Annotated in this window: 55 protein-coding genes (2 of these 55 running past the window's edge); 27 read left to right on the top strand and 28 right to left on the bottom strand. The window is 43.2% G+C overall.

Annotated features, from left to right (window positions below):
• Nucleotides 1–15 carry the 5' portion of a hypothetical protein gene (locus tag FTU87_RS02040; RefSeq protein ID WP_004280185.1) on the bottom strand. The gene continues 216 nt to the left of window position 1, outside the view, so only the first 15 of its 231 coding nucleotides appear in the window; it begins with the start codon at nt 13–15; the stop codon falls past the left edge of the window.
• 253 nt (nt 16–268) lie between these two features.
• On the opposite strand from FTU87_RS02040, the gene FTU87_RS02035 reads away from it, so the two are divergent.
• Entirely contained in the window at nt 269–742 is a 474-nt protein-coding gene (locus tag FTU87_RS02035) for a CinA family protein (protein ID WP_180096592.1), read from the top strand.
• Nucleotides 743–840: 98 nt separating this feature from the next.
• Entirely contained in the window at nt 841–1,461 is a 621-nt protein-coding gene (locus FTU87_RS02030) for an aminotransferase (RefSeq protein ID WP_220387178.1), read from the top strand.
• 52 nt (nt 1,462–1,513) lie between these two features.
• Here the strand turns inward: FTU87_RS02030 and prpC are convergent, their stop codons facing one another.
• On the bottom strand, nt 1,514–2,653 hold the full coding sequence (prpC, locus tag FTU87_RS02025) for a 2-methylcitrate synthase (protein ID WP_005096804.1): 1,140 nt from the start codon (nt 2,651–2,653) through the stop codon (nt 1,514–1,516).
• 4 nt (nt 2,654–2,657) lie between these two features.
• Entirely contained in the window at nt 2,658–3,542 is an 885-nt protein-coding gene (prpB, locus tag FTU87_RS02020; RefSeq protein ID WP_005096803.1) for a methylisocitrate lyase, read from the bottom strand.
• 231 nt (nt 3,543–3,773) lie between these two features.
• Between prpB and FTU87_RS02015 the strand changes: the two genes are divergently transcribed.
• The 3 genes from FTU87_RS02015 (at nt 3,774) to FTU87_RS02005 (ending at nt 6,032) form a co-directional block, all read left to right on the top strand.
• A complete protein-coding gene (locus FTU87_RS02015) occupies nt 3,774–4,421 on the top strand; it encodes a TetR/AcrR family transcriptional regulator (protein ID WP_005171084.1) in 648 nt (215 codons plus the stop codon).
• A 113-nt stretch (nt 4,422–4,534) separates the two neighbouring features.
• Complete coding sequence (gene argF, locus FTU87_RS02010) at nt 4,535–5,455, top strand: ornithine carbamoyltransferase (RefSeq protein ID WP_005171086.1); 921 nt, start codon at nt 4,535–4,537, stop codon at nt 5,453–5,455.
• 103 nt (nt 5,456–5,558) lie between these two features.
• Nucleotides 5,559–6,032, top strand: a complete 474-nt coding sequence (locus FTU87_RS02005) for a hypothetical protein (protein WP_005171087.1) — start codon at nt 5,559–5,561, stop codon at nt 6,030–6,032.
• Nucleotides 6,033–6,136: 104 nt separating this feature from the next.
• Here the strand turns inward: FTU87_RS02005 and FTU87_RS02000 are convergent, their stop codons facing one another.
• The 7 genes from FTU87_RS02000 to rpiA form a co-directional block, all read right to left on the bottom strand.
• Nucleotides 6,137–6,490, bottom strand: coding sequence for a YnfA family protein (locus tag FTU87_RS02000; RefSeq protein WP_005096798.1), 354 nt, complete (start codon nt 6,488–6,490; stop codon nt 6,137–6,139).
• A gap of 96 nt (nt 6,491–6,586) precedes the next feature.
• On the bottom strand, nt 6,587–8,863 hold the full coding sequence (gene clpA / locus FTU87_RS01995) for an ATP-dependent Clp protease ATP-binding subunit ClpA (protein ID WP_005171089.1): 2,277 nt from the start codon (nt 8,861–8,863) through the stop codon (nt 6,587–6,589).
• 9 nt (nt 8,864–8,872) lie between these two features.
• Complete coding sequence (gene clpS / locus FTU87_RS01990; RefSeq protein WP_005171093.1) at nt 8,873–9,286, bottom strand: ATP-dependent Clp protease adapter ClpS; 414 nt, start codon at nt 9,284–9,286, stop codon at nt 8,873–8,875.
• An 18-nt stretch (nt 9,287–9,304) separates the two neighbouring features.
• Complete coding sequence (locus tag FTU87_RS01985; RefSeq protein WP_180075817.1) at nt 9,305–10,054, bottom strand: DUF6776 family protein; 750 nt, start codon at nt 10,052–10,054, stop codon at nt 9,305–9,307.
• A gap of 77 nt (nt 10,055–10,131) precedes the next feature.
• On the bottom strand, nt 10,132–11,187 hold the full coding sequence (argC, locus tag FTU87_RS01980) for an N-acetyl-gamma-glutamyl-phosphate reductase (protein ID WP_180096591.1): 1,056 nt from the start codon (nt 11,185–11,187) through the stop codon (nt 10,132–10,134).
• Between the two features lie 201 nt (nt 11,188–11,388).
• The gene (locus FTU87_RS01975) at nt 11,389–12,066 is read right to left on the bottom strand and encodes a M48 family metallopeptidase (RefSeq protein WP_180085324.1); all 678 of its coding nucleotides are present in this window, start codon (nt 12,064–12,066) and stop codon (nt 11,389–11,391) included.
• 149 nt (nt 12,067–12,215) lie between these two features.
• Nucleotides 12,216–12,887 (bottom strand): ribose-5-phosphate isomerase RpiA, encoded by a 672-nt coding sequence (rpiA, locus tag FTU87_RS01970; protein WP_180075075.1) that lies wholly within the window; start codon nt 12,885–12,887, stop codon nt 12,216–12,218.
• A gap of 104 nt (nt 12,888–12,991) precedes the next feature.
• Here rpiA and ilvA point away from each other — a divergent pair, with 104 nt between their 5' ends.
• The 3 genes from ilvA to FTU87_RS01955 all read left to right on the top strand — a co-directional run bounded on the left by ilvA (nt 12,992) and on the right by FTU87_RS01955 (nt 16,686).
• Nucleotides 12,992–14,530, top strand: a complete 1,539-nt coding sequence (gene ilvA, locus FTU87_RS01965; RefSeq protein ID WP_005171103.1) for a threonine ammonia-lyase, biosynthetic — start codon at nt 12,992–12,994, stop codon at nt 14,528–14,530.
• A gap of 162 nt (nt 14,531–14,692) precedes the next feature.
• Nucleotides 14,693–15,349 (top strand): TrkA family potassium uptake protein, encoded by a 657-nt coding sequence (locus tag FTU87_RS01960; protein ID WP_005171105.1) that lies wholly within the window; start codon nt 14,693–14,695, stop codon nt 15,347–15,349.
• Nucleotides 15,346–16,686, top strand: coding sequence for a TrkH family potassium uptake protein (locus FTU87_RS01955; protein WP_074382832.1), 1,341 nt, complete (start codon nt 15,346–15,348; stop codon nt 16,684–16,686). The genes FTU87_RS01960 and FTU87_RS01955 overlap by 4 nt, the downstream gene beginning before the upstream one ends.
• 73 nt (nt 16,687–16,759) lie before the next feature.
• Here the strand turns inward: FTU87_RS01955 and FTU87_RS01950 are convergent, their stop codons facing one another.
• From FTU87_RS01950 to FTU87_RS01940, 3 genes are all read right to left on the bottom strand, one after another.
• Nucleotides 16,760–17,902, bottom strand: coding sequence for a phospholipase A (locus FTU87_RS01950; RefSeq protein WP_074382833.1), 1,143 nt, complete (start codon nt 17,900–17,902; stop codon nt 16,760–16,762).
• 21 nt (nt 17,903–17,923) lie between these two features.
• Complete coding sequence (locus FTU87_RS01945) at nt 17,924–20,863, bottom strand: insulinase family protein (RefSeq protein WP_180096590.1); 2,940 nt, start codon at nt 20,861–20,863, stop codon at nt 17,924–17,926.
• Nucleotides 20,864–21,028: 165 nt separating this feature from the next.
• Complete coding sequence (locus FTU87_RS01940; protein WP_180096589.1) at nt 21,029–21,481, bottom strand: GNAT family N-acetyltransferase; 453 nt, start codon at nt 21,479–21,481, stop codon at nt 21,029–21,031.
• A gap of 277 nt (nt 21,482–21,758) precedes the next feature.
• Between FTU87_RS01940 and FTU87_RS01935 the strand changes: the two genes are divergently transcribed.
• From FTU87_RS01935 to FTU87_RS01925, 3 genes are read left to right on the top strand one after another with little or no spacing between them, the layout of a single operon-like run.
• The gene (locus FTU87_RS01935; RefSeq protein ID WP_005171110.1) at nt 21,759–22,763 is read left to right on the top strand and encodes an adenosine kinase; all 1,005 of its coding nucleotides are present in this window, start codon (nt 21,759–21,761) and stop codon (nt 22,761–22,763) included.
• Between the two features lie 14 nt (nt 22,764–22,777).
• Nucleotides 22,778–23,086 (top strand): Rieske (2Fe-2S) protein, encoded by a 309-nt coding sequence (locus FTU87_RS01930; protein WP_171063348.1) that lies wholly within the window; start codon nt 22,778–22,780, stop codon nt 23,084–23,086.
• Nucleotides 23,087–23,106: 20 nt separating this feature from the next.
• Nucleotides 23,107–23,721: an OB-fold-containig protein gene (locus FTU87_RS01925; RefSeq protein WP_005096777.1), complete on the top strand. Its 615-nt coding sequence runs from the start codon at nt 23,107–23,109 to the stop codon at nt 23,719–23,721.
• 66 nt (nt 23,722–23,787) lie between these two features.
• Here FTU87_RS01925 and FTU87_RS01920 read toward each other — a convergent pair whose 3' ends face one another.
• Nucleotides 23,788–24,468 carry a YidB family protein gene (locus tag FTU87_RS01920; RefSeq protein WP_180085318.1) on the bottom strand — a complete coding sequence of 227 codons (681 nt, stop codon included), beginning with the start codon at nt 24,466–24,468 and terminating at the stop codon, nt 23,788–23,790.
• 98 nt (nt 24,469–24,566) lie between these two features.
• A complete protein-coding gene (locus FTU87_RS01915) occupies nt 24,567–25,037 on the bottom strand; it encodes a DUF6231 family protein (protein ID WP_005096775.1) in 471 nt (156 codons plus the stop codon).
• Nucleotides 25,038–25,071: 34 nt separating this feature from the next.
• Between FTU87_RS01915 and FTU87_RS01910 the strand changes: the two genes are divergently transcribed.
• The gene (locus tag FTU87_RS01910) at nt 25,072–25,941 is read left to right on the top strand and encodes a DUF2797 domain-containing protein (RefSeq protein WP_005096774.1); all 870 of its coding nucleotides are present in this window, start codon (nt 25,072–25,074) and stop codon (nt 25,939–25,941) included.
• A 63-nt stretch (nt 25,942–26,004) separates the two neighbouring features.
• On the opposite strand, the gene FTU87_RS01905 is transcribed toward FTU87_RS01910, so the two are convergent.
• The 3 genes from FTU87_RS01905 to FTU87_RS01895 all read right to left on the bottom strand — a co-directional run bounded on the left by FTU87_RS01905 (nt 26,005) and on the right by FTU87_RS01895 (nt 28,910).
• Entirely contained in the window at nt 26,005–27,870 is a 1,866-nt protein-coding gene (locus FTU87_RS01905; protein ID WP_180096588.1) for a SurA N-terminal domain-containing protein, read from the bottom strand.
• Between the two features lie 130 nt (nt 27,871–28,000).
• On the bottom strand, nt 28,001–28,273 hold the full coding sequence (locus tag FTU87_RS01900; protein ID WP_004786051.1) for an HU family DNA-binding protein: 273 nt from the start codon (nt 28,271–28,273) through the stop codon (nt 28,001–28,003).
• Nucleotides 28,274–28,430: 157 nt separating this feature from the next.
• Nucleotides 28,431–28,910, bottom strand: a complete 480-nt coding sequence (locus FTU87_RS01895; RefSeq protein ID WP_005096772.1) for a phasin family protein — start codon at nt 28,908–28,910, stop codon at nt 28,431–28,433.
• A gap of 203 nt (nt 28,911–29,113) precedes the next feature.
• Here FTU87_RS01895 and FTU87_RS01890 point away from each other — a divergent pair, with 203 nt between their 5' ends.
• From FTU87_RS01890 to fdx, 8 genes are all read left to right on the top strand, one after another.
• Nucleotides 29,114–29,764, top strand: a complete 651-nt coding sequence (locus FTU87_RS01890; RefSeq protein ID WP_005171121.1) for a hypothetical protein — start codon at nt 29,114–29,116, stop codon at nt 29,762–29,764.
• 112 nt (nt 29,765–29,876) lie between these two features.
• Nucleotides 29,877–30,350, top strand: a complete 474-nt coding sequence (locus FTU87_RS01885) for an Rrf2 family transcriptional regulator (protein WP_005096769.1) — start codon at nt 29,877–29,879, stop codon at nt 30,348–30,350.
• Nucleotide 30,351: 1 nt separating this feature from the next.
• Nucleotides 30,352–31,569, top strand: a complete 1,218-nt coding sequence (locus tag FTU87_RS01880) for an IscS subfamily cysteine desulfurase (protein WP_005171123.1) — start codon at nt 30,352–30,354, stop codon at nt 31,567–31,569.
• 107 nt (nt 31,570–31,676) lie between these two features.
• A complete protein-coding gene (iscU, locus tag FTU87_RS01875; protein ID WP_005096767.1) occupies nt 31,677–32,063 on the top strand; it encodes a Fe-S cluster assembly scaffold IscU in 387 nt (128 codons plus the stop codon).
• A gap of 34 nt (nt 32,064–32,097) precedes the next feature.
• The gene (iscA, locus tag FTU87_RS01870; RefSeq protein ID WP_005096766.1) at nt 32,098–32,418 is read left to right on the top strand and encodes an iron-sulfur cluster assembly protein IscA; all 321 of its coding nucleotides are present in this window, start codon (nt 32,098–32,100) and stop codon (nt 32,416–32,418) included.
• A gap of 103 nt (nt 32,419–32,521) precedes the next feature.
• Nucleotides 32,522–33,037 (top strand): Fe-S protein assembly co-chaperone HscB, encoded by a 516-nt coding sequence (gene hscB, locus FTU87_RS01865; RefSeq protein WP_005096765.1) that lies wholly within the window; start codon nt 32,522–32,524, stop codon nt 33,035–33,037.
• Nucleotides 33,038–33,071: 34 nt separating this feature from the next.
• Nucleotides 33,072–34,931: a Fe-S protein assembly chaperone HscA gene (gene hscA / locus FTU87_RS01860; protein WP_074382839.1), complete on the top strand. Its 1,860-nt coding sequence runs from the start codon at nt 33,072–33,074 to the stop codon at nt 34,929–34,931.
• Between the two features lie 15 nt (nt 34,932–34,946).
• A complete protein-coding gene (fdx, locus tag FTU87_RS01855; RefSeq protein WP_005171126.1) occupies nt 34,947–35,285 on the top strand; it encodes an ISC system 2Fe-2S type ferredoxin in 339 nt (112 codons plus the stop codon).
• Nucleotides 35,286–35,351: 66 nt separating this feature from the next.
• Here fdx and FTU87_RS01850 read toward each other — a convergent pair whose 3' ends face one another.
• The 5 genes from FTU87_RS01850 to aspA form a co-directional block, all read right to left on the bottom strand.
• Nucleotides 35,352–36,842 carry an adenylate/guanylate cyclase domain-containing protein gene (locus tag FTU87_RS01850; RefSeq protein WP_005171127.1) on the bottom strand — a complete coding sequence of 497 codons (1,491 nt, stop codon included), beginning with the start codon at nt 36,840–36,842 and terminating at the stop codon, nt 35,352–35,354.
• 56 nt (nt 36,843–36,898) lie between these two features.
• The gene (locus FTU87_RS01845; RefSeq protein ID WP_004646760.1) at nt 36,899–37,333 is read right to left on the bottom strand and encodes an HIT domain-containing protein; all 435 of its coding nucleotides are present in this window, start codon (nt 37,331–37,333) and stop codon (nt 36,899–36,901) included.
• Nucleotides 37,334–37,561: 228 nt separating this feature from the next.
• Complete coding sequence (mfd, locus tag FTU87_RS01840) at nt 37,562–41,020, bottom strand: transcription-repair coupling factor (protein WP_180096587.1); 3,459 nt, start codon at nt 41,018–41,020, stop codon at nt 37,562–37,564.
• 123 nt (nt 41,021–41,143) lie between these two features.
• Complete coding sequence (locus tag FTU87_RS01835) at nt 41,144–41,509, bottom strand: hypothetical protein (RefSeq protein WP_005171129.1); 366 nt, start codon at nt 41,507–41,509, stop codon at nt 41,144–41,146.
• Between the two features lie 130 nt (nt 41,510–41,639).
• The gene (gene aspA / locus FTU87_RS01830; RefSeq protein ID WP_218944827.1) at nt 41,640–43,082 is read right to left on the bottom strand and encodes an aspartate ammonia-lyase; all 1,443 of its coding nucleotides are present in this window, start codon (nt 43,080–43,082) and stop codon (nt 41,640–41,642) included.
• A 419-nt stretch (nt 43,083–43,501) separates the two neighbouring features.
• Here aspA and putP point away from each other — a divergent pair, with 419 nt between their 5' ends.
• Nucleotides 43,502–45,010, top strand: coding sequence for a sodium/proline symporter PutP (gene putP, locus FTU87_RS01825; protein WP_100357194.1), 1,509 nt, complete (start codon nt 43,502–43,504; stop codon nt 45,008–45,010).
• Between the two features lie 78 nt (nt 45,011–45,088).
• Here putP and FTU87_RS01820 read toward each other — a convergent pair whose 3' ends face one another.
• Nucleotides 45,089–45,583 (bottom strand): Lrp/AsnC ligand binding domain-containing protein, encoded by a 495-nt coding sequence (locus FTU87_RS01820; RefSeq protein WP_005096755.1) that lies wholly within the window; start codon nt 45,581–45,583, stop codon nt 45,089–45,091.
• Between the two features lie 119 nt (nt 45,584–45,702).
• Here FTU87_RS01820 and putA point away from each other — a divergent pair, with 119 nt between their 5' ends.
• From putA to FTU87_RS01800, 4 genes are all read left to right on the top strand, one after another.
• Nucleotides 45,703–49,455 carry a trifunctional transcriptional regulator/proline dehydrogenase/L-glutamate gamma-semialdehyde dehydrogenase gene (gene putA, locus FTU87_RS01815; protein ID WP_180096585.1) on the top strand — a complete coding sequence of 1,251 codons (3,753 nt, stop codon included), beginning with the start codon at nt 45,703–45,705 and terminating at the stop codon, nt 49,453–49,455.
• 184 nt (nt 49,456–49,639) lie between these two features.
• Nucleotides 49,640–50,722, top strand: a complete 1,083-nt coding sequence (gene trmA / locus FTU87_RS01810) for a tRNA (uridine(54)-C5)-methyltransferase TrmA (protein ID WP_180096584.1) — start codon at nt 49,640–49,642, stop codon at nt 50,720–50,722.
• 243 nt (nt 50,723–50,965) lie between these two features.
• Complete coding sequence (locus tag FTU87_RS01805) at nt 50,966–51,190, top strand: hypothetical protein (RefSeq protein WP_005096749.1); 225 nt, start codon at nt 50,966–50,968, stop codon at nt 51,188–51,190.
• 404 nt (nt 51,191–51,594) lie between these two features.
• Nucleotides 51,595–52,155, top strand: a complete 561-nt coding sequence (locus FTU87_RS01800; RefSeq protein WP_034608524.1) for a lecithin retinol acyltransferase family protein — start codon at nt 51,595–51,597, stop codon at nt 52,153–52,155.
• Between the two features lie 82 nt (nt 52,156–52,237).
• Here FTU87_RS01800 and FTU87_RS01795 read toward each other — a convergent pair whose 3' ends face one another.
• Both FTU87_RS01795 and FTU87_RS01790 read right to left on the bottom strand, forming a co-directional pair.
• A complete protein-coding gene (locus FTU87_RS01795; protein WP_005096746.1) occupies nt 52,238–53,149 on the bottom strand; it encodes a bestrophin family protein in 912 nt (303 codons plus the stop codon).
• Nucleotides 53,150–53,217: 68 nt separating this feature from the next.
• A complete protein-coding gene (locus tag FTU87_RS01790) occupies nt 53,218–54,945 on the bottom strand; it encodes a glutamine--tRNA ligase/YqeY domain fusion protein (protein ID WP_005171137.1) in 1,728 nt (575 codons plus the stop codon).
• 422 nt (nt 54,946–55,367) lie between these two features.
• Between FTU87_RS01790 and FTU87_RS01785 the strand changes: the two genes are divergently transcribed.
• Both FTU87_RS01785 and FTU87_RS01780 read left to right on the top strand, forming a co-directional pair.
• On the top strand, nt 55,368–55,877 hold the full coding sequence (locus FTU87_RS01785; protein ID WP_005171140.1) for a peptidylprolyl isomerase: 510 nt from the start codon (nt 55,368–55,370) through the stop codon (nt 55,875–55,877).
• Nucleotides 55,878–55,987: 110 nt separating this feature from the next.
• On the top strand, nt 55,988–56,707 hold the full coding sequence (locus FTU87_RS01780; protein ID WP_074382842.1) for a UDP-2,3-diacylglucosamine diphosphatase: 720 nt from the start codon (nt 55,988–55,990) through the stop codon (nt 56,705–56,707).
• A gap of 30 nt (nt 56,708–56,737) precedes the next feature.
• Here the strand turns inward: FTU87_RS01780 and FTU87_RS01775 are convergent, their stop codons facing one another.
• Both FTU87_RS01775 and hpaI read right to left on the bottom strand, forming a co-directional pair.
• Complete coding sequence (locus FTU87_RS01775) at nt 56,738–56,956, bottom strand: hypothetical protein (RefSeq protein WP_005096740.1); 219 nt, start codon at nt 56,954–56,956, stop codon at nt 56,738–56,740.
• Between the two features lie 530 nt (nt 56,957–57,486).
• On the bottom strand, nt 57,487–57,671 hold the 3' portion of the coding sequence (gene hpaI, locus FTU87_RS01770; protein WP_180096583.1) for a 4-hydroxy-2-oxoheptanedioate aldolase. It continues 610 nt past the right edge of the window; 185 of the gene's 795 nt are visible here — the last part of the coding sequence; its start codon lies off the right edge, out of view; it ends in the stop codon at nt 57,487–57,489.

Genomic DNA, 57,671 nt, shown 5'->3' with positions numbered 1-57,671 from the left:
TACTGTGGTTTTCATTCTAACGCCCTACTTTCACTAAGCACTTTATTTTTATTTTTACCACTGTTCAGCTTGAGAAGAAACCTCTATTTGAAAAAATAGTCTAAGCTTTAACCACTCAGGTTTTGTGATCAAATCAGTATCAAATTGTACTAATCCATGAAAAATTTTAACTTTCATAAAAATATAAATATACTCGGAGTTGAACGACAGAAAAAATCTGTCTAAATTAAGCTAAAACCACTCGGATCATAAAGAAAATATAGAGACTATGATAAAGACCTGTTGCAACTTACTCGAAGAGAAAAATATAAAAATTGCCTTTATTGAAAGTGCGAGCTCTGGATATCTATGTAGCCAGTTTTCCATCTGTAAAAGTGACGGCGCCGAAATTCTGGCTGGCGGATTGGTCTGCTACGATGTTGCTGTAAAAACTTCGGTATTAAACATTCCCCAGACTTTGATCAATAGTTACACTGCCGAATCCATGCCAGTTACTGTTGCCTTGGCAGAAGCGGGTAAAAAGATGTTCCGGGATGCAGACTGGATTATTGCCTGTACAGGTTTGCTTAAACCCGGTGGTAGTGCGACACCAGAGAAACCGGAAGGGACTTTTTTTGTAGCAATTAATGATGGTACTCAAGTGCATCAATTCCAGTATTATTTGAAAGGTACTCCACTCGAACGTCTGAATAAACTGTCTGCCGTGGTTGCACACGATATGATTAATCTACTCAATCATTAATCTAGTTTTATAATTACGCCGCAACAAGCTTCATTATTTCTACTGTATTTTAAGATAGATTAGCATGATCAAATGCTAATCTATTTTTTGCGGGTAGAATAACCATGAATATTAAAACTGCGCTGTTTCTGCTCCCTCTTGGCTTGCCCAGTCTGGCTTTTGCTACGGTCGGTGGCCCACAAAATATTGAAATTCTAGGCTATGAAGTCAAAGAGCAAAAGCTCTATGTCATGCGTCATTACCTTGATGGTCGTGGGCGCTTGCCACAGCTGTATTATTATAATTTTAAATCCGCAAAACCGAATCAGTTGATTCAGGTCAACTCCTTATATATCAATCCAAAAACCAAACGTATTGATTATGACCAAGACAGTCGCAAGTTTGATCAGGACATTGCCAAAATCAAAAAACGTTTAGTTCCACTGAGTCCGATTCAAAGTTCAAAGCCACAACTTAAAATTTTAAAAACCACAACAGGGACGGCAGCTGCCTGGTACGATCCACAAGAAAAAGTGCCAAAATGGACTTATCAATATCAAGTCAAATCTGGCTCACAAAAAAGTCCGACTCATCAAGCGGTCAGTTATCAGCAAGGTCTAAAAATTAGCCAGGCCTATAAAGTTCCTAAACAGAATAAAACGCTGGTGACAGTCAAGTATTTGGGGATTCCTTTTGAAACAGGCTATAGCATTGAAGATCCAGTCCTGTTAAGTCGATAAAAAATAAGGTCTCGATTGAGACCTTATTTTTTATTCAAGATATTAATAAATATTAAGCCGCTGTAGAACGCTCGGCGATCGGTACTACTTTACGCAGTTCAGGCCCAGTATAATCCGCGCTTGGACGGATAATACGGTTGTCTGCACGCTGTTCCATCACATGTGCTGCCCAACCTGTGACACGTGACATGACAAAAATCGGGGTAAACAGCTTGGTTGGAATGCCCATAAAGTGATAAGCCGAAGCATGGAAGAAATCGGCATTACAGAATAATTTCTTCTCACGCCACATCACTTCTTCGCAGCGCACTGAGACCGGATAAAGTACCGTATCACCGACATCTTTGGCTAAACGCTCAGACCAGATTTTGATGATGCCATTACGCGGATCATTGTCTTTATAAATCGCATGACCGAAGCCCATAATTTTTTCTTTACGTTCCAACATGCCCAGCATTTCACGTTCAGCTTCTTCAGGCGAAGTCCAGTTTTCGATCATATCCATTGCAGCTTCGTTAGCACCGCCATGTAGAGGGCCACGCAAGGAACCGATTGCACCGGTAATACAAGAATGCATGTCAGATAAAGTCGATGCACATACACGCGCCGTAAAGGTCGAAGCATTAAATTCATGCTCTGCATATAGAATCAAAGAGACATTCATCACCTGTTCATGCAGTTCATTTGGCTTTTCGCCACGTAATAAATGCAGGAACTGTGCACCGATTGAATCATCATCGGTATTTTCTTCAATACGCACGCCGTCATGGCTATAACGATACCAGTAACAGATAATTGCCGGTAAAGTGGCAAGAATACGGTCTGCAATATCCTGTTGCTGTTCAAAAGACAGTTCAGTTTCAAGATTGCCCAGCATCGATACGCCAGTACGCATCACATCCATCGGATGAGAATCGGCAGGAATACGCTCTAGCACTTCTTTTAAGGCTTGAGGTAGCGTGCGCAAAGATTTTAATTTGGCTTTATAGGCAACTAACTGCTCTGAAGTTGGCAGTTCGCCAAAGAAAATCAGATAAGCCACTTCTTCAAACTGGCAATGTTCAGCCAGATCCTGTACGTCATAACCGCGATAGGTCAGACCTGCGCCACTTTTGCCTACAGTTGAGAGTGAAGTTTTCCCTGCCACTTGTCCACGCAATCCTGCGCCGGTGAGTACTTTTCCTTCAGCCATTTTTTTAATTCTCCTGTTTAAACAGTTTATCTAATGTGTCTTCGAAGCTGTGATAATCTAAAAATTCGTAGAGTTCTTTGCGTTGCTGCATAATATCCAGCACATTCACCTGAGTGCCGTGTTCACGCACCGAACGCATCACTTCAAGGGCTGCCTTTTGCATGGCACGTGTCGCTGATAATGGATACAGCACCATGCCAATACCCTGCTCTGCCAACTCATTTACCGTATAATACGGTGTATCACCAAATTCGGTAATATTTGCCAAGACTGGCACACCAACTGCATCGCATACGGTGCGATACATGGTGATATCGGTCATCGCTTCGGCAAAAATTGCATCTGCACCCGCTTCAACACAGGCACAAGCACGATCAATCACCGCTTGCAGGCCTTCTTTTTGTAGCGCATCGGTACGCGCCATGACCACAAAGTTTGCATCGGTTTTCGCATCGACCGCCGCTTTAATACGATCGACCATTTCCTGCTGTGACACGATTTCTTTATTTGGACGATGACCACAACGCTTTTGTGCCACCTGATCTTCAATATGCACCGCGGCTGCACCAGCTGCAATCATCTGTTTGATCGTGCGAGCAATATTTAATGCACCGCCCCAACCGGTATCGATATCGACCAATAAAGGTGTATCAACACGCTCTGTAATCCTGCGTACATCTTCCAGAACATTATCCAGACTGGTCATGCCCAGGTCAGGCAAACCATAAGAATAATTCGCGACACCCGCACCTGATAAATAAATGGCTTTATAACCGACTTGTTTGGCCATCATGGCAGCATAGGCATTTACCGTACCCATAATTTGCAATGGTTTCTCGACTTCAAGTGCTTGTCTAAATCTTAGACCTGCAGACATTTGTTCTGTCATCTTCCTTTTCCACAGTCTTGGCTATAATTATTGAAACTCGAGTATACTCATTTGGCTTGCTCATTCCACAATCTGATAGAACAAATACTCTAAAACTTTAGTCAAATTTTTAAGTTTTACTTTACCTAATCCGGCAAATACTGCGCTTATGCGGTGCAATTATGAAATATGTACATATATTTGCTATGATGGCATTTCAATCTTTATTGACATGTTGATGTATTATCTCCTATGCAAGACCTCGTCCTAGAACCGCTCGCCAAAGACCTGCCGCAGACCAAACGTGGTCATGAGCGCTGTATTGCGCTGCTGAACAGTGCAACCGAGCTGTTTCTGGAACGGGGTTATGATGCTGTGTCTCTCGATGATATTGTTCAGCATGCAGGTGGCTCCAAAGCCTCCATTTATAAGTACTTTGGCAATAAAGAAGGCTTGTTTAAGGCCATCTGTGATTATCGTCGTATCAAGTTTTTTGAAGATATCAGCATTCCGATCGAACTGATGGCACTGGATTTTCGTAGTTATCTGGTTCACACCTTGCTGAATTTTTATCATCAGATCATGCAACCTGAAAACTCAGCCTTTATGCGTCTGGTTCTGGAACAGAGTCAGCGTAATCCAGAACTGGCTCAGCATATTCATGAACATGGTCCTGTACATGTCCAGAGTGCGATTGCCACTGCTTTAGAACAGGCAGATGCACAAGGCTTATTGCATTGTGAAAATCCGCAATATTCGGCTCAGCTATATTTTGGTATTTTGCGTAATCTGGAATGGCGCATCCTGATGGGAATTTCCATACAAGAAGATGATCAGGAAATCGACAAATACATCAGTTATTGTGTGGATCGCTTTTTAGACGGTCATCAAAAAGTCTAGTTTTTTTGCATTTTTCATTGCTTATAGTATATTAGCCGATTCCGTATTTTTTCTTAAACTAACCAACAACTGATTGTTGATCGAGTTTTTCGGCAATTATTGTGGAGTAACGAATGGCTCTCCGTCACTTTCTCACCTTACGCGATTTATCAACTTTAGAACTTAACCAGATTTTGCAACGCGCAATTGAGCTTAAGCGCAAACAGCATAACAATGAAGTGTTCCAACCATTTGTTGGTAAAGTGATGGGCATGATTTTTGAGAAATCGAGTACCCGTACGCGTGTTTCGTTTGAAGCTGGCATGAGCCAATTTGGTGGTAGCGCAATTTTCCTGTCTTCTCGCGATACCCAGTTAGGCCGCGGTGAACCGATTGAAGATTCTGCACGCGTGATCTCAAGCATGCTAGATATCGTGATGATCCGTACTTTCGGTCATGATATCGTGGAACGTTTTGCATCTTATTCAAAAGTTCCTGTGATTAATGCTTTAACAGATGATCACCATCCTTGCCAGTTACTTGCTGACATGCAGACCTATGTAGAGCAACGCGGCTCAATCGAAGGTAAAACTGTTGCCTGGATCGGTGATGGCAACAACATGTGTAATTCATATATTGAAGCAGCACACATGTGGGGCTTTAATCTGAAAATTGCAGCGCCAAAAGGTTATGAACCACAAGAAAAATTCCTGTCTGAATTTGCGCATTGTGTTGAACTGGTCGATACCGCGGAAGATGCAGCCGTGAATGCTGACCTGATTGTGACTGACGTTTGGGCAAGCATGGGCCAGGAAGAAGAACAAAAAATCCGTGAGAAAGCCTTTGCAGACTATCAAGTGAATGAACGCCTGATGGATCTTGCGCATCCGGATTGTTTGTTTATGCACTGCTTACCTGCGCACCGCGGCGAAGAAATTTCAGAAAACTTGCTTGACCATAAAAATGCCGTGGTTTGGGATGAAGCTGAAAATCGCTTGCACGCACAAAAAGCCCTGGTTGAATTCCTGATTAATGAAAATCTGAAAAAAGACTAAATTAAAAGCTGAATCTTCACAAATTAAGCACCAATCTCTGGTGCTTTTTTTGTCTCAGCTCTTATAATCATGATTGAAATGGAATAAAAAGTGATGTTATACAATGCAAAATAAATATTGGGCCTTGGCACTATTGGCAGGTTTTAGCAGTGCCACCTTCTCCGTTCATGCTTCTGAATTTGACCAATATCTTCAAGAAAAAAATATTATTGACAGCAAATTTAAAATTCAGAAAAAAGCTGAACTGAATGAATTACTCGCGGTACTCAGTGCAGAAGATTCCAGAACTTTACCTTTACAGATCGATCAGAATACAATTATTGAACAATTACAGTTAAGTGCCAATAAAACCACATTGAAAGGTTTAATCACCACACCGGATTTTAGCCAATTTGAAAAAGATCTGGGCCGCAAAGAAGTGATGAAAATGATCCGTAATAATCTGCTCAATAATTGCGAGATTTTCTTTGAGCATCGCTATCAGATTGAAAACCCATACAAGGTCGAGCTCAGCCTGAGCTCGCAAACACAAACCTATAAAACTGATATTTCCCAGAAAGATTGCAAATTGAAATAGTCTAAAGAAATAAGATATTGGCTTTTATTCAGGATTAAAACATCAAGAAAACAAAGAGGTCGCTATAGCTGCCTCTTTTTGATGAGGTTTGCTGTTATATCCTGCTAACGCACCAAACCTTGCGGCTGTAGAATTATAATCAGTGCCCCCAGTATTACCACCATCCCGCCAAGCAAATCCCAACGTGACAGTGTGACTTGATCAACGAAGCGCAACCACATTAGCGCCGAAAAAATATAGATGCCACCATAAGCGGCATAAATCCGTCCAGAAGCAGCCGGATGCAAGGTGAGTAGCCAGACGAAAGCCGCCAAAGCCAGAGCTGTTGGAATCCACAACCAGTGACTTCTTCCCTGATTTAAAATCAGGTAGGGAAAATAACAGCCTAAAATTTCCATCAATGCCGTGACCAGAAACAGGCAAAAAGTGGTGAGCAGCTTGGTAATTTGAATATCCATGATTTGTCTTTTGAACTGTATGAATGAATGTGATGATTTAAAATATGAGTGCATGAAAAAACCCGTGCTTGCACGGGTTTTATTTTTTCATATTGATTAAGCAGGTTCAGCAGTCTGGTCTTCAAAGACTTCAAGTTTTAAGCCAACAGCTTTACCATTTTCTTTCTTCACCGACACTGCAACATTACCGCCATTTTCAGCCAGTTCACCAAACAGGATCATTTCTGCCAATGGTTTTTTCAGGTGTTCCTGAATCAGACGCTGCATTGGGCGTGCGCCCATTAAACGGTCATAGCCTTGCTCTGACATCCATTCACGCGCACTCTGATCCACTTCCAGCATGACTTTCTTATCATCAAGTTGCGCTTGAAGTTCGGTCAGGAATTTATCCACGACATTTTCAATGATGCTGCTTGGCAATGCCTTGAACTGAATCACGCCGTCAAGACGGTTACGGAATTCCGGAGAGAAGGCTTTCTTCATCGCTTCCTGGTTATCGTTGCTATTGTCCTGTTCCATAAAGCCAATGCTAATACGTGAAATACTTTCAGCACCAATATTGGTGGTGAGGACTAGGACAACATTACGGAAATCCGATTTACGTCCGTTATTGTCAGTCAAGGAACCATGATCCATAATCTGCAATAACAGGTTAAAGACATCTGGATGCGCTTTTTCGATCTCATCAAGCAATAGCACACAATGTGGATTTTTATGGATCGCATCAGTCAACAAACCACCCTGATCAAAACCGACATAGCCCGGAGGTGCACCGATTAAACGCGACACTGCGTGGCGTTCCATGTACTCGGACATATCAAAGCGAACCAGCTCTACGCCCATCTGCTTAGCCAGCTGCTTGGTCACTTCGGTTTTACCGACACCGGTTGGGCCAGCAAAAACAAAGCTGCCCACAGGTTTATCTGGAGATTTCAAACCGGCACGAGACAGTTTAATGGCAGACGCTAAAGCTTCGATCGCTTCATCCTGACCAAAGACCACCCGTTTCAGATCGCGCTCAAGATTTTCCAGTACGCTCTTGTCATCTTTAGAGACCGTTTTTGGTGGTATACGCGCAATTTTCGACACGATATCTTCGATGTTTTCTACCGTGATCAAACTGTCATCTTGTTCAGCTTTTAAACGGCGCTGCGCACCTGCTTCATCAATCACGTCAATGGCTTTATCTGGCAAGAAACGGTCATTGATGAACTTCGCAGAAAGTTCAACCGCAGATACCAATGCCTGATCGTCATATTGCACATGATGGAAATCTTCAAACTTCGATTTCAAGCCACGTAGGATATCAATGGTTTCAGAAATAGATGGCTCATTCACATCGATTTTCTGGAAACGGCGTGACAAAGCATGATCTTTTTCAAAGACCTGACGGTATTCCTGAAAAGTGGTTGAACCAATGCAACGTAAAGTGCCATTGGCCAATGCAGGCTTGATCAGATTCGATGCATCCATGGTGCTGCCCATACTGGAGCCTGCACCAATAATCATGTGAATTTCATCAATAAACAGCACAGCTTCAGGTTTCTTTTTCAGCGCATTTAAAAGCTGTTTCAAGCGTTTTTCAAAGTCACCACGGTATTTTGTTCCGGCAACCAATGCTCCAATATCCAGACTGAAAATTTCAGCATTTTCGAGTGGTTTTGGCGCTTTACCATTAACGATCAACCATGCCAAACCTTCTGCAATCGAGGTTTTACCGACCCCCGGATCACCGACAAGAAGTGGGTTATTTTTACGGCGGCGGCACAGAATTTGAGCGGCACGTTCAATTTCTTTTTCACGACCAATCAGTGGATCGGTCTTGCCCTTTTGCGCTTCGATATTGAGATTAGTCGTATACAGTTCAAGCGGACCTGAACTGGCTGAAGATGCAGACTCACCATCGAGGTCTTCAATTTCTTCTTCACCCTGTACTTCTTCTTTACGCGTACCATGAGACAGGTACTGAGTTAGCGTAAGGCGATTAATTTGATGACGTTTCAATAGATAGACGGCAAATGAGTCACGCTCAGAATACATCGCAACCAGAATATCAGCACCTTCTACAGTCCGATCACCACCGCTAGATTGCACGTGAAAAATCGCGCGCTGCAAGATCCGGTCAAAACTTTCTGTTGGGTGTGGTGCCTGATCACTATTTTCACCAAGCTTAGGGGTATGCTGTTCTACGTATTCTTCTAATTCCTTGCGCAACACGATAATGTCTGCGCCACATGCTTTAAGCGCATTTACGGCAGAGTCATTGTCAAGCAAGGCTAATAATAAATGTTCTACGGTCAGGAACTCATGTCTCTTTTGACGAGCCATGCTGACAGCCAAACGTAGTGATACTTCTAATTGACGACTGAGCATGTAACCCCCTTAATCTTTAGGCTCTATTTGGCAAAGTAATGGATGACCTTGTGATCGAGCATAATTATTGACTTGGTTCGCTTTGGTTTCCGCAATGTCTCGAGGATAGACCCCAGCTACACCCTTTCCTTCATAATGTACAGTTAGCATTACTTGTGTAGCTTGGTCAAGATTCATTGCAAAGTATTGTTGTAAAATTTCAATTACAAATTCCATCGGGGTATAGTCGTCGTTCATTAAAACGACAGCATATAAGGGCGGACGTTTCAGTTCTGGCGGTGCAGTCTGCACAGCAAGGTCAGAATCATCACCTTCCAGAGGTTCATTTGCTAAACGCGGGCTGATATGCCAATCAACAATTCCAGATTCATAAAAAGAATTTTTGATATCACTTAAACACATTTGACGTTTATTGCTTGGCATAAGATTTATATTTCACACTTAATTTGCATTTGCTTCGGTTTTCGGAATTTCTGACAAGGCGGCAGACTGATTTTCAACTGCTTTGCCCTGTTCCCAGCTAAAACGACGGATCACCGGTTTGGCACCGCTGAGACGTATCTCAATAAATTCTGGCTTAAAGCCTTTTGGCATGCTCCAGCGACCGGTTAAACGCTCATAATTTTCAAAATTAAAGTTTTTGTCTTCCAGTGGCACCACCAGAATTTCAGTCCCTTTAATCAAGCGTAATTCAATACTCCCGGAGGCACGCCTTTTGCCCGGACTAACTTGAACCAGATCAATCTGATATTCAAAGGCATTTTCAGGCAAAGGCTTAATCGACAGGTTTTGCACGGCCAAAGCCAAACCGCCACGCTGACGTAAGACCTCGCGATAAATGGTTCCGACACTTTCAGCCTGCACCTGTTCATCACGCGCCTTGGTCATGGCCAGATAGAGATCATTGGCATTACTCACCGCCAGATCACGCTCCTGAACCGCAGTATTCAGATTCTTATTTAATGTTTCCAGACTGGCTTTTTGTGTCTGTACCACATCGACCAGTTGCTCTGCATCTGCATCATAACCCGCCGCAGTCAAACCCTGACGGTGTCCTACGGTATATCCGAGCACACCACTACTCAAGATCAATACAGCCGCACCAATGACCAAGGGCGTATTGCCTTTCATCAAAGATTTTTTTGCAGCTGGTTCCTGAGGAATGGTCGTATTTGACTCGTTATTCGGCATTTTGATCTCTTGTTTGCTTTATTCAAGACACACATTTAAATCCAAATCTAAATGTGTGTGAAGTTCTAATACGTTTCTTATGGTAATAAACCAATATTATTTAAGCCAGCATCTTCGGCAAATCCGAACATCAGGTTCATGTTTTGTACGGCCTGACCTGCTGCACCTTTCACCAAGTTATCCTGTACAACCAGGACTACCAGCTTGGTCGGTTGCGGCTTGTACAAGGCTATACGCAACTGATTGGCACCACGCACTGAACGGGTTTCTGGTGAGCTGCCTGCTGGCATGACATCGACAAAAGTTTCATTGGCATAGAACTGTTCATACAATGCCTGTAAATCTGCTGCTTGTCCTGCTTCAGTGAGATCGATGTAGATGGTCGACAACATACCACGGATCATTGGCACCAAATGCGGAACAAATAAAATGTGATCAAACACATCTTTTTGACCTGAGATATTTTCCAGAGCTTCGACAATTTCAGGATGATGGCGGTGACCTGCTACGCCATAGGCTTTAAAGTTATCGGCATTTTCAGTATAGATGCCGCCCAAGCTTGCTTTACGACCTGCACCCGACACACCTGATTTCGCATCAATAATAATGCTTTCAGGTTTCACTAGTGCGTCACTTGATGTTAATACTGGCGCCAGCCCCAACTGAACCGTGGTTGGATAACAACCCGGGTTTCCAACTACATTGGCCTGTTTAATTTTTTCACGATTCAATTCAGATAAACCGTAAACAGAGTCTTTTAACAGTTCTGGACAAGCATGTTGCATGCCATACCATTTTTCAAACTGTTGCAGATCTTGTAAACGGAAATCTGCCGCCAGGTCAATGACTTTGGTCTTTGCAGCCACAAGCGCTTCGGCATGTTTCATTGCAACACCATGCGGCGTTGCAAAGAACACGACATCACATTTTTTAAGTTCATCGATATTTAAATCTGAATATTGAAGATCGGTATGTCCGCGTAAGCTTGGGAACATGTCATCTACACGGCGACCATTTTCGGTACGTGATGTTAGTACATTCACCTGTACATTTGGGTGTCGTAGCAAAAGACGCAACAATTCAACGCCTGTATAACCTGTACCACCGACAATACCAACAGTAATCACGATCACTACCTCAAATCAAAGTTTCCATTTCGTAACTGCGTAGTATGACAGGAAGTTGAGGTTTTCTAAACTGTTTCAGCGGGGATTACTGGTTTTTTATAAGTACTGAAGACAATTTCAAAATTAAAGAGAGATGGAAAAGTAACATCTATATTGCTTAGGCTATTTTAAGCCTTTATTTCCCTCTCATTCTCTATTCAGTTCAATTTAAGCTTCCCACCAATATGGCAACGGCGTATTTTTTAGCATTTTCCGATGCTGTTGAAAATTTGCATCATATTTCTGAACTTCCGCCCAAAACCTTGGACTATGATCAAAATATTGGGTATGTGCCAGTTCATGTACCGCGACATAACGGGTAATTTCTTCGGGAAATAACACCAAAGCACTATTCAGCATAATGTCATGCTGAGCAGAACAACTTCCCCACCGGGTTTTGGGTTGGCGAATATTGCACTTCTTAAAAGGCAGATTGCATTGCTGTGAGACAAGATTTAAATATAGGGGAAGCTGGTCTTTGGCATAGCTGATGACAAAGGCTTTTAAATATTCTTCAGGATGTCGATCACTGACACAGAGCTGTAACTTCTCAGAATCGAAAACAAAGTTATGTTTCTGGCTTTGATAATGAATCTGAACTGGCACGTTTAAATTAAACAACTGCAGCTCAGTTGGTAGCGTTCGGTCTATTTTTTGGACTTTTTCCTGCTGCGATTGCCAGGTTTTAATCAGCCATTGTTCTGATTGTTTTAAAAATTCTTGAACCTGGCGCTGTGTACAAAACTGCGGCACAGTTAATTTAATTTGCGTCGGCTCTACACGCAGTCTTAAGCGTGTTGCGCGTAATTTTCGAGTAATTTGGATTTCAGGCAGGTTTGGGGTCATATTTTATTGATTTTATTTTTAATCCTCCCTAACCCTCCTTTTTCAAAGAGGGGCTTTTAAAAATCTCCCTTCTTGCACTTGTTTTAAAGCAGTGCTTTAAAACTTCGCTCAAGGAGATTTAGGGGGATTTAATTTATAAAATTAAAGGATTAAACCGCAATACGTTCTTCAATACCATCATTGGTTGCCACAATTGCGATGTCCGCTTTATTAATCGCAAAAATTCCGTTGCAGACCACGCCAGGAATATTGTTAAGCGTTTTTTCAAGCTCGAGTGCATTTAAGATATTCAGATTATGCACATCTAAAATCACATTACCATTGTCAGTCACGACACCTTCACGATATGCAGGATCACCGCCCAAAGAGACAATTTTACGTGCAACCGCAGAACGTGCCATAGGAATCACTTCAACTGGCAGCGGGAAATCGCGTCCTAATTGTCCGACCCATTTTGAATCATCCACGATACACACAAATTTTTTCGCAATCGATGCCACAATTTTTTCACGTGTCAGTGCTGCACCACCACCTTTGATCATATGCAAATGACGATCAATTTCATCTGCGCCGTCGACATAAGCATCTAGTCCGCCGACAGAGTTCATATCGACCACTTCAATGCCTAACTTCTTAAGACGTTGCGCCGTTGCTTCAGAACTTGCCACAGCCGCTTCTAACTGAAGTTCTGGCAATAAATCGATTAAAAAGTTAACCGTGCTTCCGGTACCTACGCCTAAAATGCCGCCTTTTGGTAAGTGTTTCAGAGCAGCACGGGCCGCTGCTTGTTTTTTCTCATCTTGGGTTGCATATAGACTCATGGCTTCACTCAACTATTTTGGACTTTTGCAGTATTTTCGAACCGCAAAGCCGTATGGTTTGTTACAATAAGCGCCTATTTTAAACTGTTAGATGGAAAATTAACATGCTGTCTCGTTTGGTTCGACAAATATTACAAGCAACGGTCTACGATGTTGCAATCGAAACTCCACTCGAAGCAGCACCACGAATTAGCGAACGACTCAATAATAACATCCGCTTTAAACGTGAAGATTTACAACCGGTTTTTTCATTCAAGCTACGCGGTGCCTATAACCGCATTAGTCAATTGCCGAAATCTCAACTGGAACGTGGTGTCATCACAGCTTCAGCAGGCAACCATGCACAAGGCGTGGCATTATCAGGTAAAAAATTGGGTATTCGCGCCATTATCGTAATGCCAAAAACAACACCAGATATTAAAGTCCAAGCGGTAAAACGCCTTGGGGGTGAAGTTGTTTTACATGGTGACTCATTCGACGTTGCCAACAAATATGCAATTCAACGTGCTCAAGAAGATGGCATGACTTTTATTCCGCCTTATGATGATGAGCTGGTGATGGCGGGTCAAGGTACCATTGCCAATGAAATCTTGCGTCAATGGCGCGATGTTGATTATGTATTTGTAGCGGTAGGTGGCGGTGGCCTGATCGCAGGTGTGGCAGCCTACCTGGGTGATGTTGCCCCGCATGTCAAAGTCATTCCGGTGGAGTATGACGAATCGGCATGCTTAAAAGCAGCTTTAGAGGCCAATGAACGTGTCATTTTACCTTCTGTGGGTTTATTCGCTGACGGTACAGCCGTCGCACAAATTGGTGAAAAACCATTTGAAGTGATTCGCCTGCAAAAGTCAGATAATTCTGGCCCGATCGTAGAACCACATGTGGTACTGGTCAATACCGACGAAATTTGTGCAGCCATTAAAGATACTTATGACGAATGCCGCAGCATTGTCGAACCCTCAGGTGCTATGGCATTGGCCGGCATTAAAAAATATGTCGAAGAACATAAAATCGAAGGTAAAAATATGGTGTCGATTGTGTGCGGCGCCAACATGAATTTCGACCGTTTACGTTATATCGCCGAACGTACCGAACTCGGTGAACGTAAAGAAGCGATTTTTGCCGTGACGATTCCAGAACAGAAAGGTTCATTCCTCAACTTCTGTCGCGCTTTGCAAGGTCGCAATATTACCGAATTTAATTACCGTGCCAGTGATGTCTCTGCTGCTCAAGTATTTGTTGGGATCAGCTTAAAAAATGGTGAAAAAGAACGTCAGGAAATTTATGAAACGCTAAAATTCCAGTATGACGTCGATGACCTGTCTGATGATGAAGTGGCAAAACTGCATATTCGTTACCTGATTGGTGGTCATGCCGATATTGAAAATGAACGCCTGTTCCGGGTGGAATTTCCAGAACGTCCTGGTGCTTTATTAATGTTCCTGGAACGTCTTGGCCCAACGCATAACATTACCCTGTTCCATTACCGTAACCACGGCGCTGCGGAAGGGCGTGTTCTGGTGGGTCTGGAGGCGACCGATGCGCAGCAGAATCCGGATGGCTTGATTGAAACCCTTGAAACCATTACATATCCATATCAGGAAATTACCAATAATCTGGGCTATCAGCGCTTCCTGAAGTAATTGTTAAAATATAGACCGCCTTTCGAGGCGGTTTTTTATGTGCAACTCAAAATCATGATCATACTATTTATCTCGGCATAGCTTGCTGAATAACAGCGCAATTTTTATGAAATTCTCTTACACTAAAATTGAGATGTAATAAAAATAGTTAGGACAATATTCATGGCATTATTTGCAGTGATTGGGCTGGGTAGTTTTGGTGCGACTGTGGCCACGCAACTGATCAGTCTGAATCATGAAGTGATCGGAATCGATCTGAATAAAAAATATGTAGAAAATATTTCTGATCAACTGACCCATGCTGTAATTGCCGATGCAACCGATGAGCATGTGCTGGATGAACTGAATGTGCAGCGTTGTGATGCCGTAGTCGTGGCGATCGGAGAAGATATTGAAGCCAGTATTTTGTGTGTATTGCACCTGAAAAATATGGGCGTCAAAAAAATCTGGGTAAAAGCCAAATCCAAATCCCATCACATGATTCTGACCCATCTCAATGTCGAGAAAATCATTCATCCTGAAGAAGATATGGGCGTGCGTGTGGCTCAGTCTTTAAGCTACCCGATGGTCAGTCGTTATATGGCACTGGAAGATGATCATTATATTGTCAAAATTGAGATTCATGCCGATCATCATGCTACGCCGCTCAACCAACTGATGAAGCACGCCCCTGAAATCACCACCTTATTACATAAGCGCGGATCAGTGGTGCAATACCAGGTCGCATCCGACCTGATTCTGCAGGAAGGCGATATTCTTGTGGTTGAAGGATTACTGGAGCCTTTACGCCATCTCGCCAGATATTTTAAAGCGCTATGAGAAGTTCTGACTTAAAGCAACATAGAACCATTAATCTCAGCCCGCCGAGTTTATTGGCCTTGGGTTTTCTCGGATTAATCCTGATCGGTTCACTGCTACTGATGTTACCTATTGCCCATCAGGGTGATATCAGCTGGCTGCAAGCCATTTTCACGGCTACTTCTGCGGTGACCATTACCGGACTGTCCGTAGTGAATGTCGGTGAAGCCTATACGGTATTTGGCCAGATTGTCATTATGTTTCTGCTGCAATGCGGTGGATTGGGTTTTATGACCTTTGCCATTCTGGCAGTGATGAGTCTGGCACCCAAGATGGGGCTCAAACAGCAAGTCATGGCACAGGAATCGATTGGCCAGACCAGCCTGAAAAAAGTCAGTTTTACCATTAAAGCGGTATTTTTATATTCCCTGTTTTTTGAAGCTATCGGTACGCTGATTCTGACCTTGTCCTGGCTCAGAGAATATCCGTTCAGTGAAGCACTCTTTTATGCTGCCTTTTATAGTGTGTCAGCGTTCAATAATGGTGGATTTTCGCTTTTTCCAAATAGCTTGATGAGCTTTTCAGGGCAGTATCTGATCACCTTTACCATCAGTATGCTGTATATCATTGGTGGTATCGGCTTTCTGGTGCTGATGGATGTCAAGCAACATAGACGCTGGCGCAAGTTAAGTACCAATAGCAAGCTCATTCTTTCGACGATTCTGGGGCTCAATCTGAGTGCGTTTATTGTGCTATGGCTGCTCGAAGCCTCTAATCCGCAAACTTTGGGCCTGATGAGTCTAGGCGATCAAGCCGTGAATGCCTGGTTCCATGCCACTGTTCCCCGCTCTTCAGGCTTTAATAGCTTACCGATGGAGCAAATGAGTGATGCATCGACCCTCGTCACCATGTTTCTGATGTTTATTGGCGGCGGCTCCTTAAGTACGGCGGGCGGAATTAAAGTCGGCACGTTTATTATTGTATTGATTAGCGTAATCAGTTTTTTAAGACGTGAAGATGAAATCCGTCTGTTTAATCATTCTATTCCCGAAAAAACTACGTTTAAGGCACTGGCTGTGGTCTGTATTACGGCAGCCTTAATTGTGATGGGTTTTATGAGTTTATTAATTCTGGAACCTGAACATGAATTTCTCGATCTGTTGTTTGAAGCCGTGTCAGCAGCCTGTACGGTCGGCTTGACCCGAGGAATAACCGAAGAACTGCAACCTGCCAGTTTGATTATTTTGATGCTGTTAATGTTTGCAGGACGTTTAGGGCCACTGACTTTAGCTTATTTCATTGCTACCCCGAAAAAGAGCCGAATCAAACATCCGCCTTCAGAAATCCAGATTGGTTAAACCACCCAATAAAAAAACCATGCCACAGCATGGTTTTTTTATTTTCATTGCAAGATGATTCAAAATGGGAATTTTAGAACCAGTTCATTAAGGAAACACCCAAGCCCACATAAGTGGCACGATGATTATAATCAATCAAACTTTCGCCATAGCCATCAAAAAGCTGGAATTGACCACGTAAACGGCCACTGATCGGGAATGACCAGTCGAACTGGACTGCACCACGATTGTCATCTCCGCCTTTTAAGGTATGACGCAGCATTAAAGAAAAATCATGCTCGTTATGACGATAAAAAGCCGTCATGTCGCCGCGTCCAATATAGTTCTTGATCTCGGGATTGTTATCGTCGTCACGATTCTCTTCAAAGCGATACCAAGGGCGAACCATCAGGGCAAAATTGTCTTTTTCAAAGCCCAGATTCAGCATGACGCGGTTCCAGCTACGCGACAACGGGTCAGAACGGCCATTGGACTGATGATTAATGGTTAGTCCCAACATACGCCAGTTAAGACCAAAAAGGTCATAATTGGTACGCAAAACAAAACTTGCTTCGGGTTCATAATTGGTTTCACGAAACGGACGTGACTCTTCCGAGTTATAGACCTGCCAACGTGAAGACTGAGTATAACCGAGCCAGAGATCCCCATTATTCCCCAGAATATTTTCAACGGCCTTGGTTTTTAGAGACAGTTGAAACTTTGCTTCGATTGAGGTGAGATTTTGATCCTCTTCTACCGTATTTTGTGGATTTTCACTCTGTGGAAATTCATTTTTCTTTGAAGTCCAAAAACCGGGCATCAGGTAAATTGGCTGATAAGAACGGATGTTCCAGGTACCCAGTTTACTTTCCGGAGACAATTCCCAGCGACTATCCAGCAAAGACAGATTTGGTGTCAGCTTTGATCCTTCAGAAGCATAAATATTAGAAACGGTTTGTCCCATTCTGGCTTTTAAATTATCAGGTTCAGGCGCAATTTCTACTGCTGCACGACGTTCAGAAACGATCACCGGCTTATCGATAATCGCTATTTTAAACAAGCTATCATAACAGGCCAGACGTTCTGCACTGATTTCCAGTGCTGCACAGGCTTCAGCCGTTGCCGGCATGGGACTATTCACCACTATTTTTTCTTCCGCATTCACTTGCGTCCCAACTGTACAGCCCAGCACAACGCTCAGCTGCAGAGTTGAGCGCCTAAACGAATTAAGCGCCATCCCTTATCCTCATTTTTTTATTTATAGAACTTGTTGAATTACAAAACCAAGCTGCTCTAGCGTTTCACGTTTTGCCACTGGCGCCACGACTGCCTTAGTGGCCTGCTGCTCAAGCAGATAAGTTTGTGCAACACGCTTTAAATCATCCAGTGTGACATTTAACAGACGTTTACGTAATTTCTTACGGAATGCTGGTGTACGCTGATGCAGATAGGCATAACATGCAGTGATTGCCTCGCCCGCAGGTGAACCCGGTTTATCCATACTGGCAATCAGACCCAGAATCGCTTCTTCCAGTTGATGCGGCTGTTGCGGCGCATTGAGTAACCACTGAATACTGGCATCAAAGTCCTGGAAAGTTTCTGCCAGACGCGGGTCACGGTAGCTGTAGAAACGGAATGAACAGGCATTGCCGTCATAGCTGGCACCACCGCCATAAGCACCACCTTTTTCACGGATTGCACTGTGCAGGAAGCCATTACGTAAATATCCTGCCAGCACCATCAAGGCAGCAGCATCAGGATGCGCCACTTCGACCGCCGGATAAGCAGCCGCGCAGAACTGGACATTGGCCTGAATTAACCAGGCTTCATGCTGATCATGCGTCACTTTTTCGATTTGAGTCAGTGCAACCGGTGCAGGATCAACCGCCAGTTTGTCCCAGACATTCTGGATTTCTTCAATCAAGCTATCAGATTGCGGCTCTTCACACACCAGCAGGAACTGCTTCGGTGCTTGCAACAGGACACGATGAATTCGTTTTAACTCGTCAATTAGCAGATCGTATTCAGCCGGATCTTTTTCAATTTTAGACACCAGCTCGATCAGCCAGTTCAATGCACCGAGACCGGTATTATGATAATCCCGCAAAGCCAAGGCACTGTGCTGACGTGAAGCGGCCTGCATCGCATAGCTATGACCCGAACCGGAAATACGCGACTGCCAGCGTGTTTTACGCTGTTGTAACAGCTCAACAATACGGTCTTTCTCATCAAAACGTAGCTGTTCAAAACCGATTTTCAACAGACGGATCGCATCCAGATGATTAACCAGCGACTTGGTCGTCAAAGTCAACCAGGCACTGATCTTGTTTTTGTCATCGACTTTAGAACGCAAGGATGCGCCCATGCCCAGACCGCCACTCACCGCAGTTTGCAGCTGCTGGAATTCTAGATAATCATATTCGCCCGCACCGACTTCGCCCATCAGGATCGACAGCAGGTTGAAATACGGCGACTGCACCACTTCATCCGGAATATTGACCAGAACCTGTTGGTAATAAATACCATTGGTACCGGCATGATACAGATTCAACGGTGTATCGACCTGATTACAGATAATCTCACGTAACTGGCCCTGAACCACCTGTAATTCCGCAGGTACATCTTCCAGGCCAACTTTTGGCAACAAGTTCAAATCATCCGGAGTATCCTGACGCACATTCAATGCTTCAGTCTGGGCAATAATTTCAGCTTTCTGCTCTTCGCTTAAATTCTTACCAATTTCAGCCAGACGTGCTTTTTCATCCGCCGCTTCTTTGGCTGATTTCGTTGCATCCGGAATCAGCGTCAGTTGGACACGATGCGGATTATCCAGCAAATATTCTTTAATCAGATTGGAGAGCCACATTGGATCTTGCAGTTCTTCTTTAACCGCAGCAATGGCAGAATCCACATCCCAGACTTCGACCGGATCGCGGTGATGAATCGCACTACCCAGACCGCTCAGAATCAGGCTCAGACCATAAGGCGTGCCATCGCCATTGATTTCACGCTGATGCAGTTCAATTTGATGCAAAATTGCATCGACCATGTTCTGATCGACCGGTTTCGAGGCAACATCTTCCAGCACCTTGAACACACCATTTTTAAATTCTTCTGCATGTTCAGGATTTGAACCCTGCACCGCACAGTAGAAAGTCATCTCGAAATTAGAGTCATCCACGCCCATAAATGGACCGGTCGACTGGGCATAACCACAGGTTTCCAGATAATGACGCAATGGTGATGCTGAATCTTCCAGCAAAATCCCTTCGACTAAACGCATACCCAAACGCAGTTTAATATCGCTGGCTTCTGGCAATAACCATGACAGCACATGATAGGTTTTGTCCTGCAAATCTTCAGCATCGACCGCATAGCTGTCTGTCACAGTCAATGGTGCAGTCAAACGGGTTTCAGGCGTTGGATATAAGGTCTGACCTTGCTCAAATTTGGACAATGCCAGTTTTTCAAACTGTTCTTGCAGTTCAAATGCAGATTGATTACCAAAAGTCATGAAGACTGCATTACTTGGATGATAATGTGACTTATAGAAATCGACTAACTCTTGGTAAGTTAAGTCAGGGATATCTTTTGGATCACCGCCAGAATTATAATGATAAGTGGTATGCGGATATAAATGATGCGCCAGCGTATGATAAAGCTGGTCTGAAGGAGAACTCATCGCCCCTTTCATTTCATTAAAGACCACGCCTTTATAGACTGGCTCGCCATTTTCCAGTTCAATGCGAATGCCTTCCTGAGCAAAATCCAGTGGATTCAGGTTCGCTGCAAATGCCGCGTCCATATACACTTCAAGCAGGTTTTGAAAATCTTTGCTGTTTTGCGTTGCAAATGGATAAGCCGTCCAGTCTGCCGCAGTAAAAGCATTCATGAAGGTGTTCAATGAACGGCGGATCATCAGGAAGAATGGATCGCGCACCGGGAACTTTTCTGAACCACAAAGTGCCGTATGTTCCAGAATATGTGCTTCGCCTTTAGAATCCATCGGCTGGGTACGAAACGCCACCAGAAAGACATTTTCATCGTGATTGGTCGCCAGGTGATAATGTGTGGCACCAGTCACTTTATGTTTATATTCAGACACAAAAATGTCTAAAGCTTCAACATGTTGTTGACGTAACAACTGAAACGCAGGATGTACAGTTTGAGAAATGGTTTCAGTGACATCTACAGTCATGCGATCTCCTAATGCTTTAATTAAAATAACTAAGGACATTATAGCTTTAGTTATCTGAATTATTCACGTTGAAAACCGAGGATTTTGATCGAATTAAGTAAACTTGATCATTTGAAAATTAAATCATCAAATTTACTGGCTAAGTCTGGCTCAACAGCCGCAAGATCACGAAATCAAATATTTGAAGTAGTTATAACTTGGATTATTTTCCACAAATACATAATTCTGTTTTTGATAGAAGCTGGCAGCCAGTCGGGTATCTGTTTGCAGACATAAGGCCGAATAATGCGGAGCTGCCAACTGTTCCAGATAAGCCAGAAGCTGTTTACCGACCCCATGCAGCCGATATTTTGGATGGACATAAAAACGGCGCACACGACCAATCCGCTCTTCAATGCCATTATCGCCCCATTGCTGGTTTAGGCCACCACAGGCAATCAGTTTTTTGCCATCATGCGCGACCAGTAAATGTTCATTGGCTTGAGCAAAGCAGTTTTTACCGGTGCGATATTCTTCAATTAACTTATCCAACACATCTAAGCCTTCTTTGCGCGCCAGCGTTGCGAGCGCTTCGACTTGGTCAGGAAGTTGTTCAACTTTTACAATTTTAATATCCATATACGCACACTATTTGAAATGATTGTGAAGAATGATCTTCGCAGAACGACTTTAAAGTATCATGTCGAACGCGATATATCCTTATAAATAAAATTTGATGCTTAAATCAATGCTACAGCAACGTAGTGCATAAAAATAAGTCAAATCTTAGACCAAAGATAGTCACTGAATAAAATACAGCATTTTTGGAAAATATTTGAAAATGATTCAGCAAACTACAGCAATCCCAAGCAATCGTGTAAACTTGGCACTTTCATTTTTAATGTGATATTTGAACATGGCAAATGTTGATCTTTTTGCAATTGGTAATGCGCTGATTGACCAAGAATTTAAAGTGTCTGACGACTTTTTAACTGCACATCACTTGCAAAAAGGCACCATGCAGCTGACAGATGGTGATACTCAGGCCAGACTTTATCAAAATCTTCAAGCGACTCAAGTTTATAAGGGTCAGGCTTCAGGCGGTTCAGCAGCCAACACTACCGTGGCATTTTCTGCACTTGGCGGTTCTGCATTTTATGGTTGCCGTGTTGGTAATGATGAACTGGGGCAAATCTATCTGAAAGGTTTAAATGATGCAGGCATTCAGACCACAATCCAGTCGATCAGCGAAGGTGTAACGGGAACTTGTATGGTTCTGGTGAGTCCTGATTCTGAACGTACCATGCATACTTATCTAGGTATTACTGCTGAACTCACGGATCAACAAATTGATTTTAGTGCGCTAAATACTGCGAAATGGCTATATATCGAAGGTTATTTATCGACTTCTGAAACAGCACGCCATGCCGTCAAACAGGCACGTGCAATTGCCCGCGCTAACGGAGTTAAAATTGCTTTAACTTTATCGGATCCTGCCATGGTGCAATATGCGCGTGCCGGTCTGGATGAAATGATTGCAGAAGGTGTCGACCTGTTGCTGTGTAACCAGCAAGAAGCCCTGATGTATACAGAGACCGATAATATTGACGCGGCTCTAGTTAAATTAAAAACACTCAGTCAACACGTTGTCATTACATTGTCAGCCGAGGGTGCACTTATTTCGGATCACGACAATACATTTAAAGTGCCTGGCCGCAAAGTTACTGCAGTAGATGCGAATGGTGCCGGTGATGCATTTGCCGGGGCTTTCCTGTATGCCTTGAATGCCAACCTAGGTCTTAAAACTGCGGCTGAACTGGCGATTTTAATTTCCAGTCAGGTGGTTTCGCAATTTGGCCCACGTTTAGCGATTGAAGACTATGCGGCATTATTACAAGACTTTCAGAAGGAATGTGCTTAATGTTTAAAATTTGTATGACCGAAGATGTTCCAGAGCGTGAAGCACGCTCTTTTGAACTGGACAATGGGGATATTATTTTTATTACCCAGCGCGATGGAGCTTTTTATGCCTATCAAAACCTGTGTCCGCATTTGCAAGTCGAGCTGGAATTTCTGGAAAACCAGTTTTTGGATCGTGATCAGGAATTTATTGAATGTTCAACGCATGGTGCACTATTTTTGGTAGAAAGCGGTGAATGTATTTCCGGGCCTTGCCAAGGTCAGTCACTTGAAAAAGTAGAAATTACCGTGCATTCTGATGGTGGAATTTACCTCACAGAATAAGACCTAAAACGGACTTCACCATGCCTGCATTTTTTCTAGACTATAATCTGATGCCTTTTCATCTCAGTTTATTGGCGATTATTTTATTCGGCGTGGTGAAAACCATTGGTTTCTATTTTGGACTCAGATCCAGCAAATTTTTGCAAAAAATTTCACCTTATAATTTTCAACAATTAGACCTGTTGAATGTCAAATTCTCCAAAACCCTAATTGTATTTTTCTTTCTGATGAATTTCAGCTTTGCTGGCTATGTTTTACAATTCCTGATCTATTCTCAGGAGTTTGAGTTTCTGCCCGCTTATTATCTGATTATTCCAGCTTTAATTATTGCCACTTTTTTTACGATTTTCATGATTCATTGCCTGGATCAGGTCATTCCACCCAAATATAAAAAGAATAATGTCAATTTGCTCGGCCGTCTGGCAACGATTTCAAGTGGCAATGCCCGCCCTGGATTTTCTGCTCAAGCGCGGGTTCGAGATGAATATGGGCAACTGCATTATGTACAGGTAGAGCCAGAGTTTGGTGAACTGGGTTTTCAATCGCAAATTATTTTAATTCGTACCCGAAAATCTCATTATATTGCCAAAAAAATCTGTGACTCTAACCAGCTGTTTAGCCTGAACCTAGATTAGCGATTTTAAAGTCTGCATAGCATTAAAAAAATCCCGACTCAAATCGGGATTTTTTAATGATGGAATTTATTTTTTGAGAAGCCCTGAGACCATATTCAAGACATTTTGAATATCATTATTGGCTTCCTGCTTACTGGTCTGTTCACCCTGTGGCGTAAGTGAGTCAATAATCTGCGGCAAAACTTGTGAAATTGCACTATACACATCCTGTTTAGGCGCATGAGTTTGCTGTGCAACTTCTTCAATTTCCTGATCATCAAACAGATTTTGTACCTGCTGCGGATCAACATTGGCATTTTCACCCGGGCCAGTCGACACCCAGTCATCAACCTGACTATTCAACCCCTGTCCTTTAAGCTTATCCAATGCACCCTGTAAACCACCCTGTTTTTGAATCCAGGTCAGTACCAGAGGTAGCACCGCAATCAATAAGGTTTTGCCAGTCGAACCTCCTCCCAATCCTGAACGGGATTGAGCAGTACTTTGACGATTTGCCCCACCTAACTGACTGAGAACTGAACCTAAAATTGCACCTAAACCATTTTGTCGGGTCTGCTGGCCGGCTTGATTCTGCTGATTCTGACTGTGTTGACTCTGATCTTGTTGAGTCTGAGATTTATTCAAATGACCCAATACCGATCCCAGGATATCTGCCAGACCACCCTGCTGTGAAGATCGCTTTTGAGACTGCCCGCCACCCAATGCCTGCTTGGCCAATATTTCCACGATATTACTCAGATTCGTCATGCTCTATATCCTGTATGCATCATAGTTACAGAATACGGTCTGTCCTCATATTGTCTAGGCAGGATTGTGTTAATATTTGCAATTAAGCAGGCATAGGCTTACCAGCGAAATTTATCCCAGTTTTCCGGATTGGCCCAGAACTTGGAATTAAACCAGTCGGGCACATGCTTATAGGTTAAAATATTAAACTGCCACAGCGCAAAATCCGCCCCGTGCGTGGTCTTGTCAATCAGCTGGGTAAATCCCAAAGCTCTCAATAGTTTTTCATCTTGCAGCCGACTGATCACCACCAGACGTTTAGCAAATAAATCACGCAATTTCACCAAAATTCGACTCATGATCTGTTCAGACAAATGTTCGGTTTCTATCGTATCCAGCATTACCACAGCCAGGTCATAACGTTGCTGAAAAGGCAGATTTAAAAAGCCAGATACGCTAAAATAGTGCCATTGAATAGATGGCTGAAACTGGACTTGCCTTAAGTCCTGCCCAATACAAATAGCAGTATGAATTGGCTGTTCCTGTGCGAAATCGTCTAGCATTGAAGTAATGACATTCTGCTCAGCCATAACTGCATCCTTATGATTTAAGTGAGTAATCTTTATGGAACTTCAGGGCATTTGCCATAAAATGCATGTCGGCCTCAAAGACCTTAGTGTAACTGATCAACAGATACAGCGGGCAAATGTTGAGTATAAATTAATTCTGGATCGTGCAGAAATCGATCTTCCGTTTAATTTAGGCCAAGACATCGAGATTGAATGGACAGGGAAAATTTATTGCGTATCTTGTGGCAATAAAACCTCAAAATCTTTCTCGCAAGGTCACTGTTTTAAATGTTTTAAGACCAATGCTTCATGTGATATGTGCATCATGAAGCCAGAAACCTGTCATTATCATTTAGGCACTTGCCGCGAAGATGAATTTGCCCAGAATGTCTGCTTTCAACCGCATATTGTCTATCTGGCCAATTCCAGTGCATTGAAGGTCGGGATTACCCGTACCAGCCAAATGCCGACCCGCTGGCTGGATCAGGGCGCAACCCAAGCCCTGCCGATTATGAAAGTTGGCTCACGTCGCCTCTCTGGCAAACTGGAAGTCATGTTTGGTACGCAGGTCGCAGACAAAACAGATTGGCGCAAGCTGCTCAAAGGTGAAGCAGAACCACTGAATCTGATTGAAGTCCGTGAACAGCTGTTAGAAGAATTTGCACCTAAAATTCAAAGCATTCGTGAAGAATTTAATCAGAATCTTGAGTTTAATGAAAATATTGAAGTGCTTGAGCAGGAATTGGCACGTGAGTTTATTTATCCGGTCGAGCAATATCCAGAAAAGATTAAATCACATAATCTGGATAAAACTCCGGTGATTCGTGGCAAATTACAGGGTATTAAAGGTCAGTATTTAATTCTGGATACCGGTGTAATCAATATGCGTAAATATACCGGTTATGAACTGATTATTCGTGCTTAAACCCTCATTTGGCTAGAGCATAAAAAACCAGCCCGCAGGCTGGTTTTTTTATTTAAGAGCGTCTTATTTGATTTTTGCCTGAGATTTTAGGTAGCGCGTATAGTCATCAAATTCTTGCTGACCACGAAGTTGCTGATACAACTTCACCAACTCACTACGTTGCTCTGCACTCAATACATCCACCGGGTTTTTCTTTACTTCTGATACCGCAACCACGACCAGCTCATTTGGCATTTTCGCTGTGGTCACTGACCAATGGCCTGCTTTTGGTGTCGGAAGACTAAAAGCGGCACGTTGTACATCACGTTTTAGCAAACCTTCAGCACGGGTATACACGCCAGCATCTTCAAAAATCAAAGCACCTTTGGCGACTGATGCAGCAGGTTTGGTTTTGAACTCATCCAGAGCTTTCTGAATTTTTGCTTTTGCCAAAGCAGCGGCTTTGTCTTCAATCAATTGAGCCTGAACACGCGGTTTCGCTTCTGCCAGTGTTTGTTCACCAGCTGCATGATAGTCACGCACCTTGATCCAGGCCACATCACCATTGGCCAACTGAATGCTTGATGAAGCATTACGATCACCATTTTTGACATCATCATTAAACAGTTTGACTTTAAGGTTGGCATCGCTCAACACTGGGTCACGGGTTGAAAGTTTTACTCCTTGGGCTTTCTGAACCTGCACGCCTTTCACTTCTTGTGTAACAACCTCCAGAGAATCACTTCCCACCACCATATCATTCAAGCTATTCACCGTATCGGAGAATGCATTGGATTTTTTAGCAGCCAAAACCTCTTCAGATAAACGTGCTTTTTGTGACTCAAAAGATGGCACAGCCACATCAGGTGATTGCACAGAAATAATATGATAGCCATAATCTGTTTTCACAGGAGCAGAGACCTGACCTGATTTTAAAGAGCTAACAGCCTGGTCAAATGTGCTACCAAATACGCCAGTTTCATAGACTGCAATTGCTCCGCCTTTAGACTTGGATTCAGGATCTTCAGAATATTGTGCTGCAGCCTGTGCAAAAGTGTTACCGGCTTTAATTTTCGCTGCCACTTCTGCAGCCAGTTTTTGTGCTTCAGCATCACTACGACTGTCCGCCGTAATCAAAATATGCTTCACCTCTGGTTTAACTGCCTGTTTTTGTGTCGCAACAAAGGCTGTATACGCTTCCTGAAGTTCAGCATCTGTCACTGCCAAACCCTGTGCTTGAATATCACTTGGCTTCAACACCACATAGTCTACATCGACACTGGTCGGCTGTGTAAACGATCCCTTGTGCTGTTCATAATAGGCAGCGACTTCAGCATCGCTGACTTTGACATCTTGTTTATAACTGTCCAGATTAATACTGGAAATATGAATATGACGCTGTTCAGTCTGTAAATCGGCAATTTGCTGCATTTCGACCGGACTCACCAGTGGATAGTCCAAGAATGTCGAAGACAGCATTTTCAGCGCATGATCTTTACGCAAACTTTCGACTAAAGCACGATTGGTCATGCCAATTGATTTAAGATAGTTCTCATATAAAGCATCAGAGAACTTCCCATCTTGCTGGAAAGTCGGCTGCTGGGCAATCATCTGTACAATTTGCTGGTCACTCAGGCTGATGCCTAATTCTTCTGCCTGTTGTAGCAATAAGGTACGTGAAACCAAAGTATCCATGGCTTTCTGGTCAATGAAGCTTTGATTCAGCAAGGTTTCATCGCCATTGGCATAACTGAGATATTGTTCTTTAAATGATTTCGTCAGTGACTCTAATTCTTTTTGAGATATTTCAGTTCCGTTCACGGATTTTGCCGCATCAGAGCTCCCGCCGCTAAAATATCCTTCAATACCTACAAGCGCTAACGGGGTCAAAAACAGAACGAGTAAAACTTTACCCAACCAACCCTTAATAACTTTACGAAAAGCTTCCATAAGTATTCCAATATTTTATTTGCAAAGGATTTTAACCGAAAATACCCATTGAATGAATGTGTTAATCATCACAATTTATTTTATCAATAAAAAACGCGCCAAAGAAGGCGCGTTTCATCGCTGGGTAAGCTTAAGCTACAGCGTCTTTTAAGCCTTTACCCGCTTTGAAGCTAGGCACTTTGCTTGCTTTGATCTCAAGAGTAGCGCCAGTCTGTGGGTTACGGCCAGTACGTGCAGCACGTTCTTTTACACCGAAAGTACCAAAACCGACCAAAGTAACTGTATCACCCGCTTTTAAAGCTTCAGTAACAGAAGCAATTGTAGCATCTAAAGCTTTACCTGCGTCAGCCTTAGATAATCCCCCTTTCTCTGCAATTGCATCAATTAATTCTGATTTATTCATGAAGATTACGTCCTCTTAATATCGTTTATTTAAGGTTCAAGAATTTGTTTAACATGCCATAACGCCTTTATAGCAATGCTTTAGGTATAAACGCAATACTTAAGAACCTCTTTTTTTTCAAAAAATATGCGAAAAAAACATTGAATAATAAATAAAGTCATTTTATTTGTGTTTTTTTCGACAATTCTTCCTGCATTTTTTCTTGTTCCGCAGTCAACTGATCAACCTTGGCATGTAACTGAAGGATTAAACGTTCCAAATGTTGTACATCCTTGAGTGTGACTAATCCTATACGATTCAATGAGTGATGAACAGAGTTGTCGATCAGCTTTTCTACTTTATCTTTGGTCTCTGTGACCGACTCTTTGGCCTTTTCTGAGACCTTTTCTACAGTTTGATCTGCAATATCTGCAGTTTTAGACTCCAGTTCTTCTCCAACCTTGACCAGTGAGTCAAACAGTTTATTGCCTTCTTCTTCGGCACGTGAAAATGCTCCCAGTCCAGCCAGCCAGATCTGTTTGGTATATTTACGAAAATCAAGAGCCGATTTGCGCTCCGAGGCAGATTTGGACTTGGCTTTCATTGTTTTCTGGTTTAAAGCTTCAGCTGAGTCTTGTGCTGTTTTTGACTTGTCCATGTGCACGGCTCCTGTTTATTTTCTGCGCAATTATTATAAATTATTCTACAAAATCACTGCATAATAGCAAATTTAGTACTTGATAGATTTGCTAAACTGTTCTACAAAGCAATTTATTTCAAGTCTAATTTGATTTAACCCTGAAATCTCTTCACAGGCAGGAAGCTTTTTCACTTTATATTTCAGGTAAGGATTGGTTGTATATGAGCGAATCGCAACAAAGTCAAAATCAACCGCATTTGTTGCTTACGATGACGTTAATTGTTTTAGAAACAATATTTACCTTCATTCTCAAGCATGATCGTGTCGTTGCATTACAAGCCAAGAAGTTTGTAGATGAAAATATCTCGATTAAAATCAATAGCTATATTCCATATTTCGACTTTTATGTGCAATTCACCACAAATGGTCTTTTATTTGACCATAAAGCACCGGGTCGCATTGTAGATCTGGATGTGCGTACCACACTTCCCGATCTGATCAAAATTTTTATTTTTGGCAATCGTCGTAGCATTCGTAGTATGCGCATTGATGGTCATCAGGTTTTGAAAGACGAATTTCGTGATTTATTAACCGTATTCAGCTTGCCAAAAGTATTAGCCGACTGGAAACACTGGCTGTCTGAAACACCCACTGATGAAACGGAAATTATTGCGTCCAAAAAGCGTATAGCACCACTCTTAAAGAAAATTGAAGAGCAGCGTTCCAAGATCAATACCTTGCAGGTAGAAGTCAAACAGTATAAAAACCGCCTGAAACGGATCGAACGCCGTCAAAAGCGCATTAATATTGTTTTTGGCCTGAGTAGCATACTTTTGATTACGTTATTAGTGTATAATTGGCTCAGTATCTAAATCTTTCATTATGAAAAAATTAAATCCCACTAAGGTCTACTAAAAATAACTTGACTAATTTAGTCGGGATTCTTAAAATCGACACATCTAGTCTAACCATGTGTATCGAATCATGCGCCTAACCACTCGCGGTCGCTACGCTGTGACTGCTCTACTTGATCTAGCTTTGCAGCCTTCTGAAAAAACGATTACGCTCGCCGAAATTGCGGCACGTCAAACTATTTCTGTTGCCTATCTTGAGCAGTTATTTGCGAAACTCAAGCGCCATGGCTTAGTTTCAAGTGTTCGTGGAGCAAATGGTGGATACCATTTAGCACGTAATGCAGATGAAATTACTGTGTTAGCAATTATCGAAGCTGTAAACGAAACAGTTGATGCGACTCGCTGTGACCATAAAGGCAACTGCCAGAATGGTGCGATGTGCTTGACTCATGATTTATGGCAGGAACTCTCCCACCACATTGCCGATTATTTAGCAAAAATCTCGCTTGCTGATCTGGTTGCACGTGACAATGTACAAACAGTGTCATTACGCCAAAATTCAGCACCCTTTGATTCAGCCCTTTTATCGGTTACAGGTATTTGACATGAAACGTCCGATTTATCTTGATTATGCAGCTACGACTCCGGTAGATCCTCAGGTTGCTGAACGTATGATGGAATGTTTAACATTCGAAGGTACCTTCGGTAATGCTGCATCTCGTTCACATGCTTATGGCTGGCAAGCAGAAGAAAAAGTTGAATATGCACGTGAACAGGTCGCTAATTTAATTAAAGCTGATCCACGTGAAATCGTATGGACTTCAGGTGCAACCGAATCAGACAACCTTGCGCTTAAAGGTGTGGCTCATTTCTATGCATCGAAAGGTAAACATATCATTACCTCTAAGATCGAACACAAGGCAATTTTAGATACGTGCCGTGAGTTAGAGTCTGAAGGTTTTGAGATTACCTATATTGAACCACAACCTCAAACCGGTTTAATTACTCCGGAAATGGTTCAAGCAGAAATTCGTCCAGATACGATTCTGGTTTCACTGATGATGGTGAACAACGAAATCGGTACGGTTACTGATGTTGCAGCGATTGGTGAAATCACTCGTGCCAACAAAATTTTCTTCCATGTCGATGCAGCACAAGCGGCAGGTAAAGTTGAAATTGATCTTTCAACTTTAAAAGTAGACCTGATGAGCTTCTCTGCGCACAAGATCTACGGCCCTAAAGGTATTGGTGCCCTGTTTGTACGTCGTAGCCCACGTGTACGCCTAAAAGCTGAAATGCATGGTGGCGGTCACGAGCGTGGCATGCGTTCAGGTACGCTTGCAACGCATCAAATCGTGGGTATGGGTGAAGCATTTGAACTTGCAGGTAAAAACCTGGAAGCTGAACAAACCCGCTTACGTGTACTTCGCGACAAGCTTTGGAATGGCGTACAAGACCTTGAACAGGTGTTCTTGAATGGTCATCCTACACAAAACGTAGCGAACTACTTGAATATCAGCTTCAACTTTGTTGAAGGTGAATCACTGATGATGGCCTTGAAAGATGCTGCGGTATCTTCAGGTTCAGCATGTACCTCTGCAACACTGGAACCCTCTTATGTACTTCGTGCATTGGGTCTTTCAGACGAGCTTGCACACAGTTCGATCCGCTTCAGCTTTGGTAAATACACCACTGAAGAAGATATCGACCATGTATTGAGTATCACTAAAGCTGCTGTTGAGAAGTTACGTGAACTTTCTCCGCTTTGGGATATGTTTAAAGAAGGTATCGACCTTTCTAAAGTTGAATGGGCTGAACATTAATCTTCATCCTGAGATAGTGACCGATCGGTTGCTATCTCATTGAGAAAAGTTTTTTAACCCCCATATTTAATAATACTAAGGCTGACCCCGAGGTTTGGAGAAGCAACATGGCTTATAGCGAAAAAGTAATTGATCATTACGAAAACCCTCGTAATGTTGGCGTTTTAGATAAAAATGCTGAAAACGTTGGTACCGGTATGGTTGGTGCACCCGCATGTGGTGACGTGATGCGTTTACAGATTCAAGTCAACGATGCAGGCGTGATTGAAGAAGCACGTTTTAAAACCTATGGTTGTGGTTCAGCAATCGCATCAAGTTCTTTGGTGACTGAATGGCTCAAAGGTAAAACTTTGGATCAAGCTCAAGCAATCAAGAATATCGATATTGCAACTGAACTGGCACTTCCACCAGTAAAAGTACACTGCTCTGTTCTTGCAGAAGATGCAATCAAAGCAGCTGTAGAAGACTACCGTAGCAAGAAAGTTAAAGCTTAATTGTTCCACGTTTTGAAATTTTAACGGAGTTTTCATGATCCATTTAACTGAAAATGCTGCAACTCATATCAGCAATTATTTAAAAAATCGCGGTAAGGGTGAAGGCATTCGCGTTGGTGTGAAAACTTCAGGCTGTTCTGGTCTGGCTTATGTACTCGAGTTTGTTGACGAAGTCGATACACATGACCAAGCATTTGAGCAGTTTGGGGTTAAAGTATTCATTGATCCGAAAAGTCTGGTTTATCTTGAAGGTATGGAGATGGACTATGTTAAAAACGGCTTGAACGAAGGCTTTGAATTTAACAACCCCAACAAAAAAGGCGAATGCGGTTGTGGTGAATCCTTCACTGTATAAACCCGGCAGTTATTCTCTTTTGACATTAAAACAGTGTGTTTCACACTGTTTTAATTGCATTTATACAGTTATTTTTGCACATTAATCGCGGACCCCATCTCCCATGAATCATTTTGAGCTGTTCAATCTTCCAGTAGCACTCGATATTGATTTGGCAACTTTAAAAACTGAATTTTTAAAGTTACAGCAACAATATCATCCCGATAAAGCTGAAGACAAAGATCAGGCCCTGATTAAATCAAGTGATATCAATCAGGCTTTTAAAGTTTTGTCAGCGGTCGATAGCCGTGCAGCGTATTTATTGTCCCTCAAGAAACAGGATTATCACTTAGATCAATCGATCAGTGATTTTGAATTCTTGCAGGACGCTCTGGAAATTCGTGAACAACTCGACGATGCCACCTCTGCTGAAGATTTAACTTCACTGAAAGTTGAAGTACAGCAATGGATTGACGGTCTGGTTCGTGAGTTTAAAATTGACTATACCGATGAAGACTGGGCTGAAGCACGCGATACAGTGCGTAAACTACGCTTCTTTGTTAAAGTCATGGCAGATATCGACAAGGCGGAAGACCGCTTCCTGGACGATGACAGCTTTGACCTTGATGATGATTTCTAATTTTTAATATTTAACGTGCAAAGGATGTAACACTATGGCTCTCTTGCAAATTGCAGAACCAGGTCAATCAAGTGCACCACATGAACACCGCATTGCGATTGGTATCGATTTAGGCACCACCCACTCTTTGGTTGCCACGGTTCTTTCAGGTAAAGCCAAAGTGCTGAATGACGAACAAGGTCGTGTGCTACTTCCTTCTATCGTGCATTATGCAGAACAGCAGACTCAATATGGTAATGAAGCCGCGCCTTTTATTACCAGCGATCCTAAAAATACCATCGTTTCAGTCAAGCGTTTCATGGGTCGCTCTCAAGCGGATATCAAATTCCAGCATCCTTATGCCTTGGTGGGCGAAGCGAATGAAATGCCGGCTTTTGAAACCGCACAAGGTCGTAAAACTCCGGTTGAAATTTCTGCAGAAATTTTAAAGCAGCTCAAAGATCGTGCTGAAGCAAGTCTGAAAAATCCGGTGAATGGTGCAGTGATTACCGTTCCAGCGTATTTTGATGAAGCACAGCGTCAGGCAACCCGAGATGCTGCCCAGCTTGCCGGTTTGAATGTTTTACGTTTATTGAATGAGCCAACCGCTGCTGCTGTGGCTTATGGCCTCGATCAGGAAAGCAACTTGAGTACAGATCGCAACTATGTGATTTATGACTTGGGTGGCGGTACTTTCGACGTTTCGATTTTGCGTTTTTCGCAAGGCGTGTTTGAAGTGCTGGCGACTGGTGGCCACACTGCCCTCGGTGGTGATGACCTGGACCGTTTAATTTTGAAATGGGCCAAGAAACAGCTAAACATCGAAACTTTAGATGATGCTGAATATGCACATTTTATTGTGGCAGCGCGTAAGGCCAAAGAAGCTTTGTCTGATGCAGATTCAGTTCAACTCAAATTACTCGATCAAGTTTTAAACCTTGACCGTCCAACCTTTGAAGAAATCATTAAAGTTGCTTTGGACAAAACCATCAGCGTATGTAAACGTGTGATGCGTGATGCCAAGCTTGAACTGGATGACATTCAAAATGTGGTTCTGGTGGGTGGCTCAACCCGTTCTTATGCCGTACAAAAAGCAGTTGGTGACGTATTTAGCCAAGAACCGCTGTGCACGATTAACCCGGATGAAGTGGTTGCCATTGGCGCATCGATTACAGCAAACCAACTGATAGGCAACTCAACCGATGGTTCATTGTTATTAGACGTGACCCCATTGTCTCTTGGTCTTGAAACCATGGGCGGACTGGTGGAACGTCTGATTTCACGTAATACTGCCATTCCTGTAGCACGTCGTCAGGAATTTACTACCTATCAAGATGGCCAGACTGCCATGTTGATCCATGTAGTTCAAGGTGAACGTGATCTGGTTGAACATTGTCGTAGTCTGGGTCGTTTTGTCTTGCATAACATTCCACCAATGACAGCCGGTCAGGCACGTATCGAAGTAACTTTCCAGGTCGATGCTGATGGTTTGTTGACGGTATCTGCCAAAGAAACAACATCTGGCGTGCATGCGCAAATTGATATTAAGCCATCTTATGGCTTATCTGGTGAAGATACCGAGCGCCTGTTGCTTGACGGTTATAAATTTGCCGAGGAAGATAAAAATCTGCGTCATTTGAATGAAACCAAAGTTGAAGCCCAGCGTGAGCTGGAAGCACTGGTTCAGGCACTAAAAGTAGATGCCGCTCTGTTGACTGAAGAGCAACTGGCAGCACTGCAAACTGCACAGGCACAACTTGAAACCGAGCTTCAAGGTTCAGACATCAAAGCGATTGAATCTGCAGTTGAACAGCTTAAAATACATAGTGATGCTTTTGCAGCAGCACGTATGAACCAACATATTGATGCCGCTCTTAAGGGCACTAAACTCGACGACTGGTCAAACTCAAACTAATTTAAGGTAACGACTATGCCACGTATTAAAGTTCTTCCACATGCGCAGATTTGCCCCGAAGGTGCTGAGTTTGAAGTCGAACACAATGCCAACCTGTGCGAAAGCCTGCTCAAAAATGGCATTAAAATCGAACATGCCTGCGATATGTCAGCTGCATGTACAACGTGCCACGTTGTGGTACGTCAAGGCTTCGATAGCCTTGAAGAAATGGATGATGTAGAAGCAGATTTACTGGATCGCGCTTGGGGTCTGGAACCTGATTCGCGTCTTTCTTGTCAGGTCACACTGGTCGATGAAGATCTGGAAATTGAAATTCCAAAATACACCATCAATCACGCTTCGGAAAATCATTAAGATTTTTCTTGAAAGATCATATAAAAAACCACGCTTAGACGTGGTTTTTTATATTTATGAGAATGATTAAATTACTTTGGAGTCTTTGAGTGATTCAAATTCGTCTTGTGGCTGGAGATGCTCAATCACTTCATCTTCAAGTTTAAGCTTGACGATGCCTTGAGAGTTGGTCAATTTCTGCTGAGTTTCAATGCGTTTAATCATTTTTTCCAGTACATGAATCAATTCTGGATATTCAAAGTTTTGTACTTCGTCCAGATTGAGCAGTAAATGAAAGCCTTTATATTCATAGTCGAACCAACGTTGATACTCAACTTTCTGCGATGCATATTTTTCCATTAGCTGCCAGGTTCTTACCGGTGCTTTAATGCCTTTCAAGAAAATTGGTTTCTTCGGCGCACATAAATAATCATTTTTGATCAGATTATGAGTATCTTCTGAAATCAGGATTTCATCCACTTCAGCTGCGCTCTGTAAGCGCGCTGCCAGATTGGCATCCCGTCCTACAATGGTATAGGCCATCCGATGCGTCGCACCATAATTCCCGACGTGGCAATAACCGGTCGAAATACCCATACGGATATGCAGTGGCGGATAACCCATTTTAATCCAACGCTCACGCAGCAGTTTCATTTGCTGACGCATGGCAATCGCCATTTCCATACAGTTCTTGGCATCCTGCTCTACGCCTTCAGAGTTTGGATCACCAAAGAAAATCAGGATGGCATCACCCATAAATTTATCGACAGTCGCTTCATAATTTTTGGCGATTTCGGTCATATGCCGCAAATAATCATTGAGCAAGAATGCTAAATCATCTGGAATAAGCGTTTCAGACAGTTCTGTAAAGCCTTGAATATCCGAGAAGAAAATTGTTAACTTTTTACGTTTATATTCAATTTTCGCTTCAGATTCACCTTTCATGATGGATTGCCACAACTGCACAGGCGCATAACGACTCAGCTGATTGGCAAATTCCATATAACGGTTCATCTGTTCAAAATAATGATTTTTCTTCTGGGTCATATACTGCACACGACCACTCTGATAAAAACTTCCGACACCAAAATAGGTAATCAGGCAGATGAAGCCTAAAACCGTTAGTTCACTGCTTGTCGGTTCAAAATAAGTCCCAAAACCAAAGACCAGAATATTGGCCAGATAAAAAACGGTGATCCCGACCAGACTGGCCAGAGAAGCCATCATCAATGAAATTTTATTACTGATCGCGGTATAGAGTATTGCCACCAAACCCAGCAAGGACAATACCAAATCCAGCTGTACTGCGGCTAAAACCACTACAATGACAATAACATCAATCAGAAAAAGAACATTGCGCCGAATACGATAATCATGGCGATAGATCAACCAGCGCGACAGTTTCGAGCTAATCAATAAAATCAGGAATAAAAACACAGGAACAAAGAGCTGATACTGAGTATCCGGTTCAGTGTAATGAAAGACGACCAAAACCAGAGACAGCATGATATAGCCCATCAAGCGATGAAAATATTCAAACTGTTGTGGTTCTTTTTGAATCCAGTCGTCTAATTGCATTCAGTCACTCCCTGAAATCCGCAATCGTTCATAGATCTCGGAATACTTGGGGCTAATCAGTCCATACGCCAGTCAAATGGCATATCGCCTTGACCACGTAGCGCCAGCATGAGTGTTTGACGCATATGTGCTAATACTTCACTGCTATAAGGAACAGCTGGTGTACCCCAAACAGGCTTCGGCCATGCTACATCGTTCTGATAACGAACCACATGATGAAAATGCAATTGCGGAACCATATTGCCCAATGCCGCGACATTCATTTTATCCGCACGGAAAACACGTGCCAGCTGGCTTGATAACCAGCTTGATTCACGTAAAAACTGCTCTTGGTCAGCTTGGCTCAATTCATATAATTCAGAGACACCCGGCACACGTGGAATCAGGATCAGCCAGGGAAATTGCATATCATTCATCAAACGACATGTTGACAAAGGAAAGTCGCCTACAAAAAAAGTATCTTGAGCAAGTTGTGGATGCAAACTAAACATATCTTTATAAATGATGCAAAATTAGAATGATGGCTAATACTAACATATCCAACCGAAGCTGAATATTGAAAGCAATGGGTTTAAAGACAAATTCTCATGATTTGTTGCAAGGCGCATCACGAGAATTTGTTCGAACATTTCATTAAAAAATCTGGTTTATCATTCCTGAAAATTTCAATGAAAATGAAATGTATCATGAAGTTTTAAACTGATTTAGTCTAAATCAAATTAGCCCACTTCTTTCAATAGACTGTCCAGCAAATCCTGAATAAACTGAATCCGCTTTTGGTAATCTTCCAGCATGACCATGACCTTAAGACGTTGCCCACCATTCATCCGGAAATAGGTTGGATGTTTCTGCATCATCTGGATAATGGTCATGGCCTGAACCGGGGTATCTGGCGCGAATTCCACATGCCCACCTTGAGCACTAATATCAATTTTGGTGATGCCAAGCTGCTCGGCTTTGAGACGAATCTGATGTACGGCAAAGAGCTGTTTGACCGGTTGTGGCGGTATGCCAAAACGGTCGATCAATTCCATCCGGATATTGTCCAGTTTTTCCTGAGTATCAGTATTACTGATACGCTTATAGAACAACAGACGCTGATGCACATCTCCGAGATAATCATCCGGAATGAGCGCTGGCATATGCAGGGTAATTTCTGCAGTCAATGACAAGGGTGCATCGAAGTTTGGGGTTTTACCTTTTTGAATGGCTTTGGTGGCTTTTTCCAGCATTTCCATATATAGGCTATAACCAATCGCCTGCATTGAACCGCTCTGCTGTTCACCGAGTAATTCACCTGCCCCGCGAATTTCCAGATCTTCGGTGGCCAGCATAAATCCGGCCCCCAAGGTCGAAGCACGCTGGATCGCATCCAGACGTTTTTCGGCATCGCCTTTTAAGGCTTTTAAAGACGGCACCATTAAATAGGCATAGGCCTGATGATGCGAGCGCCCGACTCGGCCACGGAGCTGATGTAATTGTGCCAGGCCCAGTTTGTCTGCACGTTCAATCAAAATGGTATTGGCATTTGGGACATCAATCCCGGTTTCAATAATGGTCGAACAGACCAGAACATTGTATTCCTTGTGATAGAACTGCTGCATCACCTGCTCCAGTTCACGTTCACGCATCTGGCCATGTGCCACAATCACCCGGGCTTCCGGCACCAATGTACGAATATGCGCTGCGGCACGGTCAATCGTATCGACTTCATTGTGCAGGAAATAGACCTGACCACCACGCAACAGTTCACGCAGAATCGCTTCTTTAATGGTGTCATCGGTATGTTCTTGCACAAAGGTTTTCACCGCAAGACGGCGTGCCGGCGGTGTGGCAATAATCGATAGATCACGCATGCCACTAAAGGCCATATTTAGTGTACGCGGAATTGGAGTGGCTGTCAGGGTCAACATATCGACATCAGCACGCATCGCCTTGATCCGCTCCTTGTCACGTACTCCGAAGCGATGTTCTTCATCGACAATCATCAGGCCAAGATTTTTAAACTGGACATTTTCCTGCAAAATTTTATGCGTACCAATCACGATATCCACTTTCCCTTCGATCAGGTCGTCAATGGTCTTGCTATGTGCTTTGGAAGAACCGAAACGTGACAGCACTTCAATCCGGACCGGCCAGTCGGCAAAGCGGTCTTTGAATGAATCATAGTGCTGTTGTGCCAGCAAGGTGGTCGGCACCAGAATCGCCACCTGCCGGTTATTCTGTACCGCAACAAATGCAGCACGCATCGCCACTTCCGTTTTACCAAAGCCGACATCACCACAGACCAGACGATCCATCGGCTTGGCTTGTTGCATGTCATGCAGCGTGGCTTCAATCGCATTGGCCTGATCCAGCGTTTCTTCATAGGCAAAGCCACTGGCAAACTGCATATACAGACTTTGATCAATTTCAAAACTGATGCCGGGTTTAGAGACACGGCGTGCCTGAATATGCAGCAACTCGGCCGCAACATCATGAATCTGTTCCAGCGCTTTATGTTTGGCTTTATTCCATGCATCTGTCCCGAGCTTATGCAATGGTGCCAGATCCGGATCACCACCGCTATATCGGCTGATTAAATGCAGATTGGTCACCGGCACATAGACTTTGGCCGCATCGGCATAATCCAGCTGCAAGAATTCATGATCCTGATCATCAATACTTAAAGTGACCAGACCGGCATAACGCCCCACTCCATAATCGATATGCACCACAGGCGCGCCCATGGTCAGTTCAGTCAGACTGCGAATCAGAAATTCTTCTGAAACTTCCTGCTGACGTTTACGGCGGCGTTGTACCACGCGATGTTCATAGAGCTGGTTTTCAGAAATGATGCTGACACGATCGGTCAGCACCAGACCACGCTCTAATGGCGCATTGGTAATCGCAATCGCATACAGGGAGGTGATAAAACTCTCAAAGTTATCAACCGTCGGAATATCACCCAGACTTGGTCGTAACGCATCTTTTAAGCTTTCACGGCGTCCGGCACTCTCGGCCACCAGCAGCACCGGATGATTGACCTGATCGATATATTTTTTGACTTCAATAAATGGTTTTTCACGTTTTGGATCGACAGGCAGACGTGGTGGCAACTGGGTATCGAGGTTCAATACGCCGGCTTTTTGGTCAAAAGGCGTTTGGGCGGCAATAATACGCGCAAATTGATTCAGCTGCTCCAGAACCTGATTGGTCTGAAAGAACAGGCTGTCTGGGGGTAGGATCGGCTGATCAACATTGTGACGGCGATCTTCATAACGGCGCACCACATCTTGCCAGAATTGGGTCAAACTCTCGTCTAAAGCCCGATCTGTAATGACAATGCCATTCTTTGGTAAGTACGAAATAAGTGAGCTTTGGTCTTGCATGGCCTCAGCACTGAAAAACAGCGGTAAATAAAACTCGATTCCCGGTGAAACAATGCCCTCCATCACATCCAGATAGATCGGGTTTTTCTTTGGATTGGCAGTTGAGAAAAATTCGGCATAACGGTCACGGAAGGTGGCACGGCCTTCCTTGAGTGGAAATTCCTGTGCCGGCAATACGGTAAACTGTTGCAAACTTTGTGTGGTGCGCTGAGTTTCGGAATCGAAAAATTTCAGGCTTTCAATTTCATCATCAAACAGGTCAATCCGAATCGGTGCTTCCTGCCCCGAGGCATAAATATCCATGATACTGCCGCGTACCGCAAACTCACCCGGATCATAAACCGTATCGACCAGATGATAACCGGCCTGAATCAGCTTTTTCTTCTGTTGTTCCAGATCGAATTTCTGTCCGACGTGAATATCAAAATGTTCACCCAAAATCCATGAAGTCGGTGCGATACGCTGTGCCAAGGTTGAGGCAGAAAGTAACAGCACGCCAGTTTTTGGCATATTGGATAAAATCGCCAGACGTTCCGAGACAATATCCTGGTGCGGAGACAGGCGGTCATAAGGCAAAATTTCCCAATCTGGAAAAATCGTGGGTTTAATCCCATAAAATTCCAGTTCACTTTCCAGTTGACCCAAATGCTGGTTATTGCGTGCAATCACAATAAATAAACGCGATTGCTGCTGCACGATTTCTTTGAGCAACAATGCCGTCGAGGAACCTTGCAGATTGCCTAACCAGCGTTTCTCGCCTGCTTTGAGTTGTGGTAAATTGAGTTGGGAAATTTCTTGTTGGAACATGGATATAGCTTTAAAGTCTAAATAACCTGAGGCTTATACTAGCACGATGATCTCAGGATATTTTGTTATTTTTATGCAGTCTTGCCACATCCATACGCTTCGATTTCAAGCCACTTTTAACACTTATTTTTTCTCTCGCAGAAAGTTACGATAATAATCATTTAACTTCTTGAGGATCATTTTAAATTGCAGCAGGTTCTCTTCGGTATTTCCCAAAGTCACATTAAAACGCTGATGGGCAATTTCCAGATCAATCTTTTCATTGATCAGCATCGCGGTGTCGTATAAAGCTTTTAAATCATCAAACTGTTTTAGACGGCGATTGGACAAATATTCTAAGCGTGCGGCCAGTTCCTGATTTAAGTCAATGCCATCCACGATATAACCTGTGCCTTCGACATGCTGGATATTCTGCTCGTCTAAATATAACTGTGCAGCAGTCGGTTTATTAGTTTTAAATAATGCACTGATTTTATCAAACATCGCCATTTACCCAGCCAAATAAAGTTCAGACCCTAGTCTAGATGAAAATGCCTCAAATCCACATATCGAACTTGAGGCAAATTGTCAAAATCACAACAATCAGTTGAGTTGAGCTGTTTCAAGACAATTTATGCTATCAAGAAACCTGTTCGAGCTGACTCTCTACTACAGGTATTTCAGACACCAGATTTTCAAATGCAAAGATTTCTTCTAATTGTGTTTCGCTTAATAAACCGAGTTCCAATACCACTTGCGGCACGGTTTTATTTTCACGCATACATTGTTTACCAATTTCATCACATTTGGCATGCCCCAGAATCGGCTCAAGTAAGGTCACAATCCCGACACTGCGCATGACCGAACTTAAACAGATTTCTTCATTGGCCTGAATGCCAGCAATACATTTCTGATTCAGGGTTTGCATGCCTTGAGTCAACAATTGAATCGACTCATTCATGGTCAGGGCAATCACAGGTTCCATCACATTCAGTTGTAACTGCCCAGCTTCCGCTGCCATAGTAATGGTCAAATCATTACCGATGACCCGGAAGGCAATCTGATTGACCACTTCCGGAATCACAGGATTGATTTTTGCCGGCATAATTGATGAGCCTGCTTGCAATTCCGGTAAGCGAATTTCAGCCAGACCTGTACGTGGTCCCGAGCTAAGCAAGCGCAAGTCATTACAGATTTTGGACAGTTTCACTGCCAGGCGTTTTAAACTGCTCGACAAGATAATAAAGACACCACAATCACTGGTGGCCTCCACATAATCTTCTGCACCTTTTAAAGGCAGCCCCGTCAGGTGCGCCAAAGTTTCGACGACTCGCGTCGCATAACCTGGCGGCGTGTTTACCCCAGTCCCGATCGCTGTTGCACCTAAATTGACTTCCAGCAATAACTGGCGCATCTGCTCAATCAGTTTTAAATCTTCCTTTAATAAAGTCGCAAAAGCCCGGAATTCCTGCTCCATGGTCATCGGGACGGCATCTTGCAACTGGGTACGCCCCATCTTGATCACATACTGAAATTCGGCTGCCTTCGTATATAAACAGTCAATCAGTGCTTTCAGCACTGCCAATAATTCATTCAGGCTGCTATAAGTTGCCAAACGTAAAGCGGTTGGATAGACATCATTGGTCGATTGCGAAGTATTCACATGATCATTCGGATGCAGGATGTGATACTCACCTTTATGATGCCCCAAGATCTCTAAGGCGATATTGGCAATGACTTCATTGGCATTCATATTAATTGACGTACCAGCACCGCCCTGATAAGGATCAAGTGGAAAGGCCGCTTGCCAGTTTTCAAGATGCTGAATCAATTCATTACAGGCTTTTTGAATAGCAGTACTCGTCTGCTCGGATATTTTTTGAAAATGCAGGTTGGTCTGTGCCGAAGCTTTTTTGACCTGAGCCAATGCACGAATAAAATGTGATTGTTGCCCTATAGCCAATCCTGAAATCTGGAAATTTTCGATGGCACGTAAAGTGTGAATCCCATAATAGCTGTGTAATGGGATCTGTTTTTCCCCCAATAAGTCACGTTCAATGCGGGTCGGTTCGATTTGCAGCATATTGTCCACTAAAAAATACCTTGGCGATGCACCGTATTTGGTGTGGTCTCAATATGAGCAAACAAATACAGAGCGAATAGGAGGACTTTAACCTAAATTTGCTAATATTTATTACCAATACAGTAAAGCTGTGAGTTTTGTAAGATCATGTAAATAAAAAGCTAAAATTTAAATATTTTAATTGCTTATTCTAAATTAGCTTCTTTTGCCTCAATCCAATACTTTATCTCTCTGTGTTAAGTGGCTTAACTTTCCTTAAGTTCCATCTAGTTAAATTGGTATTTACAACAAACATACATAAAAGCTGTGTAAATGTTACAGAGTGTAATTTTTAAACCGTGCTTGAATCACTGCCTTGTGATCTCCGTACAAAAAATCATCTGGAACGATGGTTTCCATATTTACAGGATGCCCTGCCTATGACTTATTTAAATCCGACCCTGATTACCTTCATGTTTTATATTATCGCCATGATTGCCATCGGTTTATATGCTTACCGTGCAACCTCCAATTTTGATGAATATATTTTAGGTGGACGTAGTCTGGGCAGTGTCGTCACAGCTCTTTCCGCAGGTGCATCAGATATGAGTGGCTGGCTGCTGATGGGTCTTCCGGGCGCAATTTACCTGTCTGGCCTGTCAGAAGCCTGGATTGCCATCGGCCTGATTATCGGAGCGTGGCTAAACTGGTTACTGGTGGCAGGTCGTCTACGGGCGCATACCGAATACCAGAATAACGCCCTGACCCTGCCAGATTATTTCACCAGCCGTTTTTCCGACCGCAAACGCATTTTACGGGTCTTGTCTGCCTTGGTGATTCTGGTGTTCTTTGCAATTTATTGTGCCTCGGGCATGGTCGCAGGTGCACGCCTGTTTGAAAGCCTGTTCGGCTGGAATTACACCACAGCGCTTATCATCGGTGCGATGGCGACAATTTTATATGTGTGTATTGGTGGTTTTCTGGCAATCAGCTGGACGGATACTTTTCAGGCCGGTTTGATGATCTTCGCACTGTTGCTGACCCCGATCATTACCTTCCTGGCCTTGGGTGACAATAGCCAGCAAGTGAGTGTCATCCTTGAATCTGCCCGTCCACATGCGTCCAGTATGCTTGAAGGCTTAAGCGTGGTGGCGATTATTTCCAGTCTGGCCTGGGGTTTGGGTTATTTTGGTCAACCACATATTTTAGTGCGCTTCATGGCAGCAGATTCAGTGAAGACCATTCCTGCTGCACGCCGTATTGGCATGACCTGGATGATTCTGTGTCTGGGCGGCGCAGTGGCAGCTGGTTATATCGGGATTGCCTATTTCACCGTTAATCCAGCATTCGCCTCGGTGGTGAACCAGAACCCTGAAACCGTGTTTATGGAATTGACTAAAATCCTGTTTAATCCATGGATCGCTGGCATCGTACTTGCAGCTATTCTGGCCGCGATTATGAGCACCTTGAGCTGTCAGCTTCTGGTCTGTTCAACCACCCTGACTGAAGATTTATACAAGAGCTTCCTGCGCAAAAATGCCTCGCAAAAAGAACTGATCTGGGTCGGTCGTGCTATGGTTTTAGTAATTGCGTTAATTGCGATTGCCTTGGCGATTAATCCGAACAGCAAGGTTTTAGGTCTGGTGGCTTATGCCTGGGCAGGCTTTGGTGCAGCATTTGGCCCCTTGATTATCTTGTCTTTGTTCTGGAAGCGTATGACCCTCAACGGCGCGATTGTCGGCATGCTGGTCGGTGCGGTGACGGTAATCGTCTGGAAAAACTATATGGGTGATACCGGCCTGTACGAGATTATTCCCGGTTTTATTCTGGCTACCCTGAGTATCGTGATTGTCAGCTTAGTGGATAAGGCACCGAATGATGATGTGGTACATCGTTTTGAAATGGCCAAAGCTGAATATCAAAAAGAAATGGCTGAAATGAAAAAATAGTCTGGATATTCAATACAATAAAAGGGACCTTCAAGTCCCTTTTATTGTTTTTTAGATTAGTCGTTAATAAGCTACAAATTATTTAGATTTTCCCGGTATTTTTAGATGGATCTGCTGACTTTCTTTAATCACCTCCATCACCGGATAACTGCGTGTTTCCTTGATCCCGGGCAGTTGCCACAAGATTTGCCCGGAAATTTTACGGAATTCATCCATATTGGCGCAGCGGATTTTTACCACGAAATCGAAACCACCACTGATCATATGACATTCAATAATTTCTGGAATCTGCCGGACTGCATGGGAAAACTCATCTAAAACATTCGGTGTGGTTTTATCCAGTAAAATCTCTACAAAAACCACAAAAGCGTTATTGAGCAGATTTGGATTCAGACGGGCTTCGTAGCCCAGAATATAGCCTTCTTTGCTCAGTTTCTGCACCCGCGCCAGTGCCGCGGTCGGCGATAAATTTACCAGTTCAGCCAGTTTAATATTGGATAATTTGGCATCGGATTGTAATAAACTCAGGATACGAATATCTATACGGTCTAGGCTTAAATAAGGAGGCTGCATTAGAATTATTCTCTAAAAAATGTAAAAACTATAGTGAGATATTCGTCAAATATTCTGTGATTATAGATTAAAACTCGTTAGCCCCGCTAGATCTGATTGCAGCAGTACAGGATGTCACTATGCCGACCACACTAAGCCCCACCTATGGTTCAGATGCCATGAAGCAGCCAAATTATATCGCCGAATTCAAAGATAAAAATGAATACGAACAACGTATCAATACCACATGGCGCCGTGCGGAAACTGAATGCGTCGAAGAACTCTTGCTGCATAGTGAAATTTCCTCCGAACTCAGCGACAAGATTCAAGCGCTTGCCTTTGATCTGGCGCATTCCTTGCGTGAACGTAAAAATTCAGGCGGTAAAGCGGGCATCGTACAAGGATTATTACAGGAATTTTCCCTATCTTCTCAGGAAGGCATTGCCCTGATGTGTCTGGCCGAAGCCTTGCTGCGTATTCCAGACAAAGCCACGCGTGACCTGCTGATCCGCGACAAGATCAATCAGGGCAACTGGAAAGAACATCTCGGTCAAAGCCAGCTGATGTTTGTCAATGCCGCAGCCTGGGGCTTGATGCTGACGGGTAAATTAATGGAAACCCCACAGCAAAAAAGCCTGTCCAGTTTATTAACCGGCCTGTTGGCGCGCAGTGGTCGCGGCATTATCCGTAAGGCTGTCGATGTTGCCATGCGCATGATGGGCGAACAGTTTGTGACGGGTGAAACCATTGATGAGGCACTGAAAAATGCAGAACGTCTGGAAGAAAAAGGCTTTCGTTATTCCTATGACATGCTTGGTGAAGCAGCACTGACCGATCCGGATGCGGAACGCTATTATCAGGATTATCAGCAAGCGATTCATGCCATCGGGCAAGCCTCGCAGGATAAAGACGTTTATGATGGCCCGGGCATTTCCATCAAACTCTCTGCCCTGCATCCGCGTTATCAGCGCGCACAGATGGATCGTGTACATGATGAACTGTATGGAAAAATGCTTAAACTCGCGGTCCTGGCGAAACAGTACAATATCGGTTTAAACATTGATGCCGAAGAAACTGACCGTCTGGAAATTTCCTTGCAACTGCTTGAACGCCTGTGTTTTGAGCCGCAATTACAAGACTGGAAAGGCATTGGCTTTGTGATTCAAGCCTATCAAAAACGCTGTTTCTATGTGGTAGATTATATTGTTGATCTGGCCAAACGTAGTCAGAAACGCCTGATGATTCGTCTGGTCAAAGGTGCCTATTGGGACAGCGAGATCAAGAAAGCACAGATTGAAGGCATGTCGGACTATCCGGTATTCACTCGTAAGGTGCATACCGATCTGTCTTATATCGCCTGTGCGCGTAAATTATTGGCTGAACCGGAGTATATCTATCCGCAATTTGCCACCCATAATGCACAAACGGTGGCCACGATTTACCAACTGGCGCAACCTGAGCAGTATTATGCGGGTCAATATGAATTCCAGTGTCTGCATGGCATGGGCGAACCCTTGTATGAAAATGTGGTGGGCGACAAATCGGCGAATAAACTCGGTGTCCCTTGTCGCATTTATGCGCCAGTCGGCAATCATGAAACCTTATTGGCTTATCTGGTGCGTCGTTTGCTGGAAAATGGCGCAAATACGTCTTTTGTCAACCGGATTGCCGACAAAACCCTAAATATCGAAGATCTGATTGAAAATCCGCAGCAAACGATTTTAAAAGCTGCACAACAGGAAGTCGTGATCGGTGCCAAGCATCCGCATATTCCTTATCCGCAAGATCTGTATGGCACACGTATTAACTCATCGGGTCTGGATCTCGCCAATGATGCAGAGCTGAGCGCCTTAAATGAAGTCGCTGCCAGCCTGAAAAACACACAATTTCAGGCAGCAGCCATGGGAACGGCGTTTACAGGAACCGACACAAGTAACGCAGTGCAAATCATCAATCCGGCACAACATCAGGATGTAGTCGGTACAGTCTATGAAGCGACCCAAGAACAGGCTGAAATTGCCTTAACGCAAGCTGTCAATGCACAAGGTTTCTGGGCCAATTTGCCGAAAAATGAGCGCGCAGCCTGCTTGAATAAAGCTGCGGATCTGATGGAGCAGCGTTTACTGACACTGATGGTGATTCTGTCCCGTGAAGCTGGCAAAACCTATGCCAATGCCATTGCCGAGGTCCGGGAGGCGGTAGATTTCTTGCGCTACTATGCCGGTCAGATGTTGGATTTAGCTGAAAATACACAGATTCAACCTTTGGGTACCGTGCTGTGTATCAGTCCATGGAACTTCCCGTTGGCAATTTTTACCGGCCAGATTTCAGCAGCGCTGGTCGCGGGCAATACCGTTATTGCCAAACCGGCAGAACAGACCCCGCTGATTGCTGCACAAGCGGTGCAGATTTTATGGGAAGCTGGCATTCCGCAAGACGTCTTACAGCTCTTGCCGGGTCAAGGTGAAAGCATTGGTGCGCAGCTCAGTGCAGATTCACGAATTCAGGGTATCATGTTTACCGGCTCAACCGAGGTCGCCCATATTCTGCAAAAAACTGTAGCGGAACGTCTGAACCAGTTTAGCGCCAGCGTGACCCTGATTGCTGAAACCGGTGGTCAAAATGCCATGATTGTCGATTCATCTGCACTAACTGAGCAGGTGGTGCTTGATGTGGTTAATTCTGCCTATGACAGTGCCGGCCAGCGTTGTTCTGCTTTGCGTGTGCTCTGTGTGCAAGAAGACAATCTGGATGCTGTGCGCACGATGCTCAAAGGTGCCATGCAGCAGTTAAGGGTCGGCAATCCGATTTTATTAAAAACCGATATTGGCCCAGTGATTGACGCGGAGGCCCAGCAAAATATTCAGACGCATATTCAGCAGATGCGCAACAAAGGTCACAAAGTCCATCAACTAATGTTTAACCAAGATGAGACTGAATTAACCCAAGGCACCTTTATTCCGCCAACATTGATTGAACTTCCAAACCTGAATGATCTGGAGCGTGAAGTCTTTGGTCCGGTGCTGCATCTGATCAGCTATAAATATGGTGAACTGGAACAGTTATTGGAACAGATCAACAGCAAAGGCTATGGTCTGACCATGGGCTTACACACACGTATTGATGAAACCATACAAACCGTGATTGCGCGAGCAGAAGTCGGTAACTTGTATATCAACCGTAATATCGTCGGTGCAGTTGTGGGTGTTCAGCCTTTCGGTGGTGAAGGCTTGTCCGGTACTGGCCCTAAAGCTGGTGGGCCGCTTTACATCTACCGTTTAATGCAGCAGCTTTCCGAGAAGAAACTGGTGCAGCCTTATGCCATGCGATCTGATCAAGCCCCTATTGAACACAAACCAGTCCAGGAATTTAAGGCTTGGGCCTCTAAAACTTTACCCACAATCTCCTTAAAAGCACCCAGCCAGATTGCGACCGGACAAAGCTTTAGTTTGCAAGGTCCAACCGGCGAAGAAAACCAGTACATGATCTTGCCACGTGAAAGTGTTCTATCTTTGGCGCACACCGAGCAAGACCAGATTCAGCAAATTTTGGCCATTTTATCGGTCGGCAGTCGCCCTGCAGTATTGGCTGAAAATACTTTTGTGCTGAAATATCTACAAACAATGCCAAAAGCAGTTGCTGCCCGATTCAAAGTGATTCAAGACATTGAAAGTGGGGAATTTGATGCTGTATTACATCATGGTGATGCTGCGGAATTGATTGATTTACAGAAGCGTATTGCGGCTCGAAAAGGCCCCATTGTAGGAATCACGCATTTAAACTCAGGCAATCATGACATTCCGGTGGAGCGATTGGTGCTTGAACGGGCCATTAGCATCAATACGGCAGCAGCCGGTGGCAATGCCAGTTTGATGACGATGAGTCATCTCTAAATTAATCGAATCATCTTGTCATTTTTCTGTTCATGATTTCCTCTTTACGGCCAAATTTTTCTCCTCAGAGGGTTTGGTCTTTTTTATGCAGTTTTTAAAGCCGCTCAGCCACAATAGGCTTAGGCAGATCAGCAATTATTTGCTACCATTTGCGCTTTAAAATATTTGCGACTTCTTACTGCATATGACTTCATCTTATCAGCAACAACTCGATGCCAAAATTGAACGCATCAGCGCTCAGTTTGCCGAATATCAACCACCTGCCCTCGAAGTATTCCAGTCTCCTGAAAAATATTTCCGCATGCGTGCTGAATTTCGGATCTGGCATACTGAGGATGACATGTTCTATGCCATGTTCGAGCGCAATGAAGATCAACAGAAAAAAGTCATCCGCATTGATGAATTTCCGGTTGCAGACCTCAGTATCAATCAGTTGATGCCTAAATTACTGCAAGCGCTCAAAGCAGATCCAGTATTATCGACACGTCTGTTTGAAGTACATTTTCTGGCGACCTTAAGTGGTCAGGTTCTGGTTTCTCTGATTTATCATCGTAAATTGGATGAAAGCTGGGAACCGGCAGCCAAAGCACTGGCAGAACAGTTAAATATCAAGTTAATTGGCCGCAGCCGTGGACAGAAGTTTGTCCTGTCTGATGAATATGTGGTGGAAGAACTTTCTGTTTTTGATCGTACCTATCAATACAAACAGATCGAAAGCAGCTTTACCCAGCCGAATGCCCAAGTCTGCCAAAACATGCTGGAATGGGCATGTGATGCGGCAGAGCAATCTGATCAAGATTTGCTGGAATTATATTGTGGTAATGGTAACTTTACCCTGCCACTCTCGACCAAGTTCCGCCGTGTTCTGGCAACCGAGTTAGCCAAATCTTCAGTCTATGCGGCTGAGTGGAATATTGAGCAAAACCAGATTGAGAACATTCAGGTCGCGCGTCTTTCTGCAGAAGAGTTCACCCAAGCTTACAACGGCGAGCGTGTGTTCCGCCGCCTGCAAGAAGCCAATATTGATCTTGCGACTTATGACTTTGATACGGTATTTGTCGATCCACCGCGTGCCGGTATTGATGATGAAACGCTTAAACTATTACAGCGCTTCCAACGCATTATTTACATTTCTTGCAATCCAGACACATTGCATGACAATCTGAAACAGTTGTCTCAAACCCATAAAATCAACAAATTCGCTATGTTTGATCAATTTCCATATACACACCATGTAGAAACGGGCGTATTGTTAGAAAGAAGATAAAGAATTTGTTTCAATTTATTTTCTTGTTACAAAAAAGGAGTTTTTCGAAATTCCTTTTTTTATATCTTAAATCATTAACTTAATAACAAATTATCATTTGTACAGCTAAAAATATCGTTAGCTCTTTGAGCTTCAATCGGAAATTTTAAAGACCAACTGCTGCTTTTATCACATAGGTCCTATTGCTTTATTTATTTAATTGGCTATATTTCACTCTATGTTAGGTTGTTGTATGAAGGCTCTATGAGTTTTTGGCAAAAGTTGTTTTCTGTGGAACAACACAATGAACACAAGAATCAGATTGCTTGTGTAGAAAATGATTGCTCTTTCAAGACAAATGAACAGCTTCTTGAAGCTTTGTCTAAAGCAACTGATGAAGAGATCATCATCGGAATCAAAAAGGTTCTTGTATCACGCGGCTATAGCCGTAAGGAACTGAATGAACTTCAACACTTGCCCTTGCAGTAATCGGCAAAGGCTCTAGCCTGATCAAAAAAAGCACTTGTGTAACCAGGTGCTTTTTTTATATCTGTCGCTTTAATTACATTGAAGAAGAACCAAACTTAGAGAGTTCAATTGTATAAATCCGACTACACAACCTTCTGCCTTCTGTTGAGTAATTGGTAATAAATCTGAACACTTCTTCCTCTCACTTTTTCTGATTTTATTGAAATGTAAAAGTTAGCTTAGGCTATTTATGGGTGTTGCTGAACAGATGTTCATCTGAATTCTGCCATCCAGGTGATCAAGTCACTTGCTGCATACGCCTATTGCTTGTCTGCCTAAACTCAAGCAAAGCGTCGATTAATTTAGCAAAAGACAGTACACTTGCTATTAAACTACAATGCTTTTTTAAATGGCTTAATTCTGATATGCAACAGACTAAACGGTTTCCCATAGGAGCGCACCTTATGGTTAAACATTTCGGTTATACCCATCATGGGATATACGCTGGACGTGGTCGTGTTATTCATTATTCGGGCTTTGCACATTTATTTAAGAAACGCCCCATTGAAATAACCTCTATTGAAAAATTCAGTCATGGCAAAGCGATTCATGTGCAACATTATGACTCGGCGAAATATAAAGGCCGTAAAGTTGTGCGTCGCATGCGTTCCAGAATGCATGAAAATAATTATCATTTAATTATCAATAATTGCGAACATCTGTGTACTTGGGCGATTACTGGCGTAGAAAGCAGCCCGCAAGTGATCTATATGATGAATCGCCTGACCACGATTGGTTATATCAGCTCGATGATGAGTTTCATGAACAGCATGTTCCTGACCCTGACCACGACGAGTTTTGCCTTGGCCTTGTACATCAAGAAGAAGCTTAGAGATAAAGCCAATCTGCGTTTGCAACAATACCGTGAATTGCAAGATCAGGCTAAAACGAAAGTGTCAGACCTGACTAATCTTAAACATCGTTAATTTAAAGCTCAGCCTGCCGATGATTTTTTGTTAGTAAGAAATTTTGAGTTCGGGTTTAAACTTTGATATTAAAAGGAACAGATCAGGTTAAATAACCTTTTTTGGCCTGAATCGCTTCAGGTAAACCTTTACCCAAAGAGCTTAAGGTTTCCCGTTCTACCAGTCGTACCATTGAATCGAGTGGCAGATCATTATCCTGTAGCCCAAAAGGCTCTTCTAGCTCAGCACTGAGCTCATCTAGGCCTAAGAGCATATAAGCAATCAACCCGACCAGAATCGGCGTCCACAGGCCCAGATTGGCCTGCAAACTAAAAGGTAAAATAAAACAGAACGAATACACTGCACGATGTAACAGTACCGAATAAGAAAATGGCAATGGCGTCGACAGTATCCGGTCACAACCGGCCTGAATATTGCCCAAGGCCACAGTATGCTGATTCAAATTGTTATAAATAATATCGCTGATGTTGCCCTGCTTATATTGCTGAACCAACTCCTTTTGCATCTGTTCCAGCACCCATTGTGAAGGATTGATTTGCACGAGCAACTGATCGAATGCCATATTTTCAAAATGCGTGGTTGTTTGGTAATGCTGAATACTTTGTACTTGCTGTCTGAGCCGGTCACGCAACAGATGGCTAAACAGCATCATGCGATATAACAAGACCTCGCGGGTCTGATCATCCAGCACATGGCTGTCCCGGCATAAATGACGTGTGGTGGCGATTAGCGCTCCCCAGAGCTTGCGCCCTTCCCACCAGCGCTCATAACATGCCGTATTTCTAAAGCTGAGAAAGATCGAAAGAATCACACCAAAAATGGTAAAGCCGATTGCGGGTACGGCAGGAAGATTCACAAAATGTGCCTGACTCAAATAGACCAGTAGGCCGGAAATAAAGACCACCAAGACTAAAGCCGGCAATACCTTAGGCAAAATTGTGCCCTGCCAGGCAAACAGTAAACCGATACTATTGTTTTTATCACGCACAATCATGGCATTTTCCCTGCTGTATTGAAAAAGCCCAACCGAAGTTGGGCTTTTAATATCTGATTTAAACCTGATTATTTGCCTGGCTTGAAACTGTCTTTCAAGTCAAGAATACGGTTAAATACTGGTTTCTTGCTATTATGATCGTATTGATCGGCAACGAAGTAACCTTCACGCTCAAACTGGAAGCGATCTTCCGGTTGAGCTTGCGCCAATGCCGGCTCAATCACGGCTTGAACCACCTTTAAGGATTCAGGGTTCAAGTTGGCCAGGAAGTCATCACCCACTTCAGGATCCGACTCAGTGAACAGACGTTCATAAATACGGACTTCGGCAGGCACACCTTTAGTCGCAGATACCCAGTGAACCACACCTTTCACCTTGCGGCCTTCAGGATTCTTACCCAAAGTTTCAGGATCAATCGAACATTTCAGCTCAACCACTTCACCATTTTCATCTTTAATGACTTCATCACATTTGATCACATAGGCATGACGTAAACGTACTTCACCACCTGGAATCAGACGTTTAAAGCCTTTTGGTGGTTCTTCCTCAAAGTCTTTACGGTCAATAAACAGCTCAGTGGTTAAAGGAATCACGCGCTCCCCCATATCCACGTTCGGATGACGTGAATGGGTCAGATCCATATCTGCTGGCAAGTTACTTAAGGTCACTTTCAGTGGATTTAACACGGCCATACCACGCGCTGCGGTATTTTCCAGAGACTGGCGGATGCAATATTCCAGCATCGCGACATCGACAATACTACCATCCACTTTCGATACACCGACACGCTGGCAGAAATCACGCAGACCTTCAGGTGTAAAACCACGGCGACGCATACCGACTACAGTTGGCATACGTGGATCGTCCCAACCATTCACATGAGCACCTTCAACCAGTTTACGTAATTTACGTTTCGAGGTGATAGTGTAATCCACATTCAAACGGCTAGATTCGTACTGACGTGGCACAGATGGTGATTTAACCTTTGCCACCACCCAGTCATAGAACGGACGGTGATCCTGGAACTCTAATGTACAAAGCGAGTGGGTAATGCCTTCAATCGCATCAGACAATGGATGCGCATAGTCGTACATTGGATAAATTTTCCATGTATCGCCCGTCTGATGGTGCGCTGAATGCAAAATACGATACAAGATCGGATCACGCATATGTACGTTCGGTGAGGTCATATCGATTTTAGCGCGTAAAACAGCCTGACCTTCAGCATATTCGCCGCTACGCATCTTCTCAAAACGTTCCAGATTCTCTGCAACAGTTGCATCACGTTGTGGCGAGTTCTTACCCGGCTCGACAAAATTACCGCGGTTTAAACGGATGTCTTCGGGGCTTTGTAAATCCACATAGGCATCACCCTGTTCAATCAGCTGAACCGCCCATGTATAAAGTTGATCAAAATAGCTCGATGCATAGCGCGGCTCGCCCTCCCACTGGAAGCCCAACCATTTCACATCATTGGCAATACCATCAACATATTCCTGTTCTTCAGCATCCGGATTGGTATCATCAAAACGAAGATTACACACCCCCTGGAATTCTTCAGCAATCCCAAAGTTCAAGCAAATTGCTTTCACATGGCCAATATGTAAGTAGCCATTTGGCTCAGGCGGAAAACGCGTGACGATCTGTTGGGTACGACCAGCGGCTAAATCATCCGTAATGACCTGACGTACAAAGTCCAAGCCCGGTTGTTGTTCTTGCTGCTGCACTGAATCGACTGCATTGTTCTTTTGGGTCGGGTTCTCGGGCAGAGATGTCACAACATCATTTGGCTTCATGATCAATCATTCACTTCTAAAGTTAAAAAGGGATTAACGAATATTTAATCGCACAGGTTGTACGCATATTCATTATCAAAGTTCCTTAGTTTAACTAGAGGTGAATAATCTCTCAACCGCTAACTATGGTATTTGATTTCAATTCACCCATTTTAAAAAATGAAAATACGGCGAGTTGCCTGAAACTAAAATATCAGTGCTTGTACAAGCAGTAAAATCATTAATTTACGCCAATTCAAAATAGGGTGCCTGATAGGGCAATATCTGAAATGCCTTGATAAATCAACGTATAAATAAGGTACTATTTTTATGCTTTTAACAAAGAAAATAATGTTTTTACTTGCCTAGTCGATTGTAGTTTGCTTATGCTTCACTCATTCAGAAAAAACCATGGCACTCGTCCATGATTAGGAGATTACACAATGAGTTTTCCTCAAGTCGAATTAAACACCAATAAAGGTCGTATTGTTCTTGAACTCAATGCTGAAAAAGCACCTAAAACAGTGGCTAACTTTTTAGAATATGTGCGTGACGGTTTTTATGACGGCGTAATTTTCCACCGTGTGATTGATGGTTTCATGATCCAGGGTGGTGGTATGGATGAAAACTTCAAAGAAAAAGCGACCCGTGATGCAATCGAAAATGAAGCAGACAATGGCTTAACTAACGATTTGGGCACAATTGCCATGGCGCGTACGCAAGCTCCACATTCTGCATCTGCTCAATTCTTCATTAACGTTGGCAACAACGCATTCCTTAACCATTCTGGTAAAACAGCACAAGGTTGGGGTTATGCAGTATTTGGTAAAGTGACTGACGGCATGGACATTGTCAACGAAATTAAAGGCGTTCGTACTGGCAACCGTGGCTACCACGCTGATGTTCCACTAGAAAATGTGGTTATTGAGTCTGCAAAAATCATTTCTGAATAAAAAACGTCCTCTCCGTTCTTTATGAGTTTTAAAGCGATGCTTTAAAACGGTGTAATGGAAAATCCCTCATATAAATGAGGGATCTAGAGAGGAATAAAAGGAAAAGATTCGTGACCTATCTGTTTATCTCAGATTTACATTTGTCACCTGATCACCCTCGACTTGTTCGGGGGTTTTTAGATTTATTGACCGAATATCAAGATCAAAATACCCGATTGTATATTTTGGGTGACTGGTTCAATGCCTGGATCGGTGATGACTATACAGCCCCATGGCTGGACGAAATTATCACTGCCTTAAAACAGTTTATTCAGGCTGGCAATCAGGTATATTTTCAGGCAGGCAACCGGGATTTTGTTCTCGGCAGCAAGTTTTTAGCTCAATTTGGCGGAAAGCTGCTTCCTGAGATAGACCAACTGAACATTGCAAGAACACGTTTTCGCCTGGAACATGGTGATGCACTGTGTACCGATGACATCGCTTATCAGCGCTTTAAAAAGATTATCCGGCATCCACTTCTGCTAGGCTTATTAAAGCGTACACCGCTGTCTTTCCGTAAAAAATTAGCCAATGGCTTTCGTCAGCAAAGTCATCAGGCGCAGCAGTTTAAAAGCTATGAAGTGATGGATGTTAATGATCAGGCCGTTGAGCTGGCATTACAAGACGTTGACGTATTGATCCATGGCCATACGCATCGCGCAGCCATTCATCCGCTAGGTCAGAAAAAAAGAATCGTACTGGGTGACTGGAAGGAAGACAGTGCCGAGATACTGGAAATTCAGGAAAACCAAGATTTCGAGACCCTAAAACTAAAAAAGTGGCGATATTAATCGGCCACTTTTTTTAAGATATGTGTTTGCTTAGCACAGACGATAAAGCTTATTCACACCGGTATAGAAACTTTTACCATCAAGGTTAAACAGAATTTCTTCACCTGTTTGTAGCTGGATCATTTTTCCAACTTCTACCCAGATAAAACCATCCTGAGTGTTTTGCTTACGCTTTAAAGGAACCAGTTTAACATTAATTTCGCCACCATTTACGGCTGTAGCGGTATGCCATTCATTTAATATATTCAAAATATTTACTCATAAAATGAGCTTTTTGTGACTGTACAAAGAGATTAAGAAAACCAAATTTGTATAATAATTCTGTAGTTACTAGATGTTATTCAAGCTCAAGCTTGAACCAAAAGTGAATCACAATTAGCTAGAAATAATAAAAGCGGGAACTATACCCGCTCGAAGTATCTATAAGTATACATGCTTATTTAATAGAAAGCAAACATACATTGTCATTACAAATAATGCCTGCCTGATTTTTAAAACAATGATTGTACAGAAATTTTATAAAGGTAATTGTTATTGATAGATATCACTTTTATAAAATAATTCATAGCTGCTACAAGGCCATTAAAACAGATAGCAGACATCAAAAGTCCAGTTCTGCTCTTCTCATCATTCAGGAAATAAGCACATTGAGCTTTATATTAGGTCAAAAAACAGACGATCATCTTGTTAGATTTGAATGAATAGATCATTGCAGACAAGTTTTGCTTAAAAAGCATTCAAAACCTTATCTAATCCATTCATTCAGATCTGGTAAATGATTAATATCCCGTATTTGTTTTAATTACATTTATATCGGTTTTATATTTTCCCAACAAATCCCGCAATGAATTCATCAGAACGCTGGTATCAACGCCTACTGCAACAAATTCAGTACCAAGCTCCAGATACTTTTGTGTGACTTCATGCTGAGTTGACAGAATACCAGCGGCTTTACCTGCAACAC

The organism is Acinetobacter sp. YH12156, assembly GCF_013418235.1.
Lineage (GTDB): Bacteria > Pseudomonadota > Gammaproteobacteria > Pseudomonadales > Moraxellaceae > Acinetobacter > Acinetobacter pseudolwoffii.
Note: the sequence above shows the minus strand (reverse complement) of the source record. Positions and strands in the feature narration are given on the sequence as shown.

Excerpts from the sequence above, each read along its gene's own strand:
- FTU87_RS01790 (WP_005171137.1), bottom strand. The coding sequence starts at position 54,945 with ATGAAGCCAAATGATGTTGTGACATCTCTGCCCGAGAACCCGACCCAA.
- FTU87_RS01805 (WP_005096749.1), top strand. The coding sequence starts at position 50,966 with ATGAGTTTTTGGCAAAAGTTGTTTTCTGTGGAACAACACAATGAACAC.
- FTU87_RS02005 (WP_005171087.1), top strand. The coding sequence starts at position 5,559 with ATGCAAAATAAATATTGGGCCTTGGCACTATTGGCAGGTTTTAGCAGT.
- hscB (WP_005096765.1), top strand. The coding sequence starts at position 32,522 with ATGAATCATTTTGAGCTGTTCAATCTTCCAGTAGCACTCGATATTGAT.
- FTU87_RS01935 (WP_005171110.1), top strand. The coding sequence starts at position 21,759 with ATGGCAAATGTTGATCTTTTTGCAATTGGTAATGCGCTGATTGACCAA.
- putP (WP_100357194.1), top strand. The coding sequence starts at position 43,502 with ATGACTTATTTAAATCCGACCCTGATTACCTTCATGTTTTATATTATC.
- FTU87_RS01955 (WP_074382832.1), top strand. The coding sequence starts at position 15,346 with ATGAGAAGTTCTGACTTAAAGCAACATAGAACCATTAATCTCAGCCCG.
- FTU87_RS01950 (WP_074382833.1), bottom strand. The coding sequence starts at position 17,902 with ATGGCGCTTAATTCGTTTAGGCGCTCAACTCTGCAGCTGAGCGTTGTG.
- FTU87_RS01975 (WP_180085324.1), bottom strand. The coding sequence starts at position 12,066 with ATGACCCCAAACCTGCCTGAAATCCAAATTACTCGAAAATTACGCGCA.
- prpC (WP_005096804.1), bottom strand. The coding sequence starts at position 2,653 with ATGGCTGAAGGAAAAGTACTCACCGGCGCAGGATTGCGTGGACAAGTG.
- FTU87_RS01915 (WP_005096775.1), bottom strand. The coding sequence starts at position 25,037 with ATGGCTGAGCAGAATGTCATTACTTCAATGCTAGACGATTTCGCACAG.
- FTU87_RS01785 (WP_005171140.1), top strand. The coding sequence starts at position 55,368 with ATGAGTTTTCCTCAAGTCGAATTAAACACCAATAAAGGTCGTATTGTT.
- FTU87_RS01900 (WP_004786051.1), bottom strand. The coding sequence starts at position 28,273 with ATGAATAAATCAGAATTAATTGATGCAATTGCAGAGAAAGGGGGATTA.
- FTU87_RS01845 (WP_004646760.1), bottom strand. The coding sequence starts at position 37,333 with ATGTTTAGTTTGCATCCACAACTTGCTCAAGATACTTTTTTTGTAGGC.
- FTU87_RS02035 (WP_180096592.1), top strand. The coding sequence starts at position 269 with ATGATAAAGACCTGTTGCAACTTACTCGAAGAGAAAAATATAAAAATT.
- FTU87_RS01880 (WP_005171123.1), top strand. The coding sequence starts at position 30,352 with ATGAAACGTCCGATTTATCTTGATTATGCAGCTACGACTCCGGTAGAT.
- FTU87_RS01945 (WP_180096590.1), bottom strand. The coding sequence starts at position 20,863 with ATGACTGTAGATGTCACTGAAACCATTTCTCAAACTGTACATCCTGCG.
- FTU87_RS01890 (WP_005171121.1), top strand. The coding sequence starts at position 29,114 with ATGAGCGAATCGCAACAAAGTCAAAATCAACCGCATTTGTTGCTTACG.
- FTU87_RS02000 (WP_005096798.1), bottom strand. The coding sequence starts at position 6,490 with ATGGATATTCAAATTACCAAGCTGCTCACCACTTTTTGCCTGTTTCTG.
- mfd (WP_180096587.1), bottom strand. The coding sequence starts at position 41,020 with ATGTTCCAACAAGAAATTTCCCAACTCAATTTACCACAACTCAAAGCA.
- FTU87_RS01820 (WP_005096755.1), bottom strand. The coding sequence starts at position 45,583 with ATGCAGCCTCCTTATTTAAGCCTAGACCGTATAGATATTCGTATCCTG.
- FTU87_RS01905 (WP_180096588.1), bottom strand. The coding sequence starts at position 27,870 with ATGGAAGCTTTTCGTAAAGTTATTAAGGGTTGGTTGGGTAAAGTTTTA.
- FTU87_RS01920 (WP_180085318.1), bottom strand. The coding sequence starts at position 24,468 with ATGACGAATCTGAGTAATATCGTGGAAATATTGGCCAAGCAGGCATTG.
- clpS (WP_005171093.1), bottom strand. The coding sequence starts at position 9,286 with ATGCCAAGCAATAAACGTCAAATGTGTTTAAGTGATATCAAAAATTCT.
- FTU87_RS01885 (WP_005096769.1), top strand. The coding sequence starts at position 29,877 with ATGCGCCTAACCACTCGCGGTCGCTACGCTGTGACTGCTCTACTTGAT.
- hscA (WP_074382839.1), top strand. The coding sequence starts at position 33,072 with ATGGCTCTCTTGCAAATTGCAGAACCAGGTCAATCAAGTGCACCACAT.
- fdx (WP_005171126.1), top strand. The coding sequence starts at position 34,947 with ATGCCACGTATTAAAGTTCTTCCACATGCGCAGATTTGCCCCGAAGGT.
- clpA (WP_005171089.1), bottom strand. The coding sequence starts at position 8,863 with ATGCTCAGTCGTCAATTAGAAGTATCACTACGTTTGGCTGTCAGCATG.
- trmA (WP_180096584.1), top strand. The coding sequence starts at position 49,640 with ATGACTTCATCTTATCAGCAACAACTCGATGCCAAAATTGAACGCATC.
- FTU87_RS01895 (WP_005096772.1), bottom strand. The coding sequence starts at position 28,910 with ATGGACAAGTCAAAAACAGCACAAGACTCAGCTGAAGCTTTAAACCAG.
- ilvA (WP_005171103.1), top strand. The coding sequence starts at position 12,992 with ATGCTGTCTCGTTTGGTTCGACAAATATTACAAGCAACGGTCTACGAT.
- FTU87_RS01930 (WP_171063348.1), top strand. The coding sequence starts at position 22,778 with ATGACCGAAGATGTTCCAGAGCGTGAAGCACGCTCTTTTGAACTGGAC.
- FTU87_RS01910 (WP_005096774.1), top strand. The coding sequence starts at position 25,072 with ATGGAACTTCAGGGCATTTGCCATAAAATGCATGTCGGCCTCAAAGAC.
- FTU87_RS01850 (WP_005171127.1), bottom strand. The coding sequence starts at position 36,842 with ATGCAATTAGACGACTGGATTCAAAAAGAACCACAACAGTTTGAATAT.
- argF (WP_005171086.1), top strand. The coding sequence starts at position 4,535 with ATGGCTCTCCGTCACTTTCTCACCTTACGCGATTTATCAACTTTAGAA.
- FTU87_RS01985 (WP_180075817.1), bottom strand. The coding sequence starts at position 10,054 with ATGCCGAATAACGAGTCAAATACGACCATTCCTCAGGAACCAGCTGCA.
- iscU (WP_005096767.1), top strand. The coding sequence starts at position 31,677 with ATGGCTTATAGCGAAAAAGTAATTGATCATTACGAAAACCCTCGTAAT.
- putA (WP_180096585.1), top strand. The coding sequence starts at position 45,703 with ATGCCGACCACACTAAGCCCCACCTATGGTTCAGATGCCATGAAGCAG.
- FTU87_RS02015 (WP_005171084.1), top strand. The coding sequence starts at position 3,774 with ATGCAAGACCTCGTCCTAGAACCGCTCGCCAAAGACCTGCCGCAGACC.
- FTU87_RS01795 (WP_005096746.1), bottom strand. The coding sequence starts at position 53,149 with ATGATTGTGCGTGATAAAAACAATAGTATCGGTTTACTGTTTGCCTGG.
- FTU87_RS01940 (WP_180096589.1), bottom strand. The coding sequence starts at position 21,481 with ATGGATATTAAAATTGTAAAAGTTGAACAACTTCCTGACCAAGTCGAA.
- FTU87_RS01800 (WP_034608524.1), top strand. The coding sequence starts at position 51,595 with ATGCAACAGACTAAACGGTTTCCCATAGGAGCGCACCTTATGGTTAAA.
- FTU87_RS01925 (WP_005096777.1), top strand. The coding sequence starts at position 23,107 with ATGCCTGCATTTTTTCTAGACTATAATCTGATGCCTTTTCATCTCAGT.
- iscA (WP_005096766.1), top strand. The coding sequence starts at position 32,098 with ATGATCCATTTAACTGAAAATGCTGCAACTCATATCAGCAATTATTTA.
- prpB (WP_005096803.1), bottom strand. The coding sequence starts at position 3,542 with ATGACAGAACAAATGTCTGCAGGTCTAAGATTTAGACAAGCACTTGAA.
- FTU87_RS01835 (WP_005171129.1), bottom strand. The coding sequence starts at position 41,509 with ATGGCGATGTTTGATAAAATCAGTGCATTATTTAAAACTAATAAACCG.
- rpiA (WP_180075075.1), bottom strand. The coding sequence starts at position 12,887 with ATGAGTCTATATGCAACCCAAGATGAGAAAAAACAAGCAGCGGCCCGT.
- aspA (WP_218944827.1), bottom strand. The coding sequence starts at position 43,082 with ATGCTGCAAATCGAACCGACCCGCATTGAACGTGACTTATTGGGGGAA.
- FTU87_RS01960 (WP_005171105.1), top strand. The coding sequence starts at position 14,693 with ATGGCATTATTTGCAGTGATTGGGCTGGGTAGTTTTGGTGCGACTGTG.